This is a genomic window from Pseudomonas syringae pv. coryli str. NCPPB 4273, assembly GCF_000972175.1.
GTDB classification, from domain to species: domain Bacteria; phylum Pseudomonadota; class Gammaproteobacteria; order Pseudomonadales; family Pseudomonadaceae; genus Aquipseudomonas; species Aquipseudomonas syringae.
On the sequence record NZ_AWQP01000024.1, the window covers coordinates 57,672 to 114,246 of the forward strand.

The following is a 56,575-nucleotide window of genomic DNA, read 5'->3' on the forward strand; positions in this document are numbered from 1 at the left end:
CAGGTCTGCCAAGTACCGCGCGAGCCCCGAACGTGATCAGTCATGACGCCTCCCGAGCATCGATTGACCCAGACCTGAACTTATCAGCTCGGCTGGGCTTTACCACTCGGCGCGTCGCATACCGGTCATCGATGCCGCTATCAGCTATGCGCCGCGTGTCATTCAGCTGGGCGATAATCAAAGACCGCTGCTGACCCGTTCCGCCACATCGGCAGGCAACCAGGCTTTCCAGACGTCGGGATGCTGCTTGAGAAAGCGTGCAGCCACGACCTTGGCATCCTCATGCTTGTCACTCATTTCGCCCAGGGTCCTGTTCAGCAGGTCAATCGGGAAATCCACGCCTTTGAAGACACTCACCAGTTCAGGGTATTGCTTGCTGAATTCTGCCGATACGCCGATCGACAGGGTTGCCGCCAGCGAAGACGTGCCACGCGGGCTTGGGTTGCTGGCGTCGGTCAGGGTTTTCCAGGCTTCAGCGTCAAAGGCCGGCTCTTCCAGTTTGATCAGCTTGTACTTGCCCAACAGGGGCGTAGGTGACCAGTAGTAAAACAACACCGGCTTGCCGCGCCGGATGGACGATGCGACCTCGGCGTCCAATGCTGCGCCCGAGCCGGTGCGGAAGTTGACGAAGCTGTCGGCCAGGCCATAAGCCTTGAGTTTCTGGGTGTTGACGATTTCCGAAGTCCAGCCGCTCGGGCTGTTGAGGAATCGGCCCTTGTCCGGCGATTCCGGGTCTTTGAAGACGTCCTTGTAGCGCGCCAGGTCCGCGACAGACTTCAGGTCAGGCGCCAGCGGCTTGATACCTTTGGCGGCGTCGCCCTTGATCACGTACTCGGGCACCCACCAGCCTTCGGTCGCACCCTTGACGATGTTGCCCAGGCCGAGCACCTTGCCTTCCTCTTCAGCCTTGACCCACACCGGACTGCGTCCGGTCCACTCTTCGGCGATCACCTGAATGTCATTTTTCGCCAGCGCGGTTTCCAGGCTGACGGTACTGCCGGGCAGGGTATCGGTCGGGTAGCCATAGCCCTTCTCGACAATGGTACGCAGGACTTCAGTGATCAGGCTGCCGCTCTCCCAGGTTAGCGCGCCAAACTGGATAGGCTTGGCTTTTTCAGCCGCTGTCGCGGTCTGCCCCAGCAGGCCCAGCGCCAGAAGTGAACAGCCCAGTAGTCGTGTTATTGATTTCATGCTCACCTCAAATGGCGCGGAAGAAACGGGTCTGAAAGTATCGACACCAGCCTGCGCCGATTAGTTGTCACGGCTTGAGCCTCTGTATGATGCAGGGCCCCTATTTCGAGCGCAGCCGCGATGTCCGAAATCCAGTTCTACCCGCTACCTGATGAGTGTCGCCCGTTGCTGGGCAAGTTCTACCGCGAGCACCAGTCGTCAATGCGCGCTGCCAGCAAGGGCCAGGCGTGGGTCGCAAAACGGGCAGAAATCATCGGTGCGTTGTGCCTGACGCCTGTCGCAGAGGGGCATTGGCTGACCGGGCTGTTCGTGGCGCCGGCGCTGCGTGGACAGGCAGTGGCGCGGGGCCTGATCGAAGCGGCATTGCAACCGCTGAACGGGCCGGTGTGGCTGTTCTGCCATCCGGACCTGCTGGGCTTTTACCAAAGTTCAGGGTTCGAGACGGCACAGCGTCTGCCACAGGCCCTGGGCGAACGGTTCATGCGTTACAGCCGCAGCAAGCCGCTGATCGCACTGTGCCGCGAAGCCTGAGGGCTTCGCAGCACAACACGACCATCACTCGTCGGCGTTGGGGTCCATGTCCGGAAACATCACGTCCATGAAGCCGAATTTGCTGAAATCAGTGATGCGCGAAGGGTAAAGTCGACCGATCAGGTGGTCGCATTCATGCTGAACGACCCGCGCGTGAAAGCCTTGGGCAACACGCTCGATGGGCTGGCCCTGAGGATCGAAGCCTTCGTAGCGAATGCTCTGATAACGGTCCACCATGCCGCGCAATCCGGGCACTGACAGACACCCTTCCCAGCCCTCTTCCAGCGTCGGGCCCAGCGGGGTAATCAGCGGGTTGATGAGGATCGTCTGCGGGACCGCTTCGGCGTCGGGATAGCGCTCGTTGCGCTCGAAACCGAAAATCACCAGTTGCAGATCGATGCCGATCTGCGGTGCCGCCAGCCCCACACCGCCGACGCTGTGCATGGTCTCGAACATGTCGGCGATCAGCGTATTGAGCTCGCTGCTGCCGAACATCTCTGCGGGCACCGGAGGGGCGATGCGCAACAAGCGCTCATCGCCCATCTTCAGGATTTTGTGGATCATGACTGCGTGTACCTTGCCGACTTAAAAAGCGATCTTGCCACACAAAGCGATCAGGCTTCGTCCGCCTTCTGCAGCGGCACCGAATGGTCGCGGCCCAAGCCGGAGACATGCTGCTTGCCTGTCTCGCTGCTTTCCTCGCCCAGGCCGTCACCGGCTTCCTTCTCGCCTGCGTCCTTGCCTTCGGCGGACATGTGCTCGATCACCGCATTCATTTCCGCACCCAGCAACAGCACCGCTGCCGAAATATAGAAGTACAGCAACAGCACGATGATCGCGCCGATGCTGCCGTACATGGCGTTGTAGTCGGCAAAGGTCTTGACGTAAAAACCGAAAGCCAGGGAAGCAACGATCCACACCACTACGGCCAGCACCGAGCCTGGGGTGATAAAGCGAAACTCCTGTTTGACGTCCGGCATCACGTAATAGATCAGCGCCACAGCGACCATCAGCAGAATAATGATCGCGGGCCAGCGCAGAATCGTCCACAGCGTGACGATGAAGTCTTCCATGCCAATCTGCGCGGCAATCCAGTTCATGACCTGCGGCCCGAGCACCATGAAAGCTGCTGCTGCCAGCAACATGCCGGCAATGCCTACGGTGTAGAGAATCGACAGCGGCAGACGTTTCCAGATCGGGCGCCCTTCGACGACGTCGTACGCAGCGTTCATGGCGCTCATCATCAGGCGTACACCTGCTGACGCGGTCCACAGCGCGATGACGATACCGATCGACAGCAAGCCACCCTTGGACTGCTGCAATTGGTCGATGACCGGGTTGACTTGCTCGAGGGCCTGCGGCGGCAAGAGGAATTCCGATTGCAGTCGCAACCAGGAGAAAAAGTCCGGCAGATGCAGAAAGCCGATCAGCGCGATCAGAAACAGCAGGAACGGAAACAGAGAAAACAGCATCTGGTAAGCCAGTGCCGATGCATAGGTGGACATCTCGTCATCGAGGAACTCGTTGACGGTTCTCACCAGCACTTTGCCGACTTTCAATTTACGCAAATGGGGGAAAATCATGGCGCTTCCTCTCGCTCCCTTACTGGAAAACCTTACATCCTGAAAACCGACATCTCATGAATGACGTGTCGCGCTGGCGAAGCCGATACACGAATGCCGATGGCACATTGACTGGACAGGCCATGAAAGGTTTCAGTCCCGCAGAGCAGAAAGCATAACGGCCATCCGTGGATGACCGTTATCGGTAATGCCTGCTCCCGGCGCCAAAGCGCCGGAAACAATCGACTCAAGCCTTGTCCACGCCCTTCTTGATCGCGTCCTTGACTTCGCCTTTCGCCTGCTGGCCTTCGCCTTTCAGCTCTTGTACCTTGCCTTCAGCCCGCAGTTTGTCGTTGTCGGTAGCCTTGCCAACAGCCTGCTTGACGTTACCAACTGCTTCGTTGGCCATACCTTTGGCTTTATCGCTGGTGCTGCTCATCGGAAATCTCCTGGGTCTGAAGACCGCACTGGATCGGATGTCGTACTCGACAAAAGATTGACCTGTGCCGGTGGCGAAGAGTTTCAACTATTTTCCGGGTCGCCGTTGCCGCTCATCTGCCGTGCATTGGGGCAGGCTTGCAGCAGAGTTTGTGCGAGAATGCGCGCCACCGTTGTCCGGCAGGGCCGACACGCTGAACACACCGATTCACAGGAACGTTATGAAACTCGATAAAAAGCTGGCCATTGCACGCAGAAACCAGGATCTGGGTGGCGCAGTGCTGGGCGTCAACAACACGCATTTCGCCGTGCTTGACCACAAAAGAAACATCTGGTGGTTTGACCTGCCTGTCCCGCGCCTGCAAGTAGGTCAGTACGAGTGGCTGCACCTGCTGCTGCACACGCCTGAAACCGACCAGTTGCTGCATTTGAAAGTGACCACGGTCTTCATGCGCGATCACATGGAAGGCCTTGAAGTGCGCAATGCCGACAAGCGCAAACCGACCGTCAGCCTGGAGCTGAGCGCCGACAAGGACTCTTTCCTCAAGGACATGCGCCCCAAGGGCAGCAACCTGAGTTTTGCCAGCTTCCTGCAGAAGTAGCTGTAAACCCAGCGGCAGAGTAGCCGCTGCGTTCCCGTACTGTGCCGGGTGAACGTTGCGTGTCGGCAACACTCATTCCGGCAAACCGCTTCATGCAAATTTACGCACCGCCAGATAGCCCGCCGTACCGGCCAGCGCCGACACCACCGTGCCCCACGCATGATCCACCAGCGCCAGCTGCGCCGGCCAGCCCTGCAAGGTGGCCCAGCTGGTCAGGTCATAGGTGCCATACGCAATCAGCCCCAGCAGACCGCTGCACAATGTCGCGTGGCTCAGTCGTTGCGCTTTGAGCGCAGGCATGACGCCGAAAAACACCACCCCCGCTCCGTACATTAGATAAAACGCGATGGCAGGTCCTAATACGGGCGTATCGAGCATCAGCGGTCCGAGCCATTCACGGTAGGTCGGCCCCATCAACACGCCCAGCCACAGTCCGTCGAGGATCAGAAACGCCAGTAATGTGCCGAAGTAAGCGATCAGTATTCTTTTCATGGCGCGTCCTTGATGAAGTTTCAGGGCCGGGAAAGCCCGCTTGAGGGTATGACCGACCAAAGGTAGACATTGATCCATCCAACTTCAGGACTTTTAAAAGGTTAAGGGAGTCAGTGTTAACGAGCGTTATGGAGTTTCAAGCACATGAACACTGTTGGTCCCCTGAAAATAGATATCTGGAGCGACTACGTCTGCCCGTTCTGCTACCTGCAACTGGCCGTCCTGGAACAGCTTCAGCAAACCTACGGTGAACGGCTCGAATTCAATTGGCATGCCTTTGAACTGCGCCCCGATCCGCTGGCACTGCTCGACCCGAGTGCCGATTATCTGCGTGAAACCTGGTCACGATCAGTGCTGCCGATGGCCGACAGGCGTCAGGTGATGATGAAGATGCCCAGCGTTCAGCCGCGCAGCCGCAAGGTGCTGGAAGCTGCGGCGTTTGCCAGGAACGCGGGAAGTTTTGAAGCCTTCCACAAAGAGGCTTACCGGGCTTTCTTCGAAAAGGGGCTGGATATCGGCGAGACGCACACGTTGCTCGACCTGGCCACCACCACCGGACTGGATCGGCAAGCGATGGAGCAGGCACTCAACGCCGGTCATTTCGAAAAGGCCGTGATGGACGACCAGCAACTGGCGCAGAAGCTTGGGTTGAGAGCGGTGCCGGTCGTGCTGCTGCGACGCAGTGACGAGGCACTGGAAGACGCGCGGGTATTCAATGGCACCTTGCCGTTCGAGCGCCTGAGCCAGGAAATAGACGCGCTCGCCACCTGGGCCTGAGGTGCTGCGAGCTGCTTCGATTGCAGCTCACATCAATTGCCGCTCAGGCACCCAGGCTGCGATGCCTTATCAGACCAGCTCGATACGGTCGGCGTGAATCACGATCTGACCCTGTTTGTACAACGCACCAATGGCCTTTTTGAAGTTGCCCTTGCTGACGCCAAACAGACCGCTGATGACTTGCGGATCACTTTTATCGCTGACCGGCAGCGTGCCGTTGTTCTCGCGCAGCTTGGCAAGAATCTTCGAATTCAGGCTGCTTGCGGCCTCTGCACCGACGGGCTGCAGGCTCAGGCTGATATTGCCGTCGCTGCGAATTTCCTTGATGTAGCCTTTTTCCTGCTTGCCGGCGCGCATGAACTTGAACACTTCGTTCTTGTGAATCAGGCCCCAGTGCTTGTTGTTGATGATCGCCTTGAAGCCCATGTCGGTCGCTTCGGCGACCAGCAGATCGACTTCCTGCCCCACGCTGTAATTGGCGGGAGTTTTATCCAGGTAGCGGTCCAGACGCGCAGTGGCGGTGATGCGCCGTGTGTGCTTGTCGAGGTAGACGTGAACCACGCAGTAATCGCCGGCCTGCAGGGTGCGCTTCTCTTCGGAGTACGGCAGCAACAGGTCCTTGGGCAGGCCCCAGTCGAGGAATACACCGATGCTGTTGACTTCAACTACCTTCAGGCTGGCGAACTCACCGACCTGCACCTTGGGTTTTTCAGTGGTGGCGAGCAGCTTGTCTTCGCTGTCCAGATAGACGAACACATTGAGCCAGTCTTCATCTTCCGTAGGAACGTCCTTGGGGATGTACCGATTGGGCAGCAGGATTTCACCATCCTGCGCACCGTCCAGATACAGACCGAAGTTCGTGTGCTTGACGATTTGCAAGCTGTTGTAGCGCCCGATTAAAGCCATTTCCAGATACCCTCATTACGTGAGCGGCATTCTACCCGACTTTGAGTTCGGGTTCGCGTTGCGTGGCCGAAGGTGGCGATGCTGCCTCCACTCGTCAGTTTCCCGGCCCCCCATCGATCGGCCTTGCCGGGCGGCGGCGCCGCGTCTCGTCGAAAATTTATATCTGAAAACAGTCGGTTAGCGCTATTTCGAATAAATCCGGCAAGCCACCGGGTGCAGGCCCGGCTCGGGCGAATGCCATATTCACCAAGCAATAATCAAGCATTTCCTGTACTCTGGCTGGCCGTATTACGTTTATGAAGGTAAATGGCAGCCATGCGTATCAAAGCATCCCACTCGAAAGCCAAACCCGCCCCAGCCGTTGAAACGAGCGACTCGATCAACGCGCAGATTGCAGCTTTCCTGAAGTCCGGCGGTGAAATCCAGCAAATTGCCAAAGGCGTGAGTGGCCAGACCTTCGCACCTTCCAAGCAGATCAATCTCGGTAAAAAGTAAAACCGCGTCCTGCCTGTCGATCTCTACGCGCCTTGACGCTCAAGGCGCTAGATTGACCATCCTTCGCTGGATATTCTTCCGGTCACGCTGCTACTCTCTCCTCTGATATCACTATGACCACGAGCTGGATCACGCTCTGGACGTTATCTTCTTTGTGGAATGCTCGAATGAAGAACTGGATGCTTTTCGGTGCACTTGTCTACCTTGGCGGCTGCGCGTCGCACCACTGCGAAAACGGCCCCAACGACAGTCAGCTCACCGACAGCCCCTGCCGGGCAGAGCACCTGCTGTATCAGAACGACATGCTGCAGGCCAAACTGCTGATCAGCGAAGACAACCGCGAAAACTATGAGCTGGCCGAAGCCATGCTGCGCCGCGCCGCACTTGACGACGCGTCGGGCGAAGCCGAGTTCTATCAGGCCGTGTTGCTGATTCGCCAGCAGGCCGACCCAAAGCAGATCATCGATTTGCTGCAAACCGCCGCGAAACACAAGCATCCATTGGCCATCGCCCTGCTCTCCCAGCAACTGAGTGTCAGCGATCCAAAACTTGCAGAACGTTACCAGTCCGAATACGCCCAACTGGACGTCGCCAAGAGCGGCTACCCGTCGTTCGAGCAGGCGCTGGTGGTGATTCGCGGGCTGATCATCCCCTCTGCGCGCACCACTGCGGCCAACTGACACACAACGGATCGACGAACGGTCCGCCCCGAGCTCATTTCGACGGTATGCTTGCGAGGCTCTAGCTCGCGGCTTGTGTCGGCTCCTGAGCCATTTTCGATACGCCATCCCTGACCACACTCCTCGCAGATCAAGGAGTGAGCCATGCTCAGCCATCGCTTACACGTGCTGTCTTTCAGTGCCCTGCTTGTTTGTCAGTCCGTCTCTGCCCAGGTTCTGGAGCGGGATCTGGGCGACTTCGACCTGAAACTCGCCACCACGCCTACGCGCAGCATGGCCCAGGGTCTGGTAACGCCCACCGGCGGTTCCGGCTCCTTTCATGGCGGCATGGACCTGACCCACGAGAGCGGTTTCTACTTCGGACAATGGGCGCCCAACATGGGCCTGGCCTCGGATACCGGAATGGAGCTCGATTCCTACATGGGCTTCAAGAAGCCCTTCGATAACACCCTTGGCTACGAGCTGGGGATGATTCGTTACAGTTACCCAGACACCAGCCAGATCGACAGCCACGAGTTCTATGCCGGCCTGCGTATGCGCGACAGCCGGATCGGCGCGGCCTTCAGCAATGATGTCGGCACCCGCGACAGTACGGTATTCGTCGATCTGGGCGCCATCGAGCAACTCGGCGTCGGGGTGCGCATGCAGTACGCCAATCACCAGTTCGATACCCCGCAGTCCGCCGCCGACGGCGGGTTGATCAACGGCTTCAACGACTGGTCGCTGAACCTGTCACGCCCCTGGCTGGGCATCGACATGAACCTCATCTACAGCGGCTCAAGCCTGAGCGGCGGCGATTGCAGCGTTTACAGCGGCCACAACGCACGCTGTGACGGGACGTTTACCCTCAAAGCGGTGCGTTCATTCTTTTAAAGGCCCAAACCGGTTGAACTGCCAGACGCTACGCTCCTCTACTGCACGTCAGTACGCTAAGGAGATGTCATGCAGTCTTTATTCAATGCATTCGTCACGCTGTTGATGACCGTTGCACTGCTCGCAGGATGCAATCAGGTAGGACTGGCGTATCGCAACCTCGACGTGATCATTCCGTGGACGCTCAGCGACTACCTGGACATGAATTCGGAACAGAAAGGCTGGCTGGACGTGCGCCTCAAGCAACACTTGAGCTGGCACTGCAGCACCCAGCTGCCGGAATACCTGACCTGGCTGGACAAACTCGATGACATGGTCAAGACCGACCAGGTGACCTACGAAGGGCTGCAGGCTCGTACCAGCGAAGCCAAAGAGGCGATCGCCAAGATCTCCAAGGAAATCACTCCATCTGCCGTAGAGTTGCTGTCGCGCTTTGACGACAAGCAGGTGCAGGAGATGCAAGAGTCGTTCGCCAAGGATCAGCGCAAGCGCGAAAACAAATACCTCGACCAGCCATTGGAACGCCAGATCGCAGAACGCGCCGACCGTATGCAGAAACGCGTGACGCCGTGGGTCGGCAAGCTCAATCAGGCGCAGAAAGACCGCATTCAGGCCTGGTCTGCATCGCTCGGCGAACAGAACAAGGCCTGGATTGAAAACCGTACGCGTTGGCAGAACCTGTTCCTGGCCACGGTGCAGCAGCGTCAGGCCAGCGACTTCCCGCAACGCATCGCCGCGCTATTGCAGGACCGCGAGACGTTCTGGACCCCTGAATACCGCAAGGCCTACGACCAGACCGAGAAGGCCGCGATATCGCTGATCGTCGACATCACCGCCCTGAGCACCCCGGAACAACGCGCCAAACTGCTGAGCCGCATCGCCGACATGCGCAAGGACTTCACTGACCTCGATTGCCTGAAGTCGCAGAAGTGATCCGGTAGCCCTCTCACTTCAACTATCGTACCCATGCTCCGCATGGGTATGCCGTCCCGGATGCTCTGCGTACTGCCTTGAGTGCGCGGCGCGGCGCAGAATCGTGACGCGGAGCGTCACCCAATGCATTCCCACGGCGCGTGAGGAACGATAGCTCTACAACTATCGTACCCGTGCTCCGCGTGGGTAAACCGTTCTATGCGATCTGGGGCTTTTTGGCGATGGTGTCGAAGAGCGCGGGGTCAAGGGGGTCGCCGGCCTGTTCATTGAGCACCTGGCGTGGGTGGTCATTCCCCGGAATGCTGCTGTCGATCAAAGCCAACAGGCTTGCGCCGCGCTTTGTCAGCATGTACGTCGAGCCATCTCCGCCTTCCTCGCGAGGACGCGGTTCGATGTAGCTGCGATTGAGCAATGTCTCGAATTCAGTGGATGTCGGTGGGGTGCCGTTGTTCTGCACATCGTGCAGCAAACGCTCGATAAGGTCCCAGTTGTAAGTCATTTTTCTAAACCTCCGTCCAGCATGGAATGATCACCCATGACCTCCAGCCACGGGCATGCGACTCAAAGGGTGTGACCTGCGAGGTGTATGACGGTTCAGAGAAGCTGGCGGACGGTGTAACGAGGCGTTGTCAGTACTGTAAAGAGGTTGATCGCTCCCGAATGCACGGGAGCGATCACGGCAATCACTCGGCAGCCGGAGCCGGGGTGCTGCGTTTTTTCAGCGGGGCCATGCCGTCCTGGCTGACCAGGTCGGACTTGGGACGGTTGACCGTCTTGCGTTTGGTTGGCCCTTTGGCCGCGACCTTCTTCTTGTCCCCCTTCGCGTCGGTCTTTTTCTTCTTGACGCCTACCGCCTTGCCGGAGGCCTTGACCTTCTTCGGCCCGCCGTAGGTGCCTTTGACTTCCTTGATGACGCGACGCTCGAAGCTCTGCTTGAGGTAGCGCTCCACGCTCGACATCAGGTTCCAGTCGCCATGACAGATCAGCGAGATCGCCAGACCGTCGCTGCCTGCACGGCCGGTACGCCCGACGCGGTGGACGTAGTCGTCGCCGCTGCGTGGCATGTCGAAGTTGATCACCATGTCCAGACCTTCGACATCAAGGCCACGAGCCGCTACATCGGTGGCGACCATGATTTTCGCGCCGCCTTGCTTGAGACGGTCGATGGCCGCTTTGCGGTCCTTCTGGTCCTTGTCGCCGTGCAGCACGAACGCCTTGTATTCCAGCGCCACCAGGCGGCCATACAGACGGTCGGCCATGGCCTTGGTGTTGGTGAAGATAATGGCTTTCTGGTAGGTCTCGTTAGCCAGCAGCCAATTGAGAACCTGCTCTTTGTGCACATTGTGATCAGCAGTGATGATCTGGTGGCGTGTGCCGGAAGCCAGCTCGCTGACGCTGTTCACTTGCAGGTGCTGTGGATCCTTGAGCACCTTGCCGATCATTTCCCGCAGGCCAGCGCCACCGGTGGTCGCCGAGAACAGCATGGTCTGCTCACGACCGGCACATTCGCCGGCCAGACGCTCGACGTCTTCGGAGAAGCCCATGTCCAGCATGCGGTCGGCTTCGTCCAGTACCAGCACTTCAACGTGCTTGAGGTCCAGATTGCCTGCGTTCAACTGCTCCAGCAGACGACCCGGCGTGCCGATCAGAATGTCCGGCACCTTGCGCAGCATGGCAGCCTGAACCTTGAAGTCCTCGCCACCGGTGATCAAACCGGCCTTGACGAAAGTGAACTGCGAAAAGCGCTCGACTTCCTTGAGCGTCTGCTGAGCCAGCTCACGGGTCGGCAGCAGGATCACCGCACGGATGTCGACGCGAACCTTGGCCGGGCCGATCAGACGGTTGAGGATCGGCAGCACAAATGCGGCGGTCTTGCCGCTACCGGTTTGCGCAGTCACCCGCAGGTCGCGCCCTTGCAGTGCGAGCGGAATGGCGGCCGCCTGCACAGGCGTAGGCTCGACAAATTTAAGCTCGGCCACAGCTTTGAGCAGGCGTTCGTGCAGGGCGAATTCGGAAAACACGGGTGCTACCTCGACGAAAAACAAAAATACAGCTGCATAGCGTAACGGTTTCGAGCGCCGGGGCCGAGTTTCTTTACCACCAAAGGCCGATTTTGTTTATCAACGGCCGGATAAAGGTCATTCGAAACGTCGCCAGATAACGCCGCCGTCTCGCACCTCGCGCCGATATTTCACCCCTCTTGCGCGCGGAAAATCGAAGGTCGTGATTTCTTTGTCTACCTTCAGATTCGGTTAAGAAACCGCTTCGATACTCCACCCTACTCGCTGACCGGGGGAGGAGCCTCGCCAATGCCTGATATCGATTCGAACATTCGTCTACCGCTGAGTTTTGGCAATACCGGGGCACCCACCCTGACCCTCTTCCGCGCCTTGGCGCATGAACAGCAGCGTGAACCTCTGGAACTGTTCGTTCAGCAACAATTTCGCAAAGCCCACAACGCCGACGTCAGGCAATTCATGCCGGAGCTTTTCGGGCTCCAGGACGGCAGCGGCGCGCTGTGTGCCGTGGCCGGTATTCGTCACGCCAGCGCCGGCACATTGTTTCTGGAGAACTATCTGGATGCGCCCATCGAACAGCAGGTCAACGCTGCGGCAGGCCGCTTGATCGAGCGCCAGGGCATCGTCGAAGTCGGCAACCTGGCGGCTAACAGCCTGGGCAGCGCTCGACTGAGCATCATCACAGTGACCTGGTTGCTGGCGATGAGCGGGTTTGAATGGGTCGCCTTTACCGGCAATGCGGCACTGGTCAACAGCTTCAATCGTCTGGGCCTGAATCCGGTCACGCTATGCGCTGCCGATCCGGCCCGTCTGGGCGAAGGGCGTCACACCTGGGGCTCGTATTACGACTCACGGCCCAGCGTGCATGTCGGCGATATCCGTGCCGGTTTTCTGCACCTGAGCAGCATGGGCATCTTCGAACGTTTCGGACTGCCACAGACACTGGAGCCTGATTGCCATGTCGCATGAACGTGAAGCCTTTTGGCAAAGACTGCAGACGCTGGCCGATGAGCAGCCCCGCGCCATCGCCCTGCAAGGCGAAGACCGGACGCTGGATTACGCCGCACTGGTCGAGGAGATTACGCAGCGCCGCGAACAATTGCGCGTCGCCAATGCGCGGATCGTGGCGCTGATGCTGGACAACAGCCCCGACGCCCTGCTCTGGGACCTGGCCGTGCTGTTCGAAGGCCTGAGCTGCGTGGCGCTGCCGCCGTTCTTCAGCCTCACCCAAAGACGGCATTGCCTGGAACGAAGCCAGGCGGACACGGTGATTACCGGGTCGCTCTTCGCCCAAGAGCTGCAGGCCTCTGATTACAGACAACACGGCGCATTCTGGCAACGCCGCGCTGCCGAGTCCCCCGACATGCCGGTGGGCACCGCCAAACTGACCTTTACCTCGGGCACCACGGGCACCCCCAAGGGCGTGTGCCTGAGTGCCGACAGCATCCTCCGAGTTGCTCGCGGGCTTCATGAAGCCAGCCAGTCGGTGCGACCTGTACACCATCTGAGCCTGTTGCCGCTGGCGATCCTGCTGGAAAACATTGGCTGTTATGCAGCCCTGTATGCCGGCGCACGCATCAGCCTGCCAAGCCAGCAGGACCTGGGTATCCAGGGTGCCAGTGGCGTCGACGCCTCGCGTCTGCTGATGTTTTTGCAGCAGCGCCGCCCGGACAGCATGATTCTGGTTCCGCAATTGTTGCTGCTGCTGGTGACGGCCTGCGAAGCGGGCGCGTTCGATGCGTCGATGCTGAGCTTCGCTGCAGTCGGTGGCGCGCGCGTCAGCCTTGATCTGCTGTCGCGCGCTCAAGCGGCAGGTCTGCCGGTCTTCGAGGGCTATGGCCTGTCGGAGTGCGCCTCGGTCATCACCCTCAATCGCCCGGACGCCCAGCGTGCCGGCAGCGTCGGTCGCCCACTGCCGCACATCTGGCTGCGCCTGGCGGCTGACGGCGAAGTGCTGGTGGCCGGCAGTCCGATGCTCGGCTATCTGGGCGACACGACACCCGCACCGGCCTGGTGGCCTACCGGCGATCTGGGTGAGCTCGATGCTGACGGCTACCTGTACTTGAAAGGCCGCAAGAAACATCAGTTCGTGACCAGCTTCGGACGCAACGTCAATCCGGAATGGATCGAAGCCGAACTGACCCAGAGCCACTGTATTGCCCAGGCATTCGTGTATGGCGAGGCCCTGCCGTCCAACCACGCCCTGCTCTGGCCATCGCGCCCCGGCACCACTGACCTGCAGATCGACGAGGCCGTCAACAAGGCCAATCAGGCGCTGCCCGATTACGCCCGCGTCACGAGCTGGACTCGCCTCGACGAGCCTTTCAGCCCCGCAAACGGTTTGTCTACCGCGAATGGCCGGCCTCGCCGCGAGGCCATTCTTGAACGCTACCAAACACTTTTTACTCCCTCCAACCTGACCCAAGGTGCCTTGTCATGAGTTTTTTTCAGACCCTGCAGGATGCGACCCAGGAACAACGCGAAACCCTGTTCAATCTGCCGATCATCCGCCAGGCAATGGCCGGCCAGGTCAGCCTGGAAAGTTACCGGGCGTTTCTGACTCAGGCCTACTACCACGTGCGCCACACCGTACCGTTGATGATGGCTTGCGGCGCGCGGCTGCCGTCGCGCATGGAATGGCTGCGCGCGGCCGTCTGTGAGTACATCGAGGACGAATACGGGCATGAAAAGTGGGTACTCAACGACTTGCGTGCCTGCGGTGGGCAGGCAGATGCCGTGGAAAACGGCCAACCCGGCGCGCCTGTCGAGCTGATGGTCGCCTACCTTTACGACCTGATCGCACGCGGCAACCCGGTGGGCCTGTTCGGCATGGTCAATGTGCTGGAAGGCAACAGCATTGCCCTGGCCACGCACGCAGCAGACAGCATGCGCAAAGGGCTCGGCCTTGGGCCAGAAGCGTTCAGCTACCTGAGCTCTCACGGCAGCCTTGACATCGGCCACATGGAAACCTTCCGCACACTGATGGACAAGGTCGACGATCCGGACGATCAACAGGCCGTGATTCATGCGTCGCGCATGGTTTACCGCCTGTACACCGACATGTTTCGCGAGTTGCCGGGCGCTGCCCTGACCGCGCACCAGGAGTCGGCTCATGCGGCTGCCTGACGCGCACGTCGTCCTCACCGGTGCCAGCGGCGGCATCGGTCTGGCCATTGCCGAAGCATTGTGCAGCCAGGGCGCCAAGGTGCTGGCAGTGTCGCGCCATGTGCATCCGCTGCGTCAGCTGCTCGAACTCTACCCGGCCAACCTGCACTGGGTCGAGGCGGACCTGTGCACGGCTCAGGGTCGTCAGCAAGTGGTCCGCGCGGTCGGCGCCGTGCCTGGCGTCAACCTGCTGATCAATGCGGCGGGCACCAACCATTTCGCGATGCTCGAACAGCTGTCAGCCAGCGACATCGATTCCATGCTGACCCTCAATGTGCATGCCCCGATCCAGTTGACCAGCCTGATGCTGCCGGTGCTCAAGCAGGCCAGCGAAGCCATGGTGGTCAACGTCGGTTCTACCTACGGCTCCATCGGCCATGCCGGGTATGCCACCTACTGCGCCAGCAAGTTTGCGTTGCGAGGGTTTTCCGAAGCGCTGCGTCGCGAGCTGGCCGACACCCGGGTGGGCGTACTGTACGTCGCCCCGCGCGCCACCCGGACCAGCATGAACAGCGCCGCGGCGCAGGCACTGAACGACGCGCTGAGTTCGGCAGTCGACGACCCGCAAGACGTCGCCCAGGCGGTGCTCCAGGCCATTGCAGGTAACCGCAGAGAGCTTTACCTGGGTTGGCCGGAGCGTTTTTTCGTCAGGCTCAACAGCTTGTTGCCGACCCTCGTGGACCGGGGCCTGCGCAAGCATCTCCCGTTGATCCGCCATCACAGTTCACCCATTGCGCAAGAGAAGCACATACCATGAAAAGAATCGCTTTTGTCGTCATGAGCCTGATCAGCCTGCCGCTCTGGGCACTCGATGCACCCGACCAGCAGCGTCTGGCCGGTATCCAGAAGGAATGGGCGCATATTCAGTATGGCCTGCCCGAGAAGCAGCGTGTCGACGCGTTCGAGAAGCTGGCCACGCAAGCCACGGCCTTCACTCAGGATCGTCCTGACGCAGCAGAAGCGTGGATCTGGTCAGGCATCGTCACCAGCAGTTGGGCCGGGGCACAAGGCGGCCTTGGCGCGCTGGGCAAAGCCAAACAGGCAAAGGCCGACCTGGAAAAGGCCATGACCCTGGACGCCAATGCCTTGCAGGGCTCGGCCTACACCAGCCTGGCAGCGCTGTATGACAAGGTTCCGGGTTGGCCGATAGGCTTCGGCGACTCGGCCAAGGCCGGGCAATTGCTGGAGCAGGCGTTGAAAATCAACCCTAATGGCATAGATACGCTATTTTTCTCGGCGCAACATCAGTTCGATCAAGGCAACTATGCTCAAGCACAGCAAGCTCTGAACAAGGCGTTGCAGGCAGCACCCCGTCCGGGCCGTGAAGAGGCCGACGCCGGGCGCAGGAAAGACATCCAGTCGCTGCTCGCCAGCGTGAACAAGAAGCTCAACTGACGGAGACACCATGCGTCTGCTGCTTATCGAAGACGACGTTGCATTGGGCGAAGGCATTCAGCAGGCACTCAGCCGGGAAGGCTACACCGTTGACTGGATCAAGGACGGCAGCAGCGCCCTGCATGCCCTGCTCAGCGAGAGCTTCGATCTGGCCATTCTCGACGTCGGCCTGCCGACGCTGAGTGGGTTTGAAGTCCTGCGTCGACTGCGTCACAGCGGCTCGACGCTGCCGGTCATGATCCTGACCGCACGCGACGCCACCGAAGACCGGATTATCGGCCTGGACAGTGGCGCTGACGATTACCTGGTCAAACCCTTCGATGTATCCGAGCTCAAAGCCCGCTTGCGCGCCCTGCTACGCCGGAGTGCCGGGCGCGCCAAGGTGTTGATCGAACACAACGGCATCCGCCTGGACCCCAGCACGCAACAGGTCAGCTATCACCATGCCGCAGTTGCCCTGACGCCCAAGGAATATCAATTGCTGTATGAATTGCTCTCGCCACCAGGCAGGGTCATGACCCGCGAGCGGCTGATGCAGCTGCTCTATGGCTGGAACGAAGAGGCCGAAAGCAACACCCTTGAAGTGCACATTCACCATCTGCGCAAAAAGTTTTCCAGCACCCTGATCCGCACCATTCGAGGCGTGGGTTACCTGGTGGAGGAGCGTTCTTGAAGTCGATACGCCGCCGCACACTGACCCTGATCATCGGCCTGCTGCTGAGTGGTCTTCTGGTACTGACGCTGTTCAACGTGCATGACAGCAATCACGAAATCGCGGAAATCTACGATGCCCAGTTGGCACAGAATGCGAGGCTGCTGGAAGGCGTGATGCGCATGCCCATGGAGCGCAAGGAACATGCGCAGCTCTATCAGGCCTTCAATCAGGCTCTCGCCCAGGCCGAACCCCGTGTGGACGGCCACCCTTACGAGGGCAAGATCGCCTTTCAGGTCTGGGACAAGGACAACAACTCGCTGGTACACACTGCCAGCGCCCCGACCTTCACTCATCCGCCACAGAGCACCGGGTTCAGTGATTTCAACGACATGGCCGGCCATCAATGGCGAGCCTTCGTGCTCAGGGACGAGCAGCATGGTCTGCTGGTCTGGGTCGGTGAGCGCGATGACGTGCGCTCGGATCTGGTCAATCGCATTGTGCGTCACACAGTCTTGCCGAACCTGATCGGCAGTCTGGTGCTGATGATCGCCATCTGGCTGGCGATCCGCTGGGGGCTGAGGCCGCTGGCCGATTTCGCCAATACCCTGCGCGGCCGTAACGCCGGTGCTCTGCACCCGCTGCAGCTCAACGCCCTGCCTACCGAACTGGAACCCATGCAGGCCGCCCTGAACCGCCTGCTGGGACAGATTCAGGACCTGCTCAAACGTGAGCGGCGCTTCATTGCCGATGCGGCCCACGAAATGCGCACGCCTCTGGCGGTCCTGCGGGTGCACGCGCAAAACGTACTGGAAGCGCACAACGAAGAACAGCGGAAACAGTCGCTGGGCTACCTGATCATCGGCGTGGACCGCACCACGCGGCTGGTCAACCAGTTGCTGACCATTGCGCGCCTGGAGCCCGGCCCGTCGCCAGCGGGCAAGGTGGCGGTGGATCTGGTCAGCGCTGTGCGCGACAGTCTGGTGCAATTGACACCGTGGGTGCTGAGCAAGCATCTGGAGTTGTCCTTTGAGTGCAGTGAAGCCAGCCGTGACGTAACGGTGGACTTCCCCGCGCTGGACATCGCCTTGCACAACCTGATCACCAATGCCGTCAACTTCTCCCCCGAGGGCGGCCAGGTCACGGTGGGGCTGACGTTCAGTGAGCATTGCTTCCGGCTCAACGTCGACGATCAGGGCCCCGGTATCGATGAGCAGGAACGCGAACGCTTGTTCGAGCCGTTCTACAGCCGTGGCAACGATCAAGGCGTGGGACTGGGGCTGGCCATCGTGGAGAAAGTCGCGCTGCTGATGGGTGGCAACGTAAGCCTCGACAATCGTCCGGAGGGTGGGCTCAGGGCCAGTCTGCAGGCGCCGTTGCGCTGACCATTGAGCAACGCGCCGAGGGACGGCCATCGAGTGCCGTCACGACACCGGCAGCAGCACATCGACCACCAGACCGCCGCCCGGCCGATTGCGTGCGGCGATCTGCCCGCCGTGCATTTCGATAGCCCGCAGGGCGATGGCCAGGCCCAGGCCAAAGCCCTGCGCGGCATTCTCCGGACCGCGCTCGAAGGGCTGGAAAATCCGTTGCAGGCACGCCTCGTCCACACCCGGCCCCTGATCGATGACATTGACCATCAGGCACAGCGGCTGGGCCTGAACGTTGGCGACCACCACCACATCCGTGCCGACCGCCGTGTGGCGAACGGCATTGCGGATCACGTTTTCGAAGGCCCGGTAGAGCAGTTCGCTGTCGACCTGTGCGACGAAAGACCCGGGAGCCTGCAGCCTGACCCGACACTGCTTCAGTCCGGCCTCGAATTCGGCATCTTCGACGATGGCCGCCAGCAGGCTGATGACATCGACCTGGTCGCGGGTCAGGCTTTCGACATCGCTCTGCATGCGTGCCAGGGTCAGCAATTCTTCGATCAATGAATCCATGCGCTCCGATTCGCGCTCGATGCGTTCGAGCATGTCCAGTTGGGTCGGCTCCTGGCGCAACAGGCCAATGGCGGCACTCATGCGCGTCAGCGGCGAACGCAGCTCATGGGAAATGTCATGCAGCAGTTGTTGCTGGGAGTCGGCCATGACCTTGAGCTGATTGGCCATGCGGTCGCAATCCTCGGCAAGGTCGACGATTTCATCGCGCCGCCGGCCCATGTCGGGCTTCACCCGTGTGTCGAAACAGCCTCTGGCGACCTTGCCCATCGCCTCCCGCAACTTCATCAGCGGTGCCACCAGATAGCTGCTGAGAAACCAGCTGAACAGCGCACTCATGACCGTGCCGGTGATCAGCGGATTGAGGTGAGAGGGTTGATCGTCATGGTTGGGGCGCTGGGTAGAGCGGATATGCACGAGTGCACCTTCGCGCGTACGCACGGCGAGTTCGAAGCGAGGATTCTCCAGCGGCTCGCCCGCCAGCAGCAAACCCTGGTTGTCGTACAGCCCGACCCTGCCTTGCCCCTCCGGCTGCCAGGCATCGAGCAACGCCTGCCCTGCGGCGATGCCCGACTGCTGAAGAATACGCACCTCGTTGTCGAGCACCGTACTGAACGAAGGATCGCCTCGCCCTGACTGGGTGAACATGAACAGACCTGCACCTACCATGAAGGTCAGGCTGGTCGCCAGCCAGAACGCCAGGAACAGCTTCCAGAACAACCGGCTCGGCCTCATGGCGTGATCAACATATAGCCCAGATTGCGCACGCTCTGTATCCAGCTCTGGTTATCGTTGCGCGGACCGAGCTTGTGGCGAATGCTGCTGATGTGCACGTCGATACTGCGATCGTAGCGAGCCAGCGGACGTCCCAGCGCGTTCATCGACAGGTTCTGCTTGCTGACCAGTTGCCCGGCATGCCGCGCCAGCTCTTCGAGCAGGCAGAACTCGTTGCCGGTCAGTTCAAGCGTCACGCCCTGCCAGCGCGCTTCACGCTTGCCAGGCCAGAGCATCAGCTCTCCGGCCTGAATCACATCCCGGACCGCATCGACTACCGACACCGCACGCACCCGGCGCATGATCGCCCGCAGACGCGCTACCAGCTCACCCGGCGAGCTGGGCTTGGGCACGTAATCGTCGGCGCCCAGTTCCAGCCCGGAAATACGGTCGATATTGTCGCCGCGGGCGGTCAGCAGAATCACCGGCACCTGGCTTTGCGCGCGGATCCGCCGCAGCACTTCGATCCCGGAGATGCGCGGCATCATGATGTCCAGCACGACAATGTCGTGACGCCCGGACAAGGCTTCAATCTCGCCCTCTTCAGCGCTGTTGGTGCAGGTCACGTCGAAGCTTTCACGGGTCAGGTACTGGCTGAGCATTTCCGTCAGTTCCCGGTCATCGTCGACAAGCAATACGGAAGTCATGGCAGGCCCTTGATTGGTGGTTGCCGATTATCCCGGCGCTGCTGCGGCGTGTCAGCCGGGCTCGATGATCTTTACCTAACCTTACACGGCGTTAACCGTCCCCAACATGCCCTCGCCCTATGCTGCGCAGCCAACAGCGCCCGCCGGACCGGCCCTTTCTGGCGTGTCATCGGCAGCGCTCAAATGCCTTTGTCGCAGCTTTCTGGAAAGGGTTTGATGATTTCTTCGCGTCTGCTTCTATCGTTCTGCCTGTTAATCAGCGTCCCGCTGGCACACGCCGACACTTTTTCCATCTCGGACATCCGCGTCAACGGCCTGCAACGCGTATCAGCCGGCAGCGTATTCGCTGCGCTGCCGCTCAATGTCGGCGATCAGGCCGATGAGCAGCGCCTGGCCGACGCGTCGCGCTCACTGTTCAAGACCGGTTTCTTTCAGGACATCAACGTTGCACGCGATGGCAATGTGCTGGTGATCAATGTAGTCGAACGCCCCTCTATCGCCAGTATCGAGATTGTCGGCAACAAGGTCATCAGCACCGACGACCTGATGAAGGGGCTCAAGCAGTCGGGGCTCAGTGAAGGCGAGATATTCCAGCGCGCCACGCTGGAGGGCGTGCGCAATGAACTGCAACGCCAATATGTCTCCCAGGGCCGCTACAGTGCCTCGGTCGATACCGAGGCGCTGCCTGCACCACGTAACCGCATCGCCCTGAAAATCACCATCGACGAAGGGACGGTGGCGTCGATCCAGCACATCAACGTGGTCGGCAACACCGTGTTCTCCGATGAACAGCTGGCTGATCAGTTTCAGCTCAAGACCAGCAACTGGCTGTCGTTTTTCAAGAACGATGACAAGTACGCCCGCGAAAAACTTTCCGGCGACCTGGAGCGACTGCGCTCCTGGTACCTGGACCGCGGCTACATCAACATGGATATCAACTCGACGCAGGTGTCGCTGACGCCTGACAAGAAAGGCGTGTTCATTACCGTCAATATCACCGAAGGCGACCGGTATACGGTGGGCAGCGTCAAACTGGGCGGCGACCTGAAAGTGCCGAAGGACCAGCTCGAACAACTGATTCTGGTCAAACCGGGCCAGGTGTTTTCACGCAAGGTCATGACTGACAGCACCAACCTGATCACCCGCCGTCTGGGCAACGATGGCTACACATTCGCCAACGTCAACGGCTTGCCGAAAGCCAACGATGCCGATCACACCGTTGATATCAGTTTCGTGGTCGACCCCGGCAAGCGCGCCTACGCCAACCGCATCAACTTTCGCGGCAACACCAAGACCGCCGACGAAGTGCTGCGCCGTGAAATGCGCCAGATGGAAGGCGGCTGGGCCTCGACCTACCTGATCGACCAGTCGAAGGTGCGCCTGGAGCGTCTCGGTTTCTTCAAGGAAGTGAACGTCGAAACGCCAGCGGTCCCCGGCACCGACGATCAGGTGGACATCAACTACGCCGTCGAAGAACAGGCCTCGGGCAACATCACCGCCAGCGTGGGCTTTTCGCAAAGCGCCGGGCTGATACTTGGCGGCTCCATCTCGCAGAACAACATTCTCGGCACCGGCAACTTCGCCAGCCTCGGCATGACCCGCTCCGAGTACCAGACCAAGTACAACTTCGCGTTCACCAACCCGTACTTCACGCCTGACGGGGTGAGCCTGGGCTACAACGTTTTCTACAACGCGACCGACTACAGCAAGTATTACGATGACGACGACGAGGTCTCCTACTACTCGCTCAACAGCGTGGGCGCAGGGGTCAACCTCGGCTATCCGATCAGCGAAACATCGCGCCTGACCTACGGGCTGTCGATCCAGCGTGACACCCTCGACGCCGGCAGCTACAGCGCTGACGAGATCTATGACTTCATTGAGCGCGAGGGTGATGCGTTCACCAACCTCAAGGCCAGCGTCGGCTGGTCGGAATCGACCCTCAACAAGGGCGTACTGGCCACCCGCGGGCACTCGCAAAGCCTGACCCTGACCAGCACCGTGCCGGGCAGTGACCTGCAGTTCTACAAACTCGACTACAACGGCCAGACCTTCCTGCCGCTCAGCGACACCACCTCGCTGCGCCTGCATACCAAACTCGGCTACGGCAACGGTTACGGCGATACCGACGGCCTGCCCTTCTACGAAAACTATACGGCGGGCGGCCAGGCCACGGTGCGCGGCTTCAAGGACGGCACGCTGGGGCCGCGCAATACCCCGGCCACCGGCACCTACGCCAGTCAGGGGCAGATCTACTATTCCGACCGCGACACCGAAGCCCTGGGCGGCAACATCCTGATCACCGGCGGCATGGAATACCTGTTCCCGATGCCCTTCGTCAAAGACCAGAAATCCCTGCGCACCTCGCTGTTCTGGGACTTCGGCACGGTTTACGCCGACAAGTGCTACCTGACCACCACGCAGAACTGCGGCAACATCAATATCGACCAGATGGCCAGTTCGGTCGGCGTCGGCGTGACCTGGTACTCGCCGCTCGGCCCCCTGAGCTTCGACCTCGCCGTGCCGATCAAAAAGCCCGAAGACGCCGAGACCCAAGTGTTCCAGTTCTCGCTGGGCCAGACCTTTTGAGGCGGACCTTTTACAGCATGAACAAGGCGGTCTTTACCCAGCATTACCTGGCCCGGACCGCGCTTTACATCCCGTCGTTGAATACTGCCTGCACTACTAATCAGGTCAGGAGTCGTTACATGAGCCGCGAAGTCAGACAGATCACCCCCGATGTGCAGGAAATCATCCAGCACGCCTTGCGCTCACTGCTGGGCAAAGGCTTCGTCATCGCGCTGTTCGGCAGCGAGGATGCAACCGGGGCCATGCACTACCATTTGCGTATCGACCACGACGCCACGGGGCTGGGCATCGAGCATCACGACCACGTCGAAGACGGTTTCATCGACGATATCTTCATGCTCGCCACCCGCATGAAAGCCATGCTCAAGCAACGCGAAACCCTGTCTCGCATGCATGGCGGCAGCCAGGCGACGGGTCAGGTGCGGCTGCTGACCTGGATCACCGAGGACAACAGCCAGACGGTCATGCAAACCGCCGAGGCTGCGGGGCGCGAATGTTTGAGTGCGTTGCGCGAGCGGCGGCTGCGGGCTTGAATCATGAGCGTCGCACGGCTCAATCAATGGCCGAGACCATCAGTTCTCGCAACCACCTATGAGCCGGATCGCGGTGCAAACGCTCTGGCCACAGCATGAGCATTTCAAACCCCGGAATCGAAAGCGGCGGTTCCTGAACCACGAGCGTCGGCTGGCCGCGCACCAGCCGTTCAGGCAGCACGGCAACCAGGTCGCTGCTGGTCAATGCCGACACCAGCGAGCCGAAATGCGGCGCCGACAGCACGACCCGTCGGCTTAACCCCAGCGCCGCCAAGGCCTGATCGGTGCTGCCGGCGAAGCCACCGCCGTTGGGAGACATGACCGCATGCTCCAGCTCACAGAAACGTGTCAGCGACACGGGTTGCACAAGGTCCGGATGATCATGCCGGCCAGCAAGCACATAACGCTCATGGATCAACGACCGCTGGCGCAGCTTGGGCGGCGCCTCCTCGCGGGTGTGCAACGCCAGATCCAGCCGACCGCTTTCAAGGTCCGCGGCCAGGCTGACCGGGTGCTTGTTCAACAGGGCCAGACGTGTGCCCGGAGCACTGCTGCGCAACCTGCCGAGCGACGGCCATATCAACGCGATGGTCGCGTAGTCGCTGGCAGCCACGCGCCAGGTGTGATCGGCCGTTGCCGGATCGAAATCCCGGCCGGGCAGCAAGGCTGACTCCAGCGCTGCAAGTGCCTGACGGAGTGGTTCGCGCAGTTGTTCAGCCCGCGCAGTCGGGGTCATGCCCCGCGGCCCCGGCAACAACAATGGATCCTCCAGCACCAGCCTCAGCCTGCCCAATTGCAGGCTGACCGTCGGCTGAGTCAGATTCAGCCGATGCGCCGCGCGGGTCACGTTCTGCTCCGAGAGCAGTGCATCCAGCGTGACCAGCAGATTGAGGTCGATACGCCGCAAGGTATTGTTCATGCACATACCATGTGTTTGGGAGATTGATTTCCAGCATACCCGAGCGAGTCTGTAGCGTTGCCCCATTACAGACAAACCGGAGCCCCCCATGAACGTACTTATTGTCTACGCCCACCCCGAACCGCGCTCGCTGAACGGGTCGTTGAAAGACTTCGCCGTCGATCATCTGCAGAACAACGGCCATCAGGTGCAGGTGTCCGACCTTTACCAAATGGGCTGGAAGGCGATCATCGACGCCAACGATGCACCCGGTCTTGAGAACAACAGCCGATTTGACCCTGCCCTTGAGTCGCAACGCGTGTTTGCCGCCGGTATCCAGCCGCCGGACATCGAGGCCGAACAGGCCAAACTACTCTGGGCAGACGCCGTCATATTTCAGTTTCCACTCTGGTGGTTTTCGATGCCCGCGATCATGAAAGGCTGGATAGAGCGGGTGTACGCCTGTGGTTTCGCCTACGGCGTGGGCGAGCACAGCGACCAGCACTGGGGTGATCGCTACGGTGAAGGAACGCTGGCAGGCAAGCGCGCCATGCTGACGGTGACCATGGGCGGCTGGGAGTCCCACTACAGCGAGCGGGGCGTAAACGGGGCGCTGAACGATGTGCTCTTTCCTATCCAGCACGGCATCCTGTTCTATCCAGGCTTCGATGTGCTCGCGCCCTTCCCCGTGTACCGGGCAGGCAAGGTGGACAGCGCAACCTTTGCGCGGATTTGCGCCGACTACGGCGACCGCCTGGATACCCTGTTCACCCTCGAGCCCTTGCCCTTTCGCAGGCAGAACGACGGTGACTACGAGATCCCGGCACTGACATTGCGAGCGGATCTTGCAACAGGTCGGCAGGGGCTGGGCATTCACCTGCGCGATCAGTGACTGATCACACAGAAGGCCCTGCAGTTGCAGGGCCTTTTCATGCGTAGTGTTTTCTGGCGGACTACTTCAGGTTGTTCTTGAAAAACTCGCCCAGCTTGTCGAACGGGATCAGATCGACCCGATCGTACAGATCCACATGCCCGGCTTCCGGCACGATGATCAATTGCTTGGGCTGGCCGGCCAGTTTGTACGCTTCCTCGCTGAACTCCAGAGAGTGCGCCTTTGAACCGGCGATGAACAACATCGGGCGTGGCGAGATGGTCGCGATGTCGTTGAACGGATAGAAGTTCATGAACTTGATGTTGCTGGTCAGCGTCGGGTGAGTGGTCAGTTCGGGGGACTGGCCTTCGGGCGTGAACTCGCCCCGTGGCGTGCGATAGAAATCGTAGAACTCGCGTTCGATCGGGCCGGATGTGTCAGTCAGTTTGTGTACCGTGCCGCTGGTATACGCAGTGTCGCCGCCGCTGTATTCCACGTCGCGCTGCAGTGCCGCCTGCTCGATGATCTTCTTGCGCTGCGCCAGCGTCTGCGAGTGTTTCAGGCCGTTGCGGTTGGCGGCGCCCATGTCATACATGCTCACCGTGGCAATGGCTTTCATGCGCGGGTCGATCTTCGCGGCACTGATGACAAAGCTGCCACTGCCGCAAATCCCCAGCACGCCGATTCGTTTTTTGTCCACGAAGGTCTGAGTGCCCAGGAAGTCCACTGCAGCACTGAAGTCTTCGGCGTAGAGATCGGGTGAAACGGCGTTACGCGGCTGGCCTTCGCTCCCGCCCCAGAACGACAGGTCCAGCGACAAGGTGACAAACCCCTGCTCGGCCAGTTTCTGCGCGTACAGATTGGCACTTTGCTCCTTCACCGCCCCCATCGGATGGCCGACGATGATTGCCGGAGCTTTAACGTTCGGGTTCGAGCCTTTGGGTATAAATAGATTGCCCGCGACTTTCATCTTGTACTGGTTGTTGAACAGCACTTTTTGCGCAACGACCTTGTCGCTTGTGTAGAAATTATCGGCACCGTGAGACATGTCTGCTCCTGTCGCAGCGTATGAGCTTATTAAAAGCCCAAGCATCAAAAGAATCTTTTTCATGGCGTGTTACCTCGTTGAGAAATTGACCCGCGTTTATCTGCCCGGCCCTGACCGGTGTTGCTTTCCTGCAGGGACGCGTTGTCGCGTGCCGTCCAGGCCAGCGCGGCCGAACACGCCAGTAACACGCCACCGAATGCGAACGGGCTCCACCAACCGAGGCTGTCGAACAGCGCGCCGCCGATGCCGGCCCCGGCGGTAATCGCCAATTGAATGGTCGCCACCATCAGGCCGCCGCCCGCCTCGGCATCGTCGGGCAGCGTGCGGCTCAACCACAGGCCCCAGGCGACCGGTGCGGGCGTGGCAATCAGCCCCCAGACGGCAAGCACAATGGCGACGGCCTGAGGCGAATGACCCAGACCAGTGAGCGCCACGGCCAGCACCGCCATCAGCAGCGGAATGCCGATCAGGCAGGCATACAGGCCTTTGTGCAGCAGCCTGCCGATCAGGTAGGTGCCGACCAGCCCGCTGGCCCCCAGCGCCAAAAGCATCAGGGACAACGTGTTGACGCTGACCCCGGTGATCTCTTCCAGAAACGGGCGCAGGTAGGTGAAGACGGCGAACTGGCCCATGAACAGCAACAGGATCGCGCTCATGCCGAAGGCCACTTGAGGGTTGCGCAGCAGGCGGAACGGATTGCGTGCCCGGTTGTTCGGCTGGCTGCGCATGGCCGGCAGGCTCAGCCACTGCCAGGTAAACGCCAGCGCGGCGAGCGGGATGACCAGGAAAAACGCCCCGCGCCAGCCGATGTACTGGCCCATGAAGCTGCCCAATGGCGCGGCGACCGTTGCAGCCAGCGCATTGCCGCCGTTGATCAGTGCCAGGCCCTTGGCGACCGATTGCTTCGGCACCAGCTTCATCACGGTAGCGGTCGACATCGACCAGAAGCCGCCAATGGCAATCCCGAGCAATGCACGGCCTGTCATGAACAACCAGCCGTTGGAAGCCAGCGTGACGATCACGCCAGACACCAGCAGCAACAGGCTGAAGCCCAGCAGGACAGGCTTGCGATCAAGATGCCCGGTCAGAGGCGTGTTCAGCAGGCTGGTCAGCACAGCAAAAAAACCGGAGATCGAAATCGCCTGCCCGGCCTGCCCCTGACTGATGCCCAGGTCCTGCGCGATGGGTGTCAGCAGGCTGACCGGCATGAACTCCGAGGCAATCAGCACCACCACACACAGCGCCATCGAAAACACGGCGCCCCAGGCTGGCGGCTGAGTGGTTATTTCGGACTGCTTCAGAGTTGAATCAAATGCTTGCATGCGTCCTGACCTGGCGACGTTAAAAATTAGTCGGCACAGGTTAGGGCAAAGGTATTAGGATGATTAGACACCACAATTTAAACGCGCTTGTGAGAAGCACTCAGTAATGAGCACACCCAAACTCAATGATCTGCAAGCCTTTCTGCAGGTAGCACGCGATCAGAGCTTTACCAAGGCGGCCACCAAGCTGGGCGTTACGCCTTCAGCCCTGAGCCACACCCTGCGCGGCCTTGAAGAGCGCATGGGCCTGCGCCTGCTGGCGAGAACCACCCGCAACGTGGCCCCGACCGAAGCAGGCGAACGGCTGATGCGCTCGATCGGGCCGCTGCTGGATCAGATTGCTGCAGAAGTCGAAGTGTTGGGCGAGCTGCGTGACAAGCCCGCCGGCACCATTCGCATTACCTGCTCCGATGACGCCGCAGAAGGCATCATCCGCCCGATGCTTGCAGGGTTTCTGGCGCAGTACCCGGATATCCAGATCGAGATCTGCATCGACTACGGCTTCACCAATATTGTCAGCGAACGTTTCGATGCCGGCATCCGCCTGGGTGAATCCATCAGCAAGGACATGATTGCCGTACGCCTGGGACCTGACTGGCGCTTGTCAGTGGTCGGCTCGCCTGCCTACTTCGAGCGACACCCCGTCCCGCTGCAGCCTCAGGACCTGACTCAACACACCTGCATCAACATCCGCCACTCGCCGAACGGCAGCTGCTACGCCTGGGAGTTCGAGAAGGGCAGCCGCAAGCTCAACATACGGGTCAACGGGCAATTCACGTCGAACAGCATGATCCATGTGCTCAACGCCGCACTGGACGGCGTTGGCCTGGCCTACGTGCCGGACTCCATGGCCGAGCCGCACATCGCCAGCGGCCGCCTGAAAGAAGTGCTGGTCGACTGGAGCCCGTATTTCGAAGGTTTTCACTTGTACTACCCGAACCGGCGACAGGCGTCGCCGGCGTTCAGTGCGTTTGTCGAGGCGGTGAGGTATCGGGGCTAGTCCCCCGCCGCCTGATTACTGCGCGGCTTTCAACGCATCCGCGACCTTGTTCAGCGAACCTTGAGCAGGCTCGGCAAGCAGTTTCAGCTCGGTGGTTTTGCCACGCACCACCACTTGCATGGCGGTGGGCGCACCCTTTGCGTCACCCACGATCCGGTAAACGGTGTCGCCGCGCACGAAGCTCAATACGTGACTGGCAGCGTCGTACTTCAGTTGCTCACCGTCAGCATGGGGAAACAGCAGCCCGACCTGATTCTTGCTGTCCACGGCCGCGTAGAAGACCGGGCTTGCGTCCCCTGAGCGGAACAACACAATGCGCTTGCCGGACGGCGCGAGCCTGAACGACAGGAGAATCTCACGCTGCTGGTCTTCCTCCCAGACGATGCTGGTGGTGTGCGTCATCTTGCCATTCTGATTGCGACTGACTGTTTCAGTCGGCAGTCCCGACCCACCGGTATGGTCAAGGACCGTCTGTGTTTCCAGAACCGGCTCGCCATTACGGATGCTGTAGGTAGACGTCTGGTGCCAGCAGCAACCGTCTTTGGTCATGGTCTCGATCTTGCGGGTTTTCTCATCCACGCTGAACAGGCCGCAGTTGTTTTGCGCCAGTTTGGTAAACGAATCGCTGTGCCGAAAACCATCGGCCGTGCCGAGAAAGACCTGATACGAGGGGCCGTGATAGCAGCTGTTCTGCCCGTCCATCAAGGCCAGGTCCTTGATGCCATCAAAGTTGAAATCCTGATAGATCAGTACGCTTTGTTCGCCATAGGGCAACTCGTGCACGTTGGTTTTGACCTTGCCGGTTTTCGGGTCAGTGCCGAGCACCAGTTCGTCGGACTGCACGCGGATCAAGGCCGCACCGCTGGCCTTGTCGTACACGTTGATGACGCCGGGACGAAACACATCGTCCTTGGCGGAAATATCCAGCGTCGCACGGTATTTATCGGAAAAGTCCTGCAAGGCATAGTTCTCCCGGGGCGAGCCCGCGAACCCTGCGGCGTCCATTTCACCGTAGGTCGGTAACGCGCCGGCGGCACTCACCAGTGTCGACGAGGCCAGGCCGACCAGTACCCACAAGGCCTGCAACCCGAGACGTGACGCACAGCGTTGAACGATGGATAGGTGCAAGACGCAACTCCTTTGATGATGAGCGATGAGTCTACTTCAGCAATTGATACAATTTGAAATCATTGCCCAACGTGCACTTCGTGCTCACAGGCCGCCCCGTCCGACCCGGTAAATGTTCTAATCACGCCCCCCTCTTCGCTCAACGGGCCCGATGCTTTTATGGATATTCACTCGCTTTGGCTCAAGACCCAGGAAATCTGGGACATGCTCGATCAGCACCCGTGGGTACGCACCGGGCTGGCCCTGATCCTGTTGCTGACCGCCGCACTGGTACTTGGCCGCGTGGCGCGCTTTCTGGTGCTGTATGCCGTGAGGATGCTGGGCCGTCAGGCATCGCTGCACTGGATCAACGACTTTCGCCACAACAAGGTTTTCCATCGCCTGGCGCAAATGGTGCCGTCGCTGGTCATTCAATTCGGCCTGAACCTGGTCCCCGGGCTGAGCGCCACAGGCAAGAACGTCATCGGCAACCTGGCGATGGCCTTCACCATCCTGTTCATGACCCTGGCCATCGGCGCCCTGCTCAACGCCCTGCTGGACATCTACGCGCGCACCGAACACGCCCGCACGCGCTCCATCAAGGGTTACGTGCAGCTGTCGAAGATGATCCTGTACGTCTTCGCCGGGATCATCATCGTCGCCACCCTCATCGACCGTTCGCCCCTGCTACTGCTGTCCGGCCTCGGCGCCATGTCGGCGGTCATCCTGTTGGTCTACAAGGACACCCTGCTCTCCTTCGTCGCCAGCGTGCAGCTGACCAGCAACGACATGCTGCGCGTCGGCGACTGGATCGAAATGCCGCAAGTGGGCGCGGATGGCGATGTGGTGGACATCACCCTGCACACCGTCAAGGTGCAGAACTTCGACAAAACCATCGTCTCCATCCCGACCTGGCGCCTGATGTCAGAGTCGTTCCGCAACTGGCGCGGCATGCAGCAATCCGGCGGACGGCGCATCAAGCGCAGCCTGTTCATCGACGCCAGCGGCGTGCGCTTCGTGCGCGACGATGAAGAACAGCAACTCATGCAAATCCACCTGCTCACCGACTACATCGGCCGCAAACAGGCCGAATTGCTGGCCTGGAACCAGGCACAAGGCAACGTCGCACAAATGTCCGCCAACCGCCGGCGCATGACCAACATCGGCACCTTCCGCGCCTACGCCCTGGCGTACCTGAAAAGCCACGTCGACATCAACCCGAACATGACCTGCATGGTTCGCCAGCTCGAACCCACCTCACAGGGCATCCCGCTGGAAATCTACTGCTTCACCCGCACCACGGTGTGGGTGGATTACGAGCGGATACAGGGGGATATTTTCGATTACCTGATTACGGTGATGCCGGAGTTCGGGTTGGGTTTGTATCAGCAGCCTAGTGGGGCGGATATGCGGGTGGGGTTGAGGGGGGAGACTGCTCAGGTGGGGGCTACACCGTTGGTAGAGCCGTTGCCTACAGAACATTCGGGCTGAGAGGCGCAGATAATGCGTAACTGAGTGCTCAAGATGGATTCACACCCCCTTAGGAGCTGGATATTGAGTAATCGCATGGGCTTGCCCACCCGTTCGCAGTCGACGTGACCAGTCATTTACATTGCCATGACCGGCAGAGAACGGCCAATTGCTGTACTCGATCTGTGCAAGCAAACGCAGTTTTCTTCATGCTGTAGTGAATTCCTGATTCAAGCACTTATCATTGCATGCGCCCATCATCACGAGATTTCTAATGGGCGATCTATTTTGGTAGGTTACGACTCTCACAACATTTTTCGACAGGAGGTCATGGTGGCTAAGCCAGCGGCGCGAAAAGGTGATCCATACAGCTGCCCTCTGCCAGGGCACGGCACTAACCCTATAGCATCAGGATCTCCTGACGTATTCTTCGACGGCCTTCCCGCAGCGCGTCAGGGCGACACATGTACTTGCGGTAGCGCGCTTTCTTCAGGGCTGTCTACAACCGTGTTCATTAACGGCAAGAATGCGGCGACCATCGATACCGGAGGCACACACGGCGGTATCGTGATTGGTGGTTCGGGTACGATAATAATTGGCGATACACACACCCCCTGCGAGTTTGTTCCTCCTACTCCGTTAACGGGTTTCGCAAGCTGGATCGGCTTCAGAATTCCTGCTGACGAAAGCTATGAGGGTTTATCGTGCACCGCACATTTTGAGGATGGATCATCACTGCAAGGTGTATTCAATAAAGACAATGCCGTTAAGTTTTCGAATCCGTCCGGTAAGACCTGCGTGATGCTCAAGTTTGCGGAGCAAGCATCCGCAGAGCCCCGCTCTCTCACGGAGAGCCTATTGAACACGATTTTAGGATAAGGACCATCCTATGACAGAGCCGTACATTGTCACCGGCAGCTATGTCGTTCAGCGTGAGCATGCCTTGCAAGACTCTCCCCTCGACAGAGCGTTAGAACTGATGGAGGGGTCTGCGCTAAGATTTTCACTGGATGCGATCTCTGATGAAAAGATCAGAACGAGCTATACCACGAATATAAAACGCATGTCTCAGCAAGTTCGAGATGACGTGAAAGCGGGAAATATTACGGCGCAAGAAGGGGTGAAGTTCAGTCACGAGATGCGAAACAAAATCATGATGGAGCATCGCAAATTTACTTCAGCGCAGGGGTTGGCGATCGTTCAGAGGAAGAAAAAAGAGGGAAAGGGACTCAAAACACTTTTGGATATGTATTCTGAAAACCTTTTTCAGAAGGGTTACGACAGTCTTTCAGAAGTAGAAAAGAACAAGGTTCACTACGCCATCCTAGAATCTTCGGGCCGTGATAATGCGAAATTCACGACGGGTACAAAAAAAATGCTGATCATGGGCAAGCTTGGTGTTCTCGTGACGGCTGCTCTCGCAACTTATCAAATATTGAATGCTGACAACAAACCCAAAGAAGCAGCTCGCCAAGGCATCATCGTCGGCGCCGGGGCGGTCGGCGGTATTTTTGCGGGGATGGGGGTTAGCGCATTGTGCGGGCCAGGCGCCCCCATTTGTGCAATAGCAGTTGTCTTGGCGGGAACAATCGCCGGTGGTGTCGCAGGTGAAGCGGTGGCGAGTTCACTGGACGAAGAGTTAGAGGAGCTCACACATTGGGAAATCTTCTGAACGAACCACTACTGACTAAAGTCAGAGCAGCTCTTTCCGAGCCATTCAATGATTTTCCAGTCGAATATGACTATGTGGCGAACAAGGTGAGAGGTGTCGACCCTAAAATACTTTACACAATCCTCTATTCAGAGGTCGCGCCGGTATGCTTCACCAATCTCGTGGCAGCTGTGCCTCCGGTGTGGACGGGGTTCGACCCCGAAACGCTCAAAGAATCGATAGAAGAAAGGCTGGCGGCTAGAGAGCGTAACTGGTTTCGCCAGCAGTTCGATAAGGTGCTGGTTCGCTGGCTGCAATACAACTACGCTTACATCTGGAAGGAAATCGCCAGTAGGCTTTGAACCCTAAATTACAACAGACTAGTGTGCTGCAAGCGGATTAATATCAAGCCAGAGCTGAATTTGGCATCTCATGACGTTTCGCATGCGAAATACCGTAGCAGCATGATTGGCATTGGCATGGCCCGGATCTGATGCAGCTGCATCTGGTCTGAACTGGATTGGGAAACGACCAGATCGGCGCCCAAGCAATTATCCTGAGCCCCGAAGCACCCGCCGAGCCAAGCCGGAGCATAGGGTATGACTCCAAAAATCTGCGTGATGTTGAGACAGCACACTAGCCTCTTCCCTCGTAACGTACCAAATCTAACGCGCACAGCTACCGACAGGACAAGTACTGACACAGTCACTTTTGTACATTGCCTGATCAGATTTCACCGAGCATCACCCTCATGTCTTTTACACAAAATGTGGACCCGGAAAAAATCCACATCAACCGATGCTTCAGCACACCATTGGCCAGCCTGATCTATCCAGAGGCTGACTTGCTGAACCTGAAATTGCTGGATGCGATAGAGACCCGCAGGAACGAGGAAACCGGGGCATTGCACAGCAATGACGGTGGCTGGCAGTCCTCCGCCGATTTCCCTGCATGGGCAGGTGATGCAGGCGAAGCAATTCTCGCCTTTGCCATGGACTTCGCAACACAGCTCACTGCGGTCCACAGCGAAGATCACGGACTGATCGAGCCCGATTTCGAATGGCGCCATAACGCATGGGTCAACGTCAATGAAGCAGGCCACGGAAACGCTCTGCATGGCCATCCAGGCGCATTCTGGTCTGGCGTCTACTGGGTTGACGATGGTGGCCGACATGATGACGTCTCAATCGGCGGCGACCTAGAATTCCCCGACCCTCGCGGCATGATGCCTTCGGTCTACAACCCGACACTTCGCATGCGCATTGATGGCTGCCTGACGGCTGGCTACAGCACCACCATCACGCCATGCACCGGAACACTCGTCATGTTTCCGTCCTGGCTCATGCATCTGGTGCAGAGCTACAAAGGCAAGCGCCCGAGGGTTTCGATTGCGTTTAATTTTGGTGTTTAGCCATTCATCAGCCGCGCGAGAATTCAGCAGATTTGGTCACCTGCCGTGATATCCAGCCGACCAGAAAATCCGGAACATCGTAATAACAAACGCCAGAAGCCAGAAAGCCCCGCATTGCGGGGCTTTCTGGTTATGTAATGGCGCAGAGACAGGGAAGTGTTGCCGCTTATGGCATGAAGGCTTCGGTATATGGCTTGCGGCATGACGGCTAAACCAAAGGACGTTCTACTGGCTTGGCACTCATCGAGGTCTGGAAGTAATAGTTTGGAGGAATGGAAACATTTTACCTGAGCCAGAAGTCCTAATGCCGATATCAGCCTTCAATCGTAAAGGATAAAACGATGCGAATCAGAGAAGTAGGCCAGGCGGTGTTGATTGTCAGTGGTGCGTTGATGCTTGCTGCCTGCTCAGGCGGACCTTCCGAAAGTGAGATTCAGGCCGCCTTGCAACCCAGGCTCGAGGGAGCTTCCTGTGTGCGTGCGTCTATGTTCAAGACCTTCCCGGTGACTCTGGAGAAAGGTTTCGGGAGCGGCACTTCGATGGGTAATGAGCCCGCTTTCGATGCGTTGGCGGCCGCGGGGCTGCTCGCTAAAAGTGGCAAGACATATTCCCTCACTGACCCTGGGCAAGCTGTTTATGTCCAACAGGAGTCAGGATTCTGTTATGCCCAAGGCTATGAGATAGCCAAGATCAAAGACACGTCAGAAAACACCGAACAAATGGGCCCGGCCGTTGATAAGTCATGGGTCGTGACGGTGGACATTCGTCAGAAGTCGGTAGCCGCGTGGGCCAAAACACCTGCTGTGCAGAAACTGGCACGCAACCCGGAAACGCTTTCTGAAGAACCGAAAACCTATCGCGTGGTTGTCGGCAGGTTGAAGGCGGATAACACGCTGCAGTTGATCGACCCGAGCTTTTCTATCATGCGTGGTTTGACCGTCAATCAGGCGTATTGAATCCATGGCAACACCCCATCGCTCCACCCAGCACATGGGCTGAGCGGGCTTTGCGTTTGCGGTTCTTTGGCGGATGGCAATCCTGATGATAAGGGCGATAGTGTCCACGTGTTTTAACGTGGGCAACATTGCCCTTATCGCTGGGATCGGGAAGATGACTTCACCGGACGGTTACAAATTCATGATAACCGAGCTACCTGCAGGCTATGTTTGAAGCTCTTTGATCTGTACAAGCATTGCTATCAGAGCATCAAAAGCCATCTATAAAAAAAAATGACAAATTGGGGGTAAGGATGAATCGCCTATTTCATGCTGCAGCGTTTGCAAGCGCCATGATGATCGTTGCAGCACCCGCCCAAGCCCGTATTACTCAGTTGGAGATCCTGCGGACCGAACCCGCTTTCGGAGGCGAAAGCTTTGGGAGTACAGGGACTTACGAACGCGTCTTTGCGCGCGCTCATGGTGAGTTAGACCCAGGAGCGTCTGGAAACAAGATTATTCAAGACATCGAACTTGCACCCCGTAACGGTCGCGGGATGGTTGAATACACGACTGATGTCGCAATCCTGCGTCCCGCTGACGTGGCTAAATCGAATGACATCCTTCTCTTTGATGTGCCAAATCGCGGCTCTAAGCGCGCGATGTTATTGTTCAACGCTGATATGCGGGGCAGTCCAGCAGCGTTCAACAACTTCGACGTCGCTGGGGACGGTTTTCTACAGCGCCAGGGTACGACGCTGATCGCGTTTGCCTGGCAGGGGGACGTTGCCCCGGGCGACAACCGCATGATGGTGCAATTGCCGACGGCCATAAATACTGATGGGTCTTCGGTAACAGGTGTGGTGCGCAGTGAGTTGACCACGCTCTCGCCGACCGCCAGCCTTAACCTGTCCGCAGGTTGGTTCACCTCCACGCCGCCTCATACCAGCTACAAATCGGTTGAAACCGACAATACCAAAGTGCTCGCGAATGGCTTTCGTCCGACGTTGACGGTGCGTTCGCGGGCAAATGCGCCCCGACAGGAAATTCCAGTGAATGACTGGAAGTTTGGCGATTGCAATACGCCGAGCGAAACCCAGATATGCCTACCCGCTGGTTTTCAGCCCGGCAAGCTTTACGAGCTGATATACCGGGCCAAGGAGCCGGCGGTAATGGGTATCGGTTTTGCGATCGCACGGGATGTTGGTGCGTTTTTCCAGCAGGCTGAGCATGACGATAAAGGTGTGCCCAACCCTGTAGTGCATGGGCCTAAGGTCAAGTCGATTATCACTGGCTCATCACAAGCCGGGCGATTCATCCGCAGCATGATCGCGCTGGGTTTCAACCGCAGCGAGGCAGGTCAGCGGGTCTATGATGGTGCGATGCCGCATATCGGTGGCGGCCTGATGCCGCTCAACATCCGGTTTGCTCAACCTGGTCGGGCGTGGGGCCAGCAGGTCGATCATGATTACCCTGCTTACGATTTTCCGTTTACCTATGGCCGGGAAACCGATCCTGTTACCGGACGCTCGCAGGGTTTGCTGGATCGCTGCAACGATAACAATACTTGCCCTCTGATATTCCACATGGCAACGGCCCTTGAACTTTGGGAAGGACGCCAGTCGCTTGGCCTTACCGATCCACTCGGCTTGCGCGATGCACCTGAACCGGCAAACGTCCGTACTTTTATTATGGCAAGTACGCAGCATGCCCCGCCGTCTTTGCCACTCCCGGTTAACCCACCTTTCGGCCTTTGCCAGGTTCAATCAAATCCAAATCCACACACCTGGACAATGCGCGCAGCGTTCGTCAACCTCGTTGGCTGGGTTCGTGATGAGACAACACCGCCCGCTTCGATAAAGCCTTCAGTGGCGGACGGCACCCTCGTGCCGGCGGACAGGGTCAGTTTCCCGCTCATCCCCGCGACCAATTATGGTGGCGTTTCGCGCCCCGAGCTCCGCTACACCGGTGCCGTCAATAGCCTGCAAGTGCTTGATTTTGGACCTGGTTTTCGTCCAGAAGACAGCTCTGGCATTCTCACAAACGAGCCGCCGAAATCGGGGGTTGGTAGTTACGGCCTCTTGGTGCCTCAAGTGGATGCAGACGGAATTGATGTGGGTGGCGTTCGGGATGTGTATCTGGGTGCCCCCATCGGGACTTACACGGGTTGGAACACCTTCCGGCCCGAGTTTTTTGATGGCGGCTTTTGTAACTTCCAAGGCAGCTTCCTCCCGTTTGCCGCGACGAAGAAAGAGCGAATCGTGGCCGGAGACCCTCGCCTTTCCCTGGAGGAACGCTACCCCACGAAGGAGGCGTATGTGTCTGCAGTGAGTAAAGCTGCAGACTCGCTGGTTGAGGCGCGAATGCTGCTTCCTGAAGACCGTGAGCGGCTTGTAAAGGAAGCACAGGAGAAAGGTGTGCGTGCGGGGCCTTGAGCAGGGGTAAACAGTCGACCACTACAAAGGAGTAATACATGGATTTTCGGTTTCAGATTGCTTCCGATGTGATCAGGGATGGTCTCGGGATTGAACTCATCGACGCAAATGGGCAGGTGTGTGCTGAGGTGTTCCGATGTGATGCTAACAACACTTTAACCATTTCGTTGTTCACCGAGGATTTGCCGTATGTGCAGGTTGAGGAGCTGGTGTTACGTGCACGAAAAACATTAGGCTCCTATGAGGATGGAACACCTTTGCCTCCCCCTCTAACCCACAAATGTGCTTAACCCACAGGAACTTGGCTATCACCGCACCATGGGCACTGCTCGATTCTACCCCTCCCGACCGGCCGCATTGGGTCGACTTCTGCCAGTCACGACGGACAGCAATCGGTCAGAAGCAGGCGTCATAGATGCAGTCTGCGCCCATCTCGTGGCGTAGCCAGCCTCGCTAAGTTTCGACTTGTAACGTGCGGATTCTGGCCGTCTCGGCAAACCGCCCGACCGGCCTAGGTACGCAACGCCTCACGGCGCGAGCGTACCGGGAACCAGCGACTACCAACGCCTGCGATGCGGATGGCCAACGTCCACTTCTCGCTATGACGGCTGATCAGCGAGTCGCGTACAGCACCACCCTCGGGCATAACGCGCAGAGCTTTTTTCGGAATACCACGCGGCATGATCAAGCTAGCTCCCGGAGGCGGGTGGTGAACTCACTCACCTGCTCGGGCGACAGGCAGTTCAGCTCACCGAAGGTTTCAAGATGGCGAATCATGGCCTCGTGACTGCCAGGCTGACGGTCAAGGATGCGGCTACAGGTATTCTCAATGATCAGCCGGGCCATGTGCGGGTTTTCGACGGCTGAGGCGTCGAAAGCCAAAGCGATCGAGGATGCCAGTTCGGGAGCAGTGTCCTGCAATTCCCTCAGGGCGTTCATTTGAAGTGCGTTGACGTGTAACGACATGGGACCTCCTGGAATTCGGTGGGCAGAAAACCGCACGCGGGAGTAACGGTAGACCAGCACCCGGGTCTATGGCATCCACTGGCTGCAAAAAAGCCCACCGAGGCGGGCTTTGCTGTGGGGGCCGATTTGAACATAGGGCGCGTTATGGGTACTTCAGAACAAAGCCTGATGAGCAATGGGCAGCAATCGACCCTAAGTGATCAGCCGCACGACGCACGCTTCTGACCTAAAATGGATTTCAGCCACGCGGCAGGTGTCAAGAAACTCAAGCGACTAGTTTCAGAAGACTTTCCAAAAGCTCTTTAAGCTCGGAGTGATTAGCATCATGTTCCCGATAGGTAGACCGTCTAAGGATCTGCTCAGCCGTCATTCTCGGCCAAAGTTTGTCGATCACATCGTCCGCTTTGATGCCCACTGCTTTCCCAATGATTTTTTTGGCGTCACAGGTGTCAGTGAAAACCACCTGCACACCAGTTTGAGCCTCGATCATGTCGGGGCAAAGATAGTTTTCGATTTCGCGTTTACGTGTCGAGTAGAAAGCGCGCCCCTGTCCTTCGACTTCCTGTTTACGCTTTAGAATCGAGGCGACCTGCTCTGGGCTTCCACCAAGATCAGAGTCCAGAAAGACGCACCAAGGTAGCCCAAGATCATTGGCTAAGTTTAGGGTGACCCAATGCTTAACGCTGCCACACCCCCCAATTAGGATAGGGACAATGCCAACATCCTCAAGACTGGTTTTAAGATGGCCACCAGCCTTAAGAGTATTGGAAGTATGGCGCAGGAAGGTAACATCAGACTTCCCTTCAACTAGTACAACGCCTTTTGCCCGCTCCATGCCGGTCTCGGGTAGGACGCCCAGACTTTCGGCAGCCTCTTTGATCACATCCTGCGTGGGCATCTTGACAATGGGGATGCCATTCTCATCCTTCGTGACATAACGGATACCTTCAATAGGCATCAAACCTGCTAGCGCAGGGACATGGGTAGTAACAATGATCTGCCGATTTGTTTGGCTGGATAGCTCCAGCAGCGCCTTCATGAGCATCATCTGATAGTTGGGATGCTGAGAGGTCTCGGGTTCCTCAATGGCATAGATCACCCTGCGCGGACTCCCAACTAACGCATTTTTCTCTGCCTCGGCTCGGAAGAAGTTAAGTAAAATGAGCCGCCGTACACCACTACCGCGCTTGTTAATTGGAATGCCGTTCTCTCCTTCCAGAGTGAAGTTGAAAGTCCACTTTGGCTTATCTTTGAAGCGCGGAGTCAGCTCGTTTGCCAGCTCAGGTGCCATCTCCCGAAGCTTGGTGAGGGTACGTTCGGCGACATCCAGGACACTTGCTTCGATTTGCCGCTCCAGCTCGCTGATTTGCGTTTGGAGCACAGCCTGGGCTTCTTTCACCGCGAGTTGCAGAGGATTCTTCGCCTCAGCGTCGCCGTCACTGCTTTCTCGGTCAGCTTTAAAAAGAGCAAAGGTTGGCAACAGTGTCTCTATTTTTTCCCAGATAGATTTGGCTTCTGTCGAAAGTGCTTTACCTACATCGAGCAGCGTTTCTTGACAGGTAACATCTCCGGCCGCACTGCGAATAGCTTGCCTCCATTGCGAAGCCACGCGCTGATCACGTACTTGTCCAGCGACTCCAAATTGCTCGCCAAGCTTTTTCAAGTCGACCATTTTCAGGCTCAGCAGGCTTGCAAGAGCTTTGTCTGCGGGGTGCTGGCAGCGAATGGCGGTGCCCTCAAGTTTGCCAGTACTGGCCTTGAAGATTTTGACAATCTCAAAAGCGCCTTCCACATTCAGCAGAAACTCCTGCGCCAATGAGGTATGGGCATTCTCATCAAGCACTAGGGCTACCGGAAGATCGCCAAACTCGCAGGCAATTTCGAACCTGTCATGCCCCTCTTTCAGACTGAAGCAGTTCATATCGCTCTTGTCAGGCTTGACATCTGCGCTATCGAAAAAGATCGCCAGAGCCTCAAGAACAGTCGACTTTCCATAGTCGTTCCGTCCCACGATTCCGGTCATTGCGGAATCGATAGGAATTATTGTAGTGGTTCGATAGCCCCTGAAATTGGTGAGTTTGATGGTCTTAAGTCGCATCGTCTTTCCCTTATCTGATTGACTAAAAAGTCTTTTTTGGTCAGTGGAGCAACCAAGAGTAGACGTGGAATGGCAAATTGCCTTACAGATGCGATCCTGACCGGAAGCTACCCGCTATGAGTGGCAGGTCGGCTGAACGCTGCCTCAGAATAAACTGAGCTACGTCGGCCTCCTTAAACGGGCCCTCGTGGGGAAAGGGCAGCAGCGAGTGAGGCTACTGCTATCGGCCAGAAGCTGCTAAGGAATCGTTTTTCGACATCGCATTGCTGTATCGGAGCAACGTAACAACTCTTTTGGCCGAAAGCACGCATCATTGCGGTTATCACTGTGATGACTCATGTGCGGCTTCCAACAGCTATACTTTCATGCTGAGCGGTTTACTGGCATATGGTCCACTACTGAGCGAGGTTTTTGTGAGCGATTACGATTTTTCGCGGCTGAACGACAAAGAATTCGAAGTCTTTTGCGCTGACCTGCTGAGCGCGAGGGAAGGGGTCAGATTTGAAAGATTCAAGCCCGGACGTGACGCTGGAGTGGATGGGCGCTTTTTTAGGTCCGAGGGGGATGAGTGGATTCTTCAGTGCAAGCATTGGATTTAGACGCCGTTAGAAAAGCTCGTTAAATCTATCGCGGATTCTGAAAGCCTTAAAGTTCAGAAGTTATCGCCAAGTCGGTATGTTTTAGCCTTGTCTCACTCGCTCTCACGTAATGATAAAATCATTTTGATGCAAAAGCTTTCGCCATTTGTTTTGTCTCCGGCAGATATACTGGGGCGAGAAGATTTGAGTGATATACTTGCGAAGCATCCCGATATTGAAAGACGGCACTATAAGCTCTGGATTGCCAGCTCAAGTGTTCTTGCGTATATGCTTAACAAGCCCATACACGACAGGAGTCAGTTTGAGCTTAGCGAGATAATTGAGGCCTCTAAGCTATATGTGACTACAGCAAATCATAATCAAGCGATTGCTAAGCTAGAATCTACAAGTGTTGCGATCATCACCGGACCAGCTGGCATTGGTAAGACAACATTAGCTGGGCAGCTAATCTTACAGTATGTCGCAGACGGCTTTGAGCTTTCGGTCATTTCTGATGATATTAAGGAAGCTGAGAGTGTCTTCGACCCTGACTCAAAGCAAATTTTCTATTTTGATGATTTTTTGGGTCGCAACTACTTAGAAGCGCTCTCTGGTCATGAGGGGGCTCAGATTGTGGGTTTTATTAGGCGCATAGTCAAAACCTCCCAAAAGCGATTTGTATTGACATCTCGAACCACTATTCTCAATCAAGGAAAAATATTAAACGATGTTTTTGATAACTCAAATTTAAATCGAAATGAGTTTGAGATCACAATTGGGTCTCTGGAGAGGATCGATAAGGCCAGAATTCTTTACAACCATATCTGGCATTCTGAAATAGATGCTGACTATGTAGAACAGTTGTACTCGCACAAGCGTTATCAAACTATTATTGATCATAAAAACTTTAATCCTCGGCTAATTCGATTTATTACCGATGCTCAGCGATTGGAGGATGTCCCATCAGAGTCTTACTGGCCTCATATAAGTGGTTTGCTAGATGACCCGTCTCAGGTCTGGGATCATCCATTTCAAGCGCAACTGGACGACTGTGGCCGTGGCCTGATTTTGCTGGTCGCTATGAACGGGCGCATGATTACTGAGGCCGAGCTCTCAGAGGCGTTTGCGCGATATCTAGAGAATCCAGGAGCCTCAAGCCTTACTGGAAAAAAAGATTTTCTATTAAACCTCCGTCACTTATCTGGTTCCATGCTCACAAGATTAGTAGTAGGCGAAAATCAGGCTTTTGTTCGGCTATTTAATCCGTCTTTAGGTGACTTTGTACTCAACAGATATGCCAGTAACTCCCCTGTTCTGCGGCAGTGTTTTGGTAGCCTGAAGACACAATCTTCATTAAAGACGCTTAAAGATATGATGGTTAACAAAATAATCAGTGTCGGTGTGGTGACCGAAGTGATAGAGCATATCTTTTCATCCGCTGTGGATATAAATTTCCTCGGATCTGATGCCGAATTTGTAGCTCAATTATGTATTGCAAGATCTGGACTTGGCAAAAAATTTAGCCTGCAAGATCAAAGCCTCTCAAAAGCGATTAACTTTATTAGTAGCGAGAAATGTGGTCGATCCTTCTTGGCGTCAGCACGAGTGCTTTTATGGGCGCTGCGCACTGGCAGTGTTGATAAAATAGCTGTGGAAGCTTTCTTGGCTGGGGCTTTTGCCAACGACCCAGGTTATGACGAATTACTGATTTTAGCTCAACTTATTAAATGCTTTGATATTTTAGAGCATCAATCGATTTACGATGCATATGACCAGGTCATCACGGATTACCTAATAGCGTCAGTTGAGGATGAGTTTCCAGATGCAGAGGTATTTTCTTATGGTGGTTCGCAGTCAGCAGCGCGCATCAGATTTATGGAGCTAATGGAAGAAAAGGCTGTTGAATTGGGGGCTAATGAATCATCCAGTGTGGCTGATAGTGTTGTGGACTTAGTTGATGTGGATAGATTTTATGATAAATACTTTGATCAAACAGAGCATGAGTTAGATTATGAGTCTTATAGAGGCCAACGCATTAGCTGGTCCGAGCAATCATTGAGTACTATCGATCCAGTTGACGATTAATTTTCGCGTGATTGAACGATTTTTATCATGAATTCATGTTTCGGATAATAATTCTGTGAATTTGATTCGCCCTCGGCTCCCAGACGCTTTCAAGGGCAGCAGTTCTGCCGACTGTGTCCGTTACGAATGTCTGCAATACGAGGTAAGCTTAATTGGTGATTGACCGCTTTTAGCCGAAAACTGCCCGATCACTCGCTAACTTCTATCAACTTACTTCAGCGGCATGCTTGACCTGCTTTCGCTGCTCTTCACTAATTAAAGATGGTAAGCGCTCACTCCATCGTGAGCCGAAATGCTCGTTAAATTTTAGGTTCAATGCGACGTAATCTAGAAGCTGAATCCGTCCTGTAGCACTGGCAAATTCTACTGCTGGCGAACTAAATTTACTAGACGTCACAACCCACCCGCTCGTGGCTCCGGTTTCACCGACAACTCCCGCGAGCTTACGAATTGTTTCAATACCGATAGTCCCAGTGTGGTGTTTACACTCTATCAGAACTTTCTGCTTTATTGGGGTGTCAATTGAGCTACATATTACGTCAGCACCTCCATCCCTCGACTGCTTAGTGACTTTAGGGTGATACTTCTGCCTTCTAAACAAAGCGGCAATGAGAAATTCAAAATCTCTTGAAGAAACATCATTGAGTATGTCGCGGGGTTTTGATGAGAGTAGATATTTATGGCGAATTATCGAAATTGCATCACACAGGCCCCATATACGGCCGTCGGAGAGGCAGAATGTATGCGCCCGTATGAAAGCGTCCAATACGTCAAGAGCCTGTTGAGGCCAATCGGGGAGGAGATCCAATATCCAAGTCAAACCTTCCCAACCTTCATTTCTGATAAGGCGACGAGCATACTCATTCGTATCAATCATCTGGGCAAGGTCACCATTATCTATCCAGTGGCGGAAAAATTGATGGTCATGTCTTTGAACCCCGGGGGGAATCAAAAACGAACGTATTAGGTGCTTAGTTTCTAGCTCAGATCTTATATCAGCAGAGGCTAAATATTCGGCTGCATGGGCGTCTGTTGGAAAGCGAAAATCTATAAATCTATATTTTCTCTTCTCTTCATAAGTGAAAACCATAGAAAGCCATTCTTCTAGACTGAGACTGGTTGCATCAAAAACTGGTCTTTCTTTTTTTGCTTTTGCCATGTCAATTTGCTGCTGCTTGTGTGGGGGCTTGGGATGAGCCTTCTATGGCTGCATGCTGTTTATTATATATCGTAAGGTCGGTTTTATAGATTGACAACACCAAGCTTTCATCGGTTATTTGCTACAGGCAGCTATTGGCCGACAGCGGTCAGTCAACGTGTCTCAAAAGGGATCGAGCCGTGCGTCGATGCCAGCCTGCCTAGCCAGCGCGATCAGGTTTTCGACGCAATCTTGCTCAATGATGCAACCTACATAATCGGCGCCGCCTGTATCCACATGCAGAAAGCGCTTCCCGAACCCGGTCAGCCAATGGTCGAAATCGATCAGCACTTGCATCAGTGATGGCGTCTCTTCCAGCTTGTAGGCATAAACCTGTTCAATGCCGCTGGCTTCAATCAGTTTCGGTACCAGGTACTTGAAATCATCGAAGCTGTGCACGTCCACGGCCATGAGAACCAGATTATTGAGTAACTGGCCTTTCTCAGCGTCCAAAAGACCACTGGCCAACGCGGTGGCCGGGTCTTCACCTAGGTTGTAATAGCGCGACACCCTTCTCACGAGACGCGCACGTTCCTTTTCAGGCAGCCGCGCCAACAGGGCATGGGTGAACGTTTTCAGTTGCGCACCGAATGGATAAAGCTCACGCATAATCGCGGCATCGCTCAACCGTGGTTCATCGGGTGGGGGTTGTGTGAAGCGATCGCCGAACAATCGACTGAACAAGCCCATCGCCGTTTATTCTCCTTGGTGGGTGAAGCCTCTGGCGCGAAGCTTACCCCAGCGGTTCGATGACGGCGAATAGGGTCAGGGTTGATATCTACTCAGTCTACGTGTGGCAGCTATCGACCCAAAGCGGTCATTAAAAGCATCCCTGCCCAAAAGAGAGTTCGAGGGACAGACCTTCCTAGCCCAGTCGCTACTACTACCCATCAGAACCGATCTTTTCCCATGGCCCTGAATATCGAAAGAGAAGTCCTAGAATACAGGGTACGCCGGATGGCCTCTGGTTAGCCGAAATGCAGTTATAGCGCTGGCTTGGTCGAGGCGCACATACGTGAATGGCGCCTCAAGAATGATCAGGATTTCTGAGCGCTTCGGCGTTAGGTCTAGTGGGCAATAACCGCCATCCCGCCAGCCAAAGATTTCGGTTCCCATCTGCGGATACCGCAAAGGCATTATTGGTGCTTACGCCTGTGGGGAGTGGCTTTCACGAACCAAGCCTTGGTGAAGCCACCGGTTCGGTCTTTCGAGCCGTCATCCCGCGCGCTGTCCTTGCCATGCCTATGTGGACAGGTTTTCAGGAGTAATCAACCAACCCACTATCCCCACACAAACCAACGCCATTTCCTACAAACAATTAAGGCCTGAAGGCGCAGACAATAGACAGACTAACGCCTACGATAAACCCATCCACACTGGATACGATCAAGTTACTACTGAAGCACGTACCTCGCTTAATAACGAGATAACAAGCAACACATTTCTTGCCACACACTAGATAGTCATATGCAACCAACTAGCAGACTTGGGAAACAAGCTCGCTCGGCCTAACCGCGCAAAAATCTTACATATACGCTTATATACACATCAAGAATTAAATCAATTTAAGGAATATCATGAAAAAATTATTGATCGGCGTCGCAATTGCTACCTCCCTGCTGGGACTGTCGATGACCTCTCAAGCAGCGGAAAACTGCCCTGCTGTCTCGAAAATCGAACAGGTCTCGCCCGGTGTATATCGGGCGAGCGGCAATGACGGCGAGTGGACCGGCGTGCTGCAAGGCGTTGTGACAAAGAAAATGCCTGTGCAGTCGTTTGACCTGGCCATCGCTATTCAAGAGGGCGCAGACGCGCCTCAGATGTTGCAACACTGCACCTACAACATCGGTGGGCGCGAGGCGCTGGACATGCGTTTCATCGCTAAAAACAATAAGGATTTCACTATAAAAACTGCAGGCAGTGCCTGGAAGAAAGAAGATGGGCCTTTTGGTCTTGTCTATAACGTGTGTGAAAAAACATCACCTGAAAACTGCAAGTTCACTGTCGTTCAGTAACACGAAATAACCCTGTCGCTCTTCAGCGAGCCCCACGACGACTCGCTGAAGAGCAACTCACGTCAGATCATGCAAATCCTTGCCCAATGCAGGCATGACTTCGAAATGAGAGAACACCACCTCCAGCCCTCCCCGTTCCGGACTGCAGCACATTGGGCCTACGGCATAAGACTCACTCACGGGAAATGGTGCCAGGCGCAGCAGCGGCCAGCGCAGCCCGTCGCTGGAGTGCTGAATACGCAGCACGCCCTTGGCGACGGTGACTCGCAGCCAGAGCCCGAATGACGAATCATCAAACGCACCCGTTGCCCAATCGGATTGTCCGCAGGTTAGAACGCTGCCCAGCATCAGGGCTCCGTCGCTGACTTCAACGCCGGTTTTGACCCAGTTGCGCTCGTCAATGCGGACCATCAAGCCCGCCTGGTCGTAAAGTGTCTTGAAATCACCCTGTACATGCACTTGCGCAGTGAAATCACCGGTCACCGAAACACCCAGAAAATGACCCGTGTCGCGGCAGAAGCCGTAGTGCGTCTGCTGCCAGAAATCGGTTTGCGGGTCTGTGGTGACTGTCAGACGCTCGTCCTTCACGCTGCAGTGCCGGGGTTGGTTCAGCCAGATGCCTTTGTCGAACATGTCGCCTCCTGTGTGGGTTTGTCGAGGGTGATCGAGGGTTTACTGACCTCATCTACTCCATATGCATGGATACCTTCCCGATGATAAACATCAACCAACAACACACCATCTGACCACACCCTAAAACCGCACGCATCTTACCCATCCAAAAAACGCCATTTCCTACGCTGCAAACCCACGCCCACACCCTTGCCACCCCGTTCCCACCACGCTAACCTCCCCGCCGCTCGCTGCAAAATCAGCGGCTGGGTTTGGCGACCCAAAGAAAAGACAAAAATACGCTCCATCGCGAAACAGCAGATCCTGTCGGCCTGCATGTCGCGCTATGGCGGCTGTGCGCGGGAGATCTTCGGGTCTGCCGGGGTTTGTCTTTTTGCCCGGTTCGCCAACCTGCACACAGCTGCCACCCAATGTTTGGCGACAATCCGTGGCGGCTCTAGATAACCAAAAAGAGCGTCACCCATGCAAAATATCGTTCTCAGAAACACCCATACACCCCATTTCGAAGCCACCCTCTTCCTCCGCCACAGCCGCACCCTGCGCGCTATTTTCACCGAATCTCAAGCCTGGTTCTGCCTGGCCGACCTTGCCCGTCTGATGGGCAGGCCGCTGGATGAGCGTGCCACGCTCAAGCTCGATGCGGATCAGCGTCGCGAGGTCTGGCTGGAAGCTCATGGCGAGTGCCAGCGGCAGTTGATGATCAGCGAGTCCGGCGTGCTGGCGCTGCTGGTTCATCATTACGTGCCGGAGAACCGCGCGCTGCGTCAGTGGCTGACGCATGAGGTGCTGACGACCTTGCATGATCAACAGAACGTCACGCTGGATAACCCCAGAATGAGTCAGCTGCAATGGCCCGGCACGTCGCTGAGCGTGCTGCACTGGCGCAGCGAAACCTGGGTTCGCTTGCGCGACATGCCGAATGTAGTGGCCGAGGCAGCTCCTCGTCCGAAGCGGCCGTTATGGCGCAGGGTGTTGAAGCGCATCAACACAATGCGCACTGCCGCCTGACCGGTACTGTCTGAACCCCGTTGACACCCCACCCACCAAAAAACATGATGCATCCACCCTAAAAACCGGAACGCACTCATGAGCGACAAGAAAAAGCTTTTGCTGACTGGCGCAAGCCGGGGTATCGGTCATGCCACGGTCAAGCATTTCAATGCCGCTGGCTGGGAGGTGTTTACCGCGTCGCGGCAGAACTGGGTCGATGACTGCCCGTGGGCTGAAGGTCTGCTCAACCACATTCACCTGGACCTGGAAAATATCGACAGCGTCAGCGAGAGCATGGCAGCGATCAAGGACAAGCTCGGCGGGCGGCTCGATGCGCTGGTCAACAATGCCGGCGTTTCACCGAAGACCGAGGACGGCGGGCGCATGGGTGTGCTGGAGTCGGACTACAGCACCTGGATCAAGGTGTTCAACGTCAATCTGTTCTCCACCGCGCTGCTGGGTCGGGGCTTGTTTGACGAGTTGAAGGCAGCCAAGGGCAGCATCATCAATGTCACCTCGATCGCCGGCTCGAAGGTCCACCCGTTTGCGGGGGTCGCCTACGCCACGTCCAAGGCGGCACTGTCGGCGCTGACCCGGGAAATGGCCTTCGATTTCGGCCCGCACGGGATACGGGTCAATGCCATTGCGCCGGGTGAAATCGATACATCGATTCTGTCACCCGGCACCGCCGAGATTGTCGAGCGGCTGGTGCCGATGCACCGGCTGGGCAAGCCCGAGGAAGTCGCCTCGCTGATCTACTTCCTGTGTACGGCCGGCGCGTCCTACGTGAACGGTGCGGAGATTCACGTCAACGGCGGCCAGCACGTCTGACTCAACGTGTGCCGGAAACACTCTCCGGCACGCGTCGCACGCCCAGGCGACTGATCCACACCGACGCCACGATCACCCCGCCGCCGATCAGCAGGCGGGTGAAGTCCTCATGCTGGTTCCAGATCAGCAGATTGATCAACAGCCCCAGCGGCACATGCAGGTTATTCATCACCGCCAGTGTGCCGCCGTTGACCATGCACGCGCCTTTATTCCACCAGTACATGCCCAGCGCCGTCGAACACAGGCCGAGAAATAGCAGCACAATCCATTGGGTCGGCGCTTCGGGCAGGTGTTGCGGGTTGCCGAACATCAGGAACGCGGGCAGAACCACGGCCAGTGCGCCGAGGTAGAAGTAGCCGAAGCGTCGGTAATGCGGCAGGTCGCTCGGGTAGCGCGCCACCAGATGCTTGTACAGCACCTGCCCGGCGGCGTAGGTGAAGTTGGCCAGTTGCAGCAGCAGAAAGCCGCCAAGGAAGTCGCCGTCCAGGCCATCGTAACGAATCACGCCAGCGCCCAGCACCGCGACCACTGCCGCCAGCAATGCCCAAGGGTTGAAGCGCCGGTTCAGCGCATCTTCGATCAACGTCACGTGCAGCGGCGTGAGGATGGTGAACAGCAGCACTTCCGGCACCGTCAGCACCCTGAAACTCAGGTACAGGCAGACATAGGTCACGCCGAATTGCAGCGCGCCGATCAGCAGCATGCTGCGCATGAAGCGCGGTTCGACCTGACGCCAGCGGGTCAGCGGAATGAATACCAGACCGGCCAGCACCACGCGGACCAGCACCGCGAAATAACTGTCGACGTGCCCAGCCAGATAGACACCGATCAGGCTGAACGAGAACGCCTGAATCAGTGTGACGAAAAGTAGATAACCCATGCCCGCCCCCCATTTTTGAAGGGCGCGACCATAGCGGTTGCGTCACTTACTGTCCACTCGGCGGCCGCCGCTTTTTGACGCCAACCCGTCGCCGCGCTCCGCGTTACCCGTCACAAATATGACAGTCGCATTATTGACGTACATGTCGTCGGTTTCGACGAAAATATAGCCTATATCGGCAACTTTTCCACAGAAAAAGGTCTTATCATCCCGACGCTGCAATATTGACTCAATTCATCCACATTCGTCGTCGCCTGGAGTAACACCATGATATTCAACACAAAAGACTTCGGAGCACTGGGCGACGGCGTCACTGACGATACTGCAGCCATTCAGGCCGCAATCGACGCAGCTGCTGCGGCAGGCGGCGGTGAAGTGGTGATGGGGGCCGGAACGTACGTCGTGTCCGGTGGCGAGGAGCCTTCGGATGGCTGCCTGATGCTCAAGAGCAACGTCACCTTGTCGGGTGCAGGCATGGGCGAGACGATCATCAAGCTCGCGGATGGCTCGGACACTAAAGTGACCGGCATCGTGCGCTCGGCCTATGGCGAAGAAACCCACGACTTCGGCATGAAGAACCTGACGCTGGACGGTAACCGGGACGCCACCACCGGCAAGGTGGACGGCTGGTTCAACGGTTACATTCCAGGCTCTGATGGCAAGGATTCGAACGTCACCCTCGACAGCGTCGAGATCAAGGATTGCTCGGGCTACGGCTTCGACCCGCACGAGCAGACCGTCAACATGGTGATCAAGAACAGCGTGTCGCATGGCAACGGTCTGGATGGCTTCGTGGCCGATTACCTGAGCGACAGCGTGTTTGAAAACAACGTTGCGTACGACAACGATCGTCACGGCTTCAACGTGGTCACCAGCACCCACGACTTCACCCTGAGCAACAACGTTGCCTATGGCAATGGCAGCACCGGCATCGTGGTGCAGCGTGGCAGCGAGAACATCCCCTCGCCCGCCAACATCACCATCACCGGCGGCGCGGTGTATGGCAACGCGGCAGAAGGCGTATTGATCAAGCTGTCCAGCCAGGTCTCGGTCAGCGGCGTGGACATCCACGACAACGGCAACGCCGGCGTGCGCATTTATGGCAGTTCCGGGGTGGATATCTTCGATAACACCCTGAGCAACAACGCGCTGGGTTCAGCGGTTCCGGAAATCATCATTCAGTCCTACGACGACACCACAGGCGTGTCCGGCAAGTTCTTCAGCGGCAGCGACAACCTGATCCGTGGCAACACGATCACCGGCAGTGACAACTCCACCTACGGCGTCGCCGAGCGCAACGAAGACGGCACCGACCGCAACAGCATCGTCGGCAACACCATCAGCCACACCAGCAAGGGGCTGACCCTGGTGTACGGCGATGGCAGCTTTGCAGGTGATGCGTTCCCGCTGGTGACCGTCAATGGCACCGAGGGAAACGATGTCATCACCGGTGGCGCGGCCCACGAGCAGATCTTCGGACTGGCGGGCAAGGACACCCTGAACGGCGGTTCGGGTGACGACATTCTGGTCGGCGGTGCCGGGGCCGACAAGCTCACCGGCGGCGCGGGGGCCGACACCTTTCGCTTCGATCAGTTGACCGACAGCTACCGTACGGCGACCACCAGTTCCACCGACCTGGTCACCGACTTCGACATCAGCCAGGACCGCATCGACCTGACCAACCTGGGCTTCACCGGGCTGGGCAGCGGCAAGGGCGGTACGCTGAACATCAGCTACAACGCCACACTGGACCGCACCTACGTCAAATCACTCGACGCCGATGCCAGCGGCAACCGCTTCGAACTGGGCTTGAGCGGCAACCTGAAAGACACGCTCAATGCCAGCCACTTCATCTTCCAGCATGTGGTGGAAGGCACGGCAGGCGGCGATACCCTGACCGGCACCGACGGCAATGACGTGCTCAATGGTAATGCCGGTACGGACCGTATCGATGGCGGCGCGGGCGCCGACACGATCACTGGCGGAGCCGATGCCGACACCCTGACCGGTGGCGCAGGCGCGGACCTGTTCATCTACAACTCGCGCCTGGACAGCTATCGCAACTACACCGCCAGCGGCACCAAGCAGAGCGACACGATCACCGACTTCAACCCGGCCGAAGACCGCATCGACCTGTCCAGCATCGGCCTGCGCGGCCTGGGCGATGGCAGCGCCAACACCATTTACCTGTCCGTCAATGCCGACGGCAGCAAGACCTACATCAAGACCGATGCGGTCGACAGCACAGGCAATCGCTTCGAGATCGCCTTGCAAGGCAACCTGGCCGACAAACTCAGCGCGTCCAACTTCATCTTCTCCACCGCAGCCGCCGCCAATCAGGCGCCAGTGCTCAATACGCCGCTGATGGACCAGAACATCACCGAGCTGAAGGCGTTCTCCTACGCCGTGCAGCCTGGCAGCTTCAGCGACCCGGACAGCAACACGCTGACCTACAGCGCCACCCTGGCCGATAACAGCGCCCTGCCCGACTGGTTGAAGTTCGACAGCAAGACCCTGACCTTCAGCGGCACACCGGGCGGCACGGCATCGGGGCTTTACTCGGTATTGCTGACCGCGAGCGACGCGACCGGTGCTTCGGTGGCCGACAGTTTTGCCATCAATGTGGGCAACGTGACACCGGGGATCCTCACTGGCACCGAGAACGCCGAGGCACTGTACGGCACCGAAGGCAACGACACGATTCTGGGCCTGGGCGGTGACGACACCCTGCGCGGCGATACCGGCGCCGACATCATCAACGGTGGCGCAGGACGCGATGCCCTGTACGGTGGCGCCGATGGCGACACGTTCGTCTACAGCGCATTGACCGACAGCTACCGCGATTACGACGCTGGCGGACTGACCGCCACCGACACGATCTATGACTTCACCCCCGGCCAGGACAAGATAGATGTCTCCGCACTGGGCTTCCTGGGGCTGGGCAATGGCGAAGATCACACGCTGTACATGACACTCAACGAAACGGGCGACAAGACCTATATCAAGTCCGCCACGGCGGACGCCGACGGCAATCGCTTCGAAATCGCCCTGAGCGGCAACCTGATCGATACCCTGACCGATGCGGACTTCGTCTTCGGCCAGCGTGAGTCGCAGGAGATTCTCTACCTGCCGACGCTGGGCCAGTCCAATGCACGCCTGCTGCGCATGACTGAAGACGATAACCAGTCCGGCACCTCGGAAATGGTCAAGGACCTGACCCGCTACACCGATTACGACGTGCGCAGCCAGTTCACCGACGCCAACGGTGATGGCATCGACCTCGCCGTGGGCGGCAGCACCGTGGTCGGCTACTCGACCGGCACTCAGGATGAACAGCGTGTTTCCTGGTGGTTGGTCGACACCGATGAGCCGGGCCCTGCGCTGTTGCGCGCCACAGAGTTGCTCAAGTCGCAACTGGCGTCGTTGACCGCCATCGACAAAGTGACCACCGGGATCATCTGGGGTCAGGGAGAAGAAGCCGCTCAGGAAATCGCCCGCGCCACTGACAAGCAGGCGGCGGCCGACCTGTACAAGGCCTCGACCCTGAAAGTGTTCGACTACTTGCACGCGCAGATCGGCGATTTCACCGTGTACATCGCCGAAACCGGGCACTACCAGACCGACGCCGCCAAGGCGCGCGGTTACACCGAAGAAAAGATCAACGCCATTGTCGAAGGCACCGGGTACGTCAGAAGCGTCCAGGAAGCCATTGCCACTGAGCGCGCCGACGTCAAGCTGGCGGTTGACTACACCGATCTGCCCCTGCGTTACGAGGTCAACCCGCTGGTTTACCCCGATGACGTCTGGCACTTGCATGAAGAGTCCGCCGAGATCGTCGGCCAGCGTCTGGCCGATTTCATCGCCGATGACCTGGGCTTTCATGGCAACGCCGCTGACAACAACGACCCGGCGGCCATTTTCGAGAGTGGCCAGAATGAAGGCGGCCACATCTTCGGCACCAGTGACGACGACACGCTGGTCGGCAGTTCCGGCAATGACGTGCTGGACGGCGATCAGGGCGCGGACGACATGAGCGGCGGCGATGGCAACGATATCTACGTGGTCGACAACGCTTTCGATACCGTCACCGAAAGCAACGACTCGCCCTCGCAGGTGGACACCGTGGTGTCGTCTGTCAGCTGGACGCTGGGCGCCAACGTGGAGAACCTGGTGCTTACCGGCGTGTCTGCCATCAACGGCACCGGCAACGCCGTGAAAAACGTCATCATCGGCAATGCCAGCAACAACATTCTCGACGGCGCTGCAGGTGCCGACATGCTGACCGGCGGCGATGGATCGGACAGTTATTACGTCGACGATGCCGCCGACCGGGTGGTCGAGACCAATGCCGATGCAAAAGTGGGCGGCGTCGATACGGTGTACAGCTCGCTGGCCAGCTACACGCTGGGGGCCAATCTGGAAAACATCGTCATCAACAGCACCGGGGCCGCCAACGCCACCGGCAACGCCCTGGATAACCTGATTTATGCGGGCGCTGGCGACAATGTCATGGACGGTCGCGACGGCAATGACACCGTGTCGTATCTGTTCGCCACCGCCGGCGTCACCGTTGCGCTGAACACCAGCGCCCAGCAAGCCACCGGTGGATCGGGCCTGGACACACTGAAATTCACTGAAAACCTGATCGGCAGCCAGTTTGCCGATACGCTGACCGGCAACAAGAACGCCAACACCCTGAGTGGCGGCGATGGCAACGACACCTTGTCCGGCGGTGCGGGTGATGACGTGCTGATCGGCGGGTCAGGCGCGGATACGCTGATCGGCGGCACCGGTGCAGACCACTACGTGTTCAACAGCAGCAGCGATACGGGCCTGGGCGGACTGCGCGACATCATCAATGGCTTCAAGACAGTCGAAGGCGACAAGCTGGACTTCTCCAGCTTCGATGCCCGCCCGCTGACCGATGGCCACGATGCCTTCGTGTTCATCGGCAACGCGGCGTTCAGCGCCAACAACAGCGGCGAACTGCGTTTTGCCGACGGCGTGCTGTACGGCAATATCGATGACAACGTCGGCGCGGACTTCGAAATCCAGCTCACGGGCGTGCAGACCCTGCAGGCCGCCGACATTATTGTCTGATCGTCCCAAAGCACATGACTCATAAACAGCCCTGGAAACGGGGCTGCACCCTCAGAATATCTGCAAGAGCGACCGGGGGAGTGACATCCCCCGCAACCCCGGTCGTTCACCAACGCGTTGCACAAAAACGCGAAGCCTCTTTGCCCCTACCCATAAATTTGTCTTATCCATAAGAGCGCTCTACTCTCAGGCGGGCTGACAGCTGAGCCTGATTCGCAGCTTTATGATGCTGCGATTGAATCGGGATGAGACGTCGAGACTCTTGCCTGCGCCAACCTGCACACGCCGGGTGCGCGGTGCCTCCGGCCCGTTGATGAACACCACCGAACATTTGGCGTCTACTTCACCGTAGTTGTTGACGGTGACTGACCCGGTATCGTGATAGACGTCGTGAGCAACATAATCGATCTTCACGTCCTGGTACTGTTTTTCCACCTCGATGGGGTACGCCAGGGCCGTCACCGGCAACATGACCAGCAGCGCACAACACAGTCGATTCATTCGGCAATCTCCGAGTCGGGATTGTCAGAGTAGAACAATAAGCCCGTATTTAAAGAGGAATTACAGCATGAAAGCGCCCCGCGTGACTCTCGACCAGTGGCGCACATTGCAGGCCGTGGTCGATCACGGTGGTTTTGCTCAGGCCGCCGAAGCGCTGCATCGCTCGCAGTCCTCGGTGAGTTACACCGTGGCGCGCATGCAGGAACAGCTCGGCGTGCCGTTGTTGCGTATCGACGGGCGCAAGGCTGTGCTGACCGAAGCCGGTGGCGTACTGCTGCGCCGCTCGCGGCAACTGGTCAAGCAGGCCAGCCAGCTGGAAGACCTCGCGCACCATATGGAACAGGGCTGGGAAGCGGAAGTGCGCCTGGTGATCGATGCAGCGTACCCTTCGGCACGTTTGGTCAAGGCGCTGACCGCATTCATGCCACAGAGCCGCGGCTGCCGGGTGCGACTGCGTGAAGAAGTGCTCTCCGGCGTCGAAGAGGTCTTGCTCGAAGGCGTGGCGGACCTGGCCATCAGCGGCTACAGCATTGCCGGGCATCTGGGCACCGAGATGAGCTCGGTCGAGTTCGTCGCCGTCGCTCACCCGGACCACGCCCTGCATCAGGCCAATCGCGAGCTGACCTTTCAGGACCTGGAAAGCCAGTTGCAGGTCGTCATCCGTGATTCGGGCAGGCAGCAACCCAGGGACTTCGGCTGGCTGGGTGCGGAACAGCGCTGGACCGTCGGCAGCCTGGGCACCGCCGCGACCTTCGTCAGCAACGGCCTGGGCTTCGCCTGGCTGCCGCGGCACATGATCGAGCGCGAACTGCGCGAAGGCTTGCTCAAGCCCCTGCGCCTGGACAAGGGCGGCAGCCGCAACCCGACCTTCTATCTTTACTCCAGCAAGGACCGGCCGCTGGGCCCGGCGACGCAGATTCTGATCGACCTGATCCGCAGCTTTGACACGACACCGCTCACCGCTGCACCCGGCACGCCGCAAAATGCCTGACAGGCGCAGGCACGTGGCGCTCTTCACTGCATGCAGCACTTCAATCGCACGCGGCTGGAATTCATCGCCAGCAACGCAGTCTGAAATCCTGTGCGGCCCATGGACGTGCAGCCTGATCGCCTGAAGTGCTGCAAACCCGCCAACACGCTGGGCAAAAAAAGCCAAACGTGGTTACCTTGCCGGTCACAGTCGATATCTCTTAATGAAGGACGTGTTGCCACATGCTGAAAAAAATCGCTCTCGCCGCCTGCTCCGTGCTGTTCGCCGCCAACCTGATGGCTGCTCCGGATAAAGCCACGCACGTGGTACTCGACACCAGCTTCGGCCAGATTGAAATCGAACTCGCAGACACCAAGGCGCCGCTCAGC

The 56,575-nt window shown here is 57.7% G+C and carries 57 protein-coding genes (2 of these 57 only partly in view); 34 read left to right on the forward strand and 23 right to left on the reverse strand.

Going from position 1 to position 56,575, the window contains the following annotated elements; genetic code table 11:
- Positions 1-44, reverse strand: the beginning of a protein-coding gene (locus tag P406_RS12335) for a hypothetical protein (RefSeq protein WP_003418290.1). 457 nt of this gene lie to the left of the window's left edge; only the first 44 of its 501 coding nucleotides appear in the window; the start codon lies at positions 42-44; its stop codon lies beyond the left edge, outside the window.
- A gap of 133 nt (positions 45-177) precedes the next feature.
- A complete protein-coding gene (locus P406_RS12340; RefSeq protein WP_046236309.1) occupies positions 178-1,191 on the reverse strand; it encodes an ABC transporter substrate-binding protein in 1,014 nt (337 codons plus the stop codon).
- Between the two features lie 120 nt (positions 1,192-1,311).
- Here P406_RS12340 and P406_RS12345 point away from each other — a divergent pair, with 120 nt between their 5' ends.
- Positions 1,312-1,722 carry a GNAT family N-acetyltransferase gene (locus tag P406_RS12345; RefSeq protein ID WP_046236310.1) on the forward strand — a complete coding sequence of 137 codons (411 nt, stop codon included), beginning with the start codon at positions 1,312-1,314 and terminating at the stop codon, positions 1,720-1,722.
- Positions 1,723-1,746: 24 nt separating this feature from the next.
- Here the strand turns inward: P406_RS12345 and def are convergent, their stop codons facing one another.
- The 3 genes from def to P406_RS12360 all read right to left on the reverse strand — a co-directional run bounded on the left by def (position 1,747) and on the right by P406_RS12360 (position 3,723).
- On the reverse strand, positions 1,747-2,286 hold the full coding sequence (gene def, locus P406_RS12350) for a peptide deformylase (RefSeq protein ID WP_046236311.1): 540 nt from the start codon (positions 2,284-2,286) through the stop codon (positions 1,747-1,749).
- Positions 2,287-2,336: 50 nt separating this feature from the next.
- Positions 2,337-3,305: a YihY/virulence factor BrkB family protein gene (locus P406_RS12355; RefSeq protein WP_003363368.1), complete on the reverse strand. Its 969-nt coding sequence runs from the start codon at positions 3,303-3,305 to the stop codon at positions 2,337-2,339.
- Positions 3,306-3,531: 226 nt separating this feature from the next.
- A complete protein-coding gene (locus tag P406_RS12360) occupies positions 3,532-3,723 on the reverse strand; it encodes a CsbD family protein (protein ID WP_003363370.1) in 192 nt (63 codons plus the stop codon).
- 220 nt (positions 3,724-3,943) lie between these two features.
- Between P406_RS12360 and P406_RS12365 the strand changes: the two genes are divergently transcribed.
- Positions 3,944-4,324, forward strand: coding sequence for a hypothetical protein (locus tag P406_RS12365; protein ID WP_003314501.1), 381 nt, complete (start codon positions 3,944-3,946; stop codon positions 4,322-4,324).
- 90 nt (positions 4,325-4,414) lie between these two features.
- On the opposite strand, the gene P406_RS12370 is transcribed toward P406_RS12365, so the two are convergent.
- On the reverse strand, positions 4,415-4,816 hold the full coding sequence (locus P406_RS12370; protein WP_046236312.1) for a DUF2177 family protein: 402 nt from the start codon (positions 4,814-4,816) through the stop codon (positions 4,415-4,417).
- Positions 4,817-4,960: 144 nt separating this feature from the next.
- Here P406_RS12370 and P406_RS12375 point away from each other — a divergent pair, with 144 nt between their 5' ends.
- On the forward strand, positions 4,961-5,593 hold the full coding sequence (locus tag P406_RS12375) for a DsbA family oxidoreductase (RefSeq protein WP_046236313.1): 633 nt from the start codon (positions 4,961-4,963) through the stop codon (positions 5,591-5,593).
- 69 nt (positions 5,594-5,662) lie between these two features.
- Here P406_RS12375 and P406_RS12380 read toward each other — a convergent pair whose 3' ends face one another.
- Positions 5,663-6,499, reverse strand: a complete 837-nt coding sequence (locus P406_RS12380) for a CvfB family protein (protein ID WP_046236314.1) — start codon at positions 6,497-6,499, stop codon at positions 5,663-5,665.
- A gap of 306 nt (positions 6,500-6,805) precedes the next feature.
- Here P406_RS12380 and P406_RS12385 point away from each other — a divergent pair, with 306 nt between their 5' ends.
- The 4 genes from P406_RS12385 (at position 6,806) to P406_RS12400 (ending at position 9,480) form a co-directional block, all read left to right on the forward strand.
- A complete protein-coding gene (locus tag P406_RS12385; protein ID WP_002554403.1) occupies positions 6,806-6,994 on the forward strand; it encodes a PFL_1563 family small protein in 189 nt (62 codons plus the stop codon).
- Positions 6,995-7,161: 167 nt separating this feature from the next.
- Positions 7,162-7,674, forward strand: a complete 513-nt coding sequence (locus P406_RS12390; RefSeq protein ID WP_024638942.1) for a hypothetical protein — start codon at positions 7,162-7,164, stop codon at positions 7,672-7,674.
- Positions 7,675-7,818: 144 nt separating this feature from the next.
- Entirely contained in the window at positions 7,819-8,547 is a 729-nt protein-coding gene (locus P406_RS12395) for a TorF family putative porin (protein ID WP_003412762.1), read from the forward strand.
- 69 nt (positions 8,548-8,616) lie between these two features.
- The gene (locus P406_RS12400; RefSeq protein ID WP_046236315.1) at positions 8,617-9,480 is read left to right on the forward strand and encodes a DUF6279 family lipoprotein; all 864 of its coding nucleotides are present in this window, start codon (positions 8,617-8,619) and stop codon (positions 9,478-9,480) included.
- A gap of 196 nt (positions 9,481-9,676) precedes the next feature.
- Here the strand turns inward: P406_RS12400 and P406_RS12405 are convergent, their stop codons facing one another.
- Both P406_RS12405 and P406_RS12410 read right to left on the reverse strand, forming a co-directional pair.
- Positions 9,677-9,979, reverse strand: coding sequence for a hypothetical protein (locus tag P406_RS12405; protein WP_003418307.1), 303 nt, complete (start codon positions 9,977-9,979; stop codon positions 9,677-9,679).
- 184 nt (positions 9,980-10,163) lie between these two features.
- Positions 10,164-11,501, reverse strand: a complete 1,338-nt coding sequence (locus tag P406_RS12410; RefSeq protein WP_003402477.1) for a DEAD/DEAH box helicase — start codon at positions 11,499-11,501, stop codon at positions 10,164-10,166.
- A gap of 288 nt (positions 11,502-11,789) precedes the next feature.
- Here P406_RS12410 and P406_RS12415 point away from each other — a divergent pair, with 288 nt between their 5' ends.
- The 7 genes from P406_RS12415 to P406_RS12445 are packed head-to-tail and all read left to right on the forward strand — an operon-like array spanning position 11,790 to position 18,095.
- Positions 11,790-12,467, forward strand: a complete 678-nt coding sequence (locus P406_RS12415) for a thermostable hemolysin (RefSeq protein ID WP_003412767.1) — start codon at positions 11,790-11,792, stop codon at positions 12,465-12,467.
- Positions 12,457-13,938, forward strand: coding sequence for an AMP-binding protein (locus P406_RS12420; RefSeq protein WP_046236316.1), 1,482 nt, complete (start codon positions 12,457-12,459; stop codon positions 13,936-13,938). The genes P406_RS12415 and P406_RS12420 overlap by 11 nt, the downstream gene beginning before the upstream one ends.
- A complete protein-coding gene (locus P406_RS12425; protein WP_046236317.1) occupies positions 13,935-14,624 on the forward strand; it encodes an iron-containing redox enzyme family protein in 690 nt (229 codons plus the stop codon). Before P406_RS12420 ends, P406_RS12425 begins: the two co-directional genes overlap by 4 nt.
- Positions 14,611-15,420: an SDR family oxidoreductase gene (locus P406_RS12430; RefSeq protein WP_003412774.1), complete on the forward strand. Its 810-nt coding sequence runs from the start codon at positions 14,611-14,613 to the stop codon at positions 15,418-15,420. Before P406_RS12425 ends, P406_RS12430 begins: the two co-directional genes overlap by 14 nt.
- Positions 15,417-16,058 (forward strand): tetratricopeptide repeat protein, encoded by a 642-nt coding sequence (locus P406_RS12435; protein WP_046236318.1) that lies wholly within the window; start codon positions 15,417-15,419, stop codon positions 16,056-16,058. The genes P406_RS12430 and P406_RS12435 overlap by 4 nt, the downstream gene beginning before the upstream one ends.
- A gap of 10 nt (positions 16,059-16,068) precedes the next feature.
- Positions 16,069-16,731 carry a response regulator gene (locus P406_RS12440; protein WP_046236319.1) on the forward strand — a complete coding sequence of 221 codons (663 nt, stop codon included), beginning with the start codon at positions 16,069-16,071 and terminating at the stop codon, positions 16,729-16,731.
- A complete protein-coding gene (locus tag P406_RS12445; RefSeq protein WP_046236320.1) occupies positions 16,728-18,095 on the forward strand; it encodes an ATP-binding protein in 1,368 nt (455 codons plus the stop codon). The genes P406_RS12440 and P406_RS12445 overlap by 4 nt, the downstream gene beginning before the upstream one ends.
- A 39-nt stretch (positions 18,096-18,134) precedes the next feature.
- Here P406_RS12445 and P406_RS12450 read toward each other — a convergent pair whose 3' ends face one another.
- Together P406_RS12450 and P406_RS12455 are read right to left on the reverse strand one after the other, a co-directional pair.
- The gene (locus P406_RS12450; RefSeq protein WP_046236321.1) at positions 18,135-19,370 is read right to left on the reverse strand and encodes a HAMP domain-containing sensor histidine kinase; all 1,236 of its coding nucleotides are present in this window, start codon (positions 19,368-19,370) and stop codon (positions 18,135-18,137) included.
- Between the two features lie 11 nt (positions 19,371-19,381).
- On the reverse strand, positions 19,382-20,071 hold the full coding sequence (locus tag P406_RS12455) for a response regulator transcription factor (protein WP_003412780.1): 690 nt from the start codon (positions 20,069-20,071) through the stop codon (positions 19,382-19,384).
- Between the two features lie 216 nt (positions 20,072-20,287).
- Between P406_RS12455 and bamA the strand changes: the two genes are divergently transcribed.
- On the forward strand, positions 20,288-22,660 hold the full coding sequence (gene bamA, locus P406_RS12460) for an outer membrane protein assembly factor BamA (RefSeq protein ID WP_003412781.1): 2,373 nt from the start codon (positions 20,288-20,290) through the stop codon (positions 22,658-22,660).
- A gap of 119 nt (positions 22,661-22,779) precedes the next feature.
- Positions 22,780-23,193 (forward strand): hypothetical protein, encoded by a 414-nt coding sequence (locus P406_RS12465; protein ID WP_011268652.1) that lies wholly within the window; start codon positions 22,780-22,782, stop codon positions 23,191-23,193.
- A 19-nt stretch (positions 23,194-23,212) separates the two neighbouring features.
- Here P406_RS12465 and P406_RS12470 read toward each other — a convergent pair whose 3' ends face one another.
- Positions 23,213-24,112, reverse strand: coding sequence for a LysR family transcriptional regulator (locus P406_RS12470; RefSeq protein ID WP_046236322.1), 900 nt, complete (start codon positions 24,110-24,112; stop codon positions 23,213-23,215).
- 88 nt (positions 24,113-24,200) lie between these two features.
- Here P406_RS12470 and P406_RS12475 point away from each other — a divergent pair, with 88 nt between their 5' ends.
- Entirely contained in the window at positions 24,201-24,983 is a 783-nt protein-coding gene (locus P406_RS12475) for an NAD(P)H-dependent oxidoreductase (RefSeq protein WP_046236323.1), read from the forward strand.
- A gap of 61 nt (positions 24,984-25,044) precedes the next feature.
- Here the strand turns inward: P406_RS12475 and P406_RS12480 are convergent, their stop codons facing one another.
- Together P406_RS12480 and P406_RS12485 are read right to left on the reverse strand one after the other, a co-directional pair.
- Positions 25,045-26,073, reverse strand: coding sequence for an alpha/beta hydrolase (locus P406_RS12480; RefSeq protein ID WP_046236324.1), 1,029 nt, complete (start codon positions 26,071-26,073; stop codon positions 25,045-25,047).
- Positions 26,070-27,332: an MFS transporter gene (locus P406_RS12485; RefSeq protein WP_046236325.1), complete on the reverse strand. Its 1,263-nt coding sequence runs from the start codon at positions 27,330-27,332 to the stop codon at positions 26,070-26,072. The genes P406_RS12480 and P406_RS12485 overlap by 4 nt, the downstream gene beginning before the upstream one ends.
- Positions 27,333-27,438: 106 nt before the next feature.
- Between P406_RS12485 and P406_RS12490 the strand changes: the two genes are divergently transcribed.
- Complete coding sequence (locus P406_RS12490) at positions 27,439-28,332, forward strand: LysR family transcriptional regulator (protein WP_003425485.1); 894 nt, start codon at positions 27,439-27,441, stop codon at positions 28,330-28,332.
- Between the two features lie 15 nt (positions 28,333-28,347).
- Here the strand turns inward: P406_RS12490 and P406_RS12495 are convergent, their stop codons facing one another.
- Positions 28,348-29,460, reverse strand: coding sequence for an XAC2610-related protein (locus tag P406_RS12495; RefSeq protein ID WP_046236326.1), 1,113 nt, complete (start codon positions 29,458-29,460; stop codon positions 28,348-28,350).
- 159 nt (positions 29,461-29,619) lie between these two features.
- Here P406_RS12495 and P406_RS12500 point away from each other — a divergent pair, with 159 nt between their 5' ends.
- From P406_RS12500 to P406_RS12530, 8 genes are all read left to right on the forward strand, one after another.
- Positions 29,620-30,930, forward strand: coding sequence for a mechanosensitive ion channel family protein (locus P406_RS12500; protein ID WP_046236327.1), 1,311 nt, complete (start codon positions 29,620-29,622; stop codon positions 30,928-30,930).
- Between the two features lie 309 nt (positions 30,931-31,239).
- Positions 31,240-31,788, forward strand: coding sequence for a PAAR domain-containing protein (locus P406_RS27680; RefSeq protein ID WP_153222559.1), 549 nt, complete (start codon positions 31,240-31,242; stop codon positions 31,786-31,788).
- Positions 31,789-31,798: 10 nt separating this feature from the next.
- Complete coding sequence (locus P406_RS12505; RefSeq protein ID WP_046236328.1) at positions 31,799-32,581, forward strand: hypothetical protein; 783 nt, start codon at positions 31,799-31,801, stop codon at positions 32,579-32,581.
- Entirely contained in the window at positions 32,566-32,922 is a 357-nt protein-coding gene (locus P406_RS12510) for a DUF7079 family protein (protein ID WP_046236329.1), read from the forward strand. Before P406_RS12505 ends, P406_RS12510 begins: the two co-directional genes overlap by 16 nt.
- Positions 32,923-33,329: 407 nt before the next feature.
- The gene (locus P406_RS12515) at positions 33,330-33,971 is read left to right on the forward strand and encodes a putative 2OG-Fe(II) oxygenase (RefSeq protein WP_003418373.1); all 642 of its coding nucleotides are present in this window, start codon (positions 33,330-33,332) and stop codon (positions 33,969-33,971) included.
- A 341-nt stretch (positions 33,972-34,312) separates the two neighbouring features.
- Positions 34,313-34,927 (forward strand): SEN1982 family lipoprotein, encoded by a 615-nt coding sequence (locus P406_RS12520; RefSeq protein WP_046236330.1) that lies wholly within the window; start codon positions 34,313-34,315, stop codon positions 34,925-34,927.
- 293 nt (positions 34,928-35,220) lie between these two features.
- Positions 35,221-37,341, forward strand: a complete 2,121-nt coding sequence (locus tag P406_RS12525) for an alpha/beta hydrolase domain-containing protein (RefSeq protein WP_046236331.1) — start codon at positions 35,221-35,223, stop codon at positions 37,339-37,341.
- A 38-nt stretch (positions 37,342-37,379) separates the two neighbouring features.
- Positions 37,380-37,631 carry a hypothetical protein gene (locus P406_RS12530; RefSeq protein ID WP_017279220.1) on the forward strand — a complete coding sequence of 84 codons (252 nt, stop codon included), beginning with the start codon at positions 37,380-37,382 and terminating at the stop codon, positions 37,629-37,631.
- A 221-nt stretch (positions 37,632-37,852) separates the two neighbouring features.
- On the opposite strand, the gene P406_RS29405 is transcribed toward P406_RS12530, so the two are convergent.
- The 3 genes from P406_RS29405 to P406_RS12540 all read right to left on the reverse strand — a co-directional run bounded on the left by P406_RS29405 (position 37,853) and on the right by P406_RS12540 (position 40,405).
- Positions 37,853-38,023, reverse strand: coding sequence for a hypothetical protein (locus tag P406_RS29405; RefSeq protein ID WP_162234397.1), 171 nt, complete (start codon positions 38,021-38,023; stop codon positions 37,853-37,855).
- 2 nt (positions 38,024-38,025) lie between these two features.
- Positions 38,026-38,307: a hypothetical protein gene (locus tag P406_RS12535; RefSeq protein ID WP_046236332.1), complete on the reverse strand. Its 282-nt coding sequence runs from the start codon at positions 38,305-38,307 to the stop codon at positions 38,026-38,028.
- 265 nt (positions 38,308-38,572) lie between these two features.
- Positions 38,573-40,405, reverse strand: coding sequence for an AAA family ATPase (locus P406_RS12540; protein ID WP_046236333.1), 1,833 nt, complete (start codon positions 40,403-40,405; stop codon positions 38,573-38,575).
- Positions 40,406-40,770: 365 nt separating this feature from the next.
- On the opposite strand from P406_RS12540, the gene P406_RS26800 reads away from it, so the two are divergent.
- Positions 40,771-41,004: a restriction endonuclease gene (locus P406_RS26800; RefSeq protein ID WP_052739330.1), complete on the forward strand. Its 234-nt coding sequence runs from the start codon at positions 40,771-40,773 to the stop codon at positions 41,002-41,004.
- Between the two features lie 126 nt (positions 41,005-41,130).
- Entirely contained in the window at positions 41,131-43,068 is a 1,938-nt protein-coding gene (locus P406_RS12545) for an nSTAND3 domain-containing NTPase (protein ID WP_052739331.1), read from the forward strand.
- A 205-nt stretch (positions 43,069-43,273) separates the two neighbouring features.
- Here the strand turns inward: P406_RS12545 and P406_RS27685 are convergent, their stop codons facing one another.
- Positions 43,274-44,227 (reverse strand): restriction endonuclease, encoded by a 954-nt coding sequence (locus P406_RS27685; protein WP_080267025.1) that lies wholly within the window; start codon positions 44,225-44,227, stop codon positions 43,274-43,276.
- Positions 44,228-44,389: 162 nt separating this feature from the next.
- The gene (locus P406_RS12555) at positions 44,390-44,956 is read right to left on the reverse strand and encodes a DUF6630 family protein (protein WP_046236334.1); all 567 of its coding nucleotides are present in this window, start codon (positions 44,954-44,956) and stop codon (positions 44,390-44,392) included.
- 887 nt (positions 44,957-45,843) lie between these two features.
- Between P406_RS12555 and P406_RS12560 the strand changes: the two genes are divergently transcribed.
- Positions 45,844-46,281 carry a DUF3757 domain-containing protein gene (locus P406_RS12560; protein WP_046236335.1) on the forward strand — a complete coding sequence of 146 codons (438 nt, stop codon included), beginning with the start codon at positions 45,844-45,846 and terminating at the stop codon, positions 46,279-46,281.
- Positions 46,282-46,338: 57 nt separating this feature from the next.
- Here the strand turns inward: P406_RS12560 and P406_RS12565 are convergent, their stop codons facing one another.
- Positions 46,339-46,914 (reverse strand): DUF1349 domain-containing protein, encoded by a 576-nt coding sequence (locus tag P406_RS12565; protein ID WP_046236336.1) that lies wholly within the window; start codon positions 46,912-46,914, stop codon positions 46,339-46,341.
- A 462-nt stretch (positions 46,915-47,376) separates the two neighbouring features.
- Here P406_RS12565 and P406_RS12570 point away from each other — a divergent pair, with 462 nt between their 5' ends.
- Both P406_RS12570 and P406_RS12575 read left to right on the forward strand, forming a co-directional pair.
- Positions 47,377-47,922 (forward strand): BRO-N domain-containing protein, encoded by a 546-nt coding sequence (locus P406_RS12570; RefSeq protein ID WP_024650286.1) that lies wholly within the window; start codon positions 47,377-47,379, stop codon positions 47,920-47,922.
- A 78-nt stretch (positions 47,923-48,000) separates the two neighbouring features.
- Positions 48,001-48,735, forward strand: a complete 735-nt coding sequence (locus tag P406_RS12575) for an SDR family NAD(P)-dependent oxidoreductase (protein ID WP_044310166.1) — start codon at positions 48,001-48,003, stop codon at positions 48,733-48,735.
- A 1-nt stretch (position 48,736) separates the two neighbouring features.
- On the opposite strand, the gene P406_RS12580 is transcribed toward P406_RS12575, so the two are convergent.
- Positions 48,737-49,615 (reverse strand): carboxylate/amino acid/amine transporter, encoded by an 879-nt coding sequence (locus P406_RS12580; RefSeq protein ID WP_003418418.1) that lies wholly within the window; start codon positions 49,613-49,615, stop codon positions 48,737-48,739.
- Positions 49,616-49,882: 267 nt separating this feature from the next.
- On the opposite strand from P406_RS12580, the gene P406_RS12590 reads away from it, so the two are divergent.
- Complete coding sequence (locus P406_RS12590; RefSeq protein WP_046236337.1) at positions 49,883-54,715, forward strand: M10 family metallopeptidase C-terminal domain-containing protein; 4,833 nt, start codon at positions 49,883-49,885, stop codon at positions 54,713-54,715.
- Positions 54,716-54,901: 186 nt separating this feature from the next.
- Here the strand turns inward: P406_RS12590 and P406_RS12595 are convergent, their stop codons facing one another.
- Positions 54,902-55,216: a hypothetical protein gene (locus tag P406_RS12595; protein ID WP_046236338.1), complete on the reverse strand. Its 315-nt coding sequence runs from the start codon at positions 55,214-55,216 to the stop codon at positions 54,902-54,904.
- Positions 55,217-55,283: 67 nt separating this feature from the next.
- Between P406_RS12595 and P406_RS12600 the strand changes: the two genes are divergently transcribed.
- Both P406_RS12600 and P406_RS12605 read left to right on the forward strand, forming a co-directional pair.
- Complete coding sequence (locus P406_RS12600; protein WP_003418424.1) at positions 55,284-56,207, forward strand: LysR family transcriptional regulator; 924 nt, start codon at positions 55,284-55,286, stop codon at positions 56,205-56,207.
- A 221-nt stretch (positions 56,208-56,428) separates the two neighbouring features.
- Positions 56,429-56,575, forward strand: partial view of a peptidylprolyl isomerase gene (locus P406_RS12605; RefSeq protein WP_046236339.1) — the start only. 417 nt of this gene lie beyond the right edge of the window; the window shows 147 of its 564 coding nt (coding positions 1-147); the start codon lies at positions 56,429-56,431; its stop codon lies off the right edge, out of view.

Bases quoted from the DNA above. Each gene is read 5' to 3' on its own strand.
- P406_RS12340 (WP_046236309.1), bottom strand. From the start codon at position 1,191: ATGAAATCAATAACACGACTACTGGGCTGTTCACTTCTGGCGCTGGGC.
- P406_RS12345 (WP_046236310.1), top strand. From the start codon at position 1,312: ATGTCCGAAATCCAGTTCTACCCGCTACCTGATGAGTGTCGCCCGTTG.
- def (WP_046236311.1), bottom strand. From the start codon at position 2,286: ATGATCCACAAAATCCTGAAGATGGGCGATGAGCGCTTGTTGCGCATC.
- P406_RS12355 (WP_003363368.1), bottom strand. From the start codon at position 3,305: ATGATTTTCCCCCATTTGCGTAAATTGAAAGTCGGCAAAGTGCTGGTG.
- P406_RS12360 (WP_003363370.1), bottom strand. From the start codon at position 3,723: ATGAGCAGCACCAGCGATAAAGCCAAAGGTATGGCCAACGAAGCAGTT.
- P406_RS12365 (WP_003314501.1), top strand. From the start codon at position 3,944: ATGAAACTCGATAAAAAGCTGGCCATTGCACGCAGAAACCAGGATCTG.
- P406_RS12370 (WP_046236312.1), bottom strand. From the start codon at position 4,816: ATGAAAAGAATACTGATCGCTTACTTCGGCACATTACTGGCGTTTCTG.
- P406_RS12375 (WP_046236313.1), top strand. From the start codon at position 4,961: ATGAACACTGTTGGTCCCCTGAAAATAGATATCTGGAGCGACTACGTC.
- P406_RS12380 (WP_046236314.1), bottom strand. From the start codon at position 6,499: ATGGCTTTAATCGGGCGCTACAACAGCTTGCAAATCGTCAAGCACACG.
- P406_RS12385 (WP_002554403.1), top strand. From the start codon at position 6,806: ATGGCAGCCATGCGTATCAAAGCATCCCACTCGAAAGCCAAACCCGCC.
- P406_RS12390 (WP_024638942.1), top strand. From the start codon at position 7,162: ATGAAGAACTGGATGCTTTTCGGTGCACTTGTCTACCTTGGCGGCTGC.
- P406_RS12395 (WP_003412762.1), top strand. From the start codon at position 7,819: ATGCTCAGCCATCGCTTACACGTGCTGTCTTTCAGTGCCCTGCTTGTT.
- P406_RS12400 (WP_046236315.1), top strand. From the start codon at position 8,617: ATGCAGTCTTTATTCAATGCATTCGTCACGCTGTTGATGACCGTTGCA.
- P406_RS12405 (WP_003418307.1), bottom strand. From the start codon at position 9,979: ATGACTTACAACTGGGACCTTATCGAGCGTTTGCTGCACGATGTGCAG.
- P406_RS12415 (WP_003412767.1), top strand. From the start codon at position 11,790: ATGCCTGATATCGATTCGAACATTCGTCTACCGCTGAGTTTTGGCAAT.
- P406_RS12420 (WP_046236316.1), top strand. From the start codon at position 12,457: ATGTCGCATGAACGTGAAGCCTTTTGGCAAAGACTGCAGACGCTGGCC.
- P406_RS12425 (WP_046236317.1), top strand. From the start codon at position 13,935: ATGAGTTTTTTTCAGACCCTGCAGGATGCGACCCAGGAACAACGCGAA.
- P406_RS12430 (WP_003412774.1), top strand. From the start codon at position 14,611: ATGCGGCTGCCTGACGCGCACGTCGTCCTCACCGGTGCCAGCGGCGGC.
- P406_RS12435 (WP_046236318.1), top strand. From the start codon at position 15,417: ATGAAAAGAATCGCTTTTGTCGTCATGAGCCTGATCAGCCTGCCGCTC.
- P406_RS12440 (WP_046236319.1), top strand. From the start codon at position 16,069: ATGCGTCTGCTGCTTATCGAAGACGACGTTGCATTGGGCGAAGGCATT.
- P406_RS12455 (WP_003412780.1), bottom strand. From the start codon at position 20,071: ATGACTTCCGTATTGCTTGTCGACGATGACCGGGAACTGACGGAAATG.
- bamA (WP_003412781.1), top strand. From the start codon at position 20,288: ATGATTTCTTCGCGTCTGCTTCTATCGTTCTGCCTGTTAATCAGCGTC.
- P406_RS12465 (WP_011268652.1), top strand. From the start codon at position 22,780: ATGAGCCGCGAAGTCAGACAGATCACCCCCGATGTGCAGGAAATCATC.
- P406_RS12470 (WP_046236322.1), bottom strand. From the start codon at position 24,112: ATGAACAATACCTTGCGGCGTATCGACCTCAATCTGCTGGTCACGCTG.
- P406_RS12475 (WP_046236323.1), top strand. From the start codon at position 24,201: ATGAACGTACTTATTGTCTACGCCCACCCCGAACCGCGCTCGCTGAAC.
- P406_RS12480 (WP_046236324.1), bottom strand. From the start codon at position 26,073: ATGAAAAAGATTCTTTTGATGCTTGGGCTTTTAATAAGCTCATACGCT.
- P406_RS12485 (WP_046236325.1), bottom strand. From the start codon at position 27,332: ATGCAAGCATTTGATTCAACTCTGAAGCAGTCCGAAATAACCACTCAG.
- P406_RS12490 (WP_003425485.1), top strand. From the start codon at position 27,439: ATGAGCACACCCAAACTCAATGATCTGCAAGCCTTTCTGCAGGTAGCA.
- P406_RS12500 (WP_046236327.1), top strand. From the start codon at position 29,620: ATGGATATTCACTCGCTTTGGCTCAAGACCCAGGAAATCTGGGACATG.
- P406_RS27680 (WP_153222559.1), top strand. From the start codon at position 31,240: ATGGTGGCTAAGCCAGCGGCGCGAAAAGGTGATCCATACAGCTGCCCT.
- P406_RS12505 (WP_046236328.1), top strand. From the start codon at position 31,799: ATGACAGAGCCGTACATTGTCACCGGCAGCTATGTCGTTCAGCGTGAG.
- P406_RS12520 (WP_046236330.1), top strand. From the start codon at position 34,313: ATGCGAATCAGAGAAGTAGGCCAGGCGGTGTTGATTGTCAGTGGTGCG.
- P406_RS12525 (WP_046236331.1), top strand. From the start codon at position 35,221: ATGAATCGCCTATTTCATGCTGCAGCGTTTGCAAGCGCCATGATGATC.
- P406_RS12530 (WP_017279220.1), top strand. From the start codon at position 37,380: ATGGATTTTCGGTTTCAGATTGCTTCCGATGTGATCAGGGATGGTCTC.
- P406_RS29405 (WP_162234397.1), bottom strand. From the start codon at position 38,023: ATGCCGCGTGGTATTCCGAAAAAAGCTCTGCGCGTTATGCCCGAGGGT.
- P406_RS12535 (WP_046236332.1), bottom strand. From the start codon at position 38,307: ATGTCGTTACACGTCAACGCACTTCAAATGAACGCCCTGAGGGAATTG.
- P406_RS12540 (WP_046236333.1), bottom strand. From the start codon at position 40,405: ATGCGACTTAAGACCATCAAACTCACCAATTTCAGGGGCTATCGAACC.
- P406_RS26800 (WP_052739330.1), top strand. From the start codon at position 40,771: ATGCTGAGCGGTTTACTGGCATATGGTCCACTACTGAGCGAGGTTTTT.
- P406_RS12545 (WP_052739331.1), top strand. From the start codon at position 41,131: ATGCAAAAGCTTTCGCCATTTGTTTTGTCTCCGGCAGATATACTGGGG.
- P406_RS27685 (WP_080267025.1), bottom strand. From the start codon at position 44,227: ATGGCAAAAGCAAAAAAAGAAAGACCAGTTTTTGATGCAACCAGTCTC.
- P406_RS12555 (WP_046236334.1), bottom strand. From the start codon at position 44,956: ATGGGCTTGTTCAGTCGATTGTTCGGCGATCGCTTCACACAACCCCCA.
- P406_RS12560 (WP_046236335.1), top strand. From the start codon at position 45,844: ATGAAAAAATTATTGATCGGCGTCGCAATTGCTACCTCCCTGCTGGGA.
- P406_RS12565 (WP_046236336.1), bottom strand. From the start codon at position 46,914: ATGTTCGACAAAGGCATCTGGCTGAACCAACCCCGGCACTGCAGCGTG.
- P406_RS12570 (WP_024650286.1), top strand. From the start codon at position 47,377: ATGCAAAATATCGTTCTCAGAAACACCCATACACCCCATTTCGAAGCC.
- P406_RS12575 (WP_044310166.1), top strand. From the start codon at position 48,001: ATGAGCGACAAGAAAAAGCTTTTGCTGACTGGCGCAAGCCGGGGTATC.
- P406_RS12580 (WP_003418418.1), bottom strand. From the start codon at position 49,615: ATGGGTTATCTACTTTTCGTCACACTGATTCAGGCGTTCTCGTTCAGC.
- P406_RS12590 (WP_046236337.1), top strand. From the start codon at position 49,883: ATGATATTCAACACAAAAGACTTCGGAGCACTGGGCGACGGCGTCACT.
- P406_RS12595 (WP_046236338.1), bottom strand. From the start codon at position 55,216: ATGAATCGACTGTGTTGTGCGCTGCTGGTCATGTTGCCGGTGACGGCC.
- P406_RS12600 (WP_003418424.1), top strand. From the start codon at position 55,284: ATGAAAGCGCCCCGCGTGACTCTCGACCAGTGGCGCACATTGCAGGCC.